This window comes from Dactylosporangium sp. NBC_01737 (assembly GCF_035963215.1).
Taxonomy (GTDB): Bacteria; Actinomycetota; Actinomycetes; order Mycobacteriales; family Micromonosporaceae; genus Dactylosporangium.
Map to the genome: position 1 here is coordinate 1087507 of NZ_CP109153.1, position 57671 is coordinate 1145177.

General features: G+C 72.7%; 42 protein-coding genes, 1 tRNA gene and 5 pseudogenes (2 of these 48 only partly in view). 25 read left to right on the forward strand and 23 right to left on the reverse strand.

The features are described 5' to 3' along the window. The 4 genes and pseudogenes from OHA72_RS04960 to dacB all read right to left on the reverse strand — a co-directional run. Nucleotides 1-1462: the 5' portion of a gamma-glutamyltransferase family protein gene (locus OHA72_RS04960; RefSeq protein ID WP_327006664.1), read on the reverse strand. 158 nt of this gene lie to the left of the window's left edge; only the first 1462 of its 1620 coding nucleotides appear in the window; the start codon lies at nucleotides 1460-1462; its stop codon lies off the left edge, out of view. A gap of 9 nt (nucleotides 1463-1471) precedes the next feature. Next, nucleotides 1472-2438 (reverse strand): annotated as a pseudogene (gene tilS, locus OHA72_RS04965) (tRNA lysidine(34) synthetase TilS). A 641-nt stretch (nucleotides 2439-3079) separates the two neighbouring features. Then, nucleotides 3080-4123, reverse strand: a pseudogene (locus OHA72_RS04970) (zinc-dependent metalloprotease); the annotation flags it as partial. 74 nt (nucleotides 4124-4197) lie between these two features. After that, nucleotides 4198-5565 carry a D-alanyl-D-alanine carboxypeptidase/D-alanyl-D-alanine endopeptidase gene (dacB, locus tag OHA72_RS04975; RefSeq protein ID WP_327006665.1) on the reverse strand — a complete coding sequence of 456 codons (1368 nt, stop codon included), beginning with the start codon at nucleotides 5563-5565 and terminating at the stop codon, nucleotides 4198-4200. A 108-nt stretch (nucleotides 5566-5673) separates the two neighbouring features. Between dacB and OHA72_RS04980 the strand changes: the two genes are divergently transcribed. After that, nucleotides 5674-6213: an inorganic diphosphatase gene (locus OHA72_RS04980; protein ID WP_327006666.1), complete on the forward strand. Its 540-nt coding sequence runs from the start codon at nucleotides 5674-5676 to the stop codon at nucleotides 6211-6213. Between the two features lie 4 nt (nucleotides 6214-6217). Here OHA72_RS04980 and eccCa read toward each other — a convergent pair whose 3' ends face one another. Then, nucleotides 6218-10177 carry a type VII secretion protein EccCa gene (gene eccCa / locus OHA72_RS04985; protein WP_327006667.1) on the reverse strand — a complete coding sequence of 1320 codons (3960 nt, stop codon included), beginning with the start codon at nucleotides 10175-10177 and terminating at the stop codon, nucleotides 6218-6220. 130 nt (nucleotides 10178-10307) lie between these two features. Between eccCa and eccD the strand changes: the two are divergent. Continuing rightward, nucleotides 10308-11641: pseudogene (gene eccD, locus OHA72_RS04990) on the forward strand (type VII secretion integral membrane protein EccD). 780 nt (nucleotides 11642-12421) lie between these two features. Then, nucleotides 12422-13738 carry a S8 family serine peptidase gene (locus OHA72_RS04995; RefSeq protein WP_327006668.1) on the forward strand — a complete coding sequence of 439 codons (1317 nt, stop codon included), beginning with the start codon at nucleotides 12422-12424 and terminating at the stop codon, nucleotides 13736-13738. A gap of 6 nt (nucleotides 13739-13744) precedes the next feature. Here the strand turns inward: OHA72_RS04995 and OHA72_RS05000 are convergent, their stop codons facing one another. From OHA72_RS05000 to OHA72_RS64530, 5 genes are all read right to left on the reverse strand, one after another. Then, nucleotides 13745-14884, reverse strand: a complete 1140-nt coding sequence (locus tag OHA72_RS05000; RefSeq protein WP_327011468.1) for a MarP family serine protease — start codon at nucleotides 14882-14884, stop codon at nucleotides 13745-13747. 49 nt (nucleotides 14885-14933) lie between these two features. Then, on the reverse strand, nucleotides 14934-15587 hold the full coding sequence (locus tag OHA72_RS05005) for an NUDIX hydrolase (protein ID WP_327006669.1): 654 nt from the start codon (nucleotides 15585-15587) through the stop codon (nucleotides 14934-14936). Further along, nucleotides 15584-16192, reverse strand: a complete 609-nt coding sequence (locus OHA72_RS05010; RefSeq protein ID WP_327006670.1) for a TlpA family protein disulfide reductase — start codon at nucleotides 16190-16192, stop codon at nucleotides 15584-15586. The genes OHA72_RS05005 and OHA72_RS05010 overlap by 4 nt, the downstream gene beginning before the upstream one ends. Next, complete coding sequence (gene nth, locus OHA72_RS05015) at nucleotides 16189-16872, reverse strand: endonuclease III (protein ID WP_327011469.1); 684 nt, start codon at nucleotides 16870-16872, stop codon at nucleotides 16189-16191. Before nth ends, OHA72_RS05010 begins: the two co-directional genes overlap by 4 nt. A gap of 77 nt (nucleotides 16873-16949) precedes the next feature. Beyond that, nucleotides 16950-18146: a CapA family protein gene (locus tag OHA72_RS64530; RefSeq protein ID WP_442788697.1), complete on the reverse strand. Its 1197-nt coding sequence runs from the start codon at nucleotides 18144-18146 to the stop codon at nucleotides 16950-16952. Between the two features lie 1746 nt (nucleotides 18147-19892). On the opposite strand from OHA72_RS64530, the gene OHA72_RS05025 reads away from it, so the two are divergent. The 8 genes and pseudogenes from OHA72_RS05025 to OHA72_RS05060 all read left to right on the forward strand — a co-directional run bounded on the left by OHA72_RS05025 (nucleotide 19893) and on the right by OHA72_RS05060 (nucleotide 29518). Next, nucleotides 19893-20570, forward strand: a complete 678-nt coding sequence (locus OHA72_RS05025) for a Crp/Fnr family transcriptional regulator (protein WP_033363643.1) — start codon at nucleotides 19893-19895, stop codon at nucleotides 20568-20570. 105 nt (nucleotides 20571-20675) lie between these two features. Beyond that, nucleotides 20676-21269: a TetR/AcrR family transcriptional regulator gene (locus OHA72_RS05030; protein WP_327006672.1), complete on the forward strand. Its 594-nt coding sequence runs from the start codon at nucleotides 20676-20678 to the stop codon at nucleotides 21267-21269. Nucleotide 21270: 1 nt separating this feature from the next. After that, nucleotides 21271-22080, forward strand: coding sequence for a TIGR03084 family metal-binding protein (locus OHA72_RS05035; RefSeq protein WP_327006673.1), 810 nt, complete (start codon nucleotides 21271-21273; stop codon nucleotides 22078-22080). Then, nucleotides 22077-23629: pseudogene (locus tag OHA72_RS05040) on the forward strand (acyclic terpene utilization AtuA family protein). The gene OHA72_RS05035 and the pseudogene OHA72_RS05040 overlap by 4 nt, the downstream one beginning before the upstream one ends. Next, complete coding sequence (locus OHA72_RS05045) at nucleotides 23626-24726, forward strand: acyl-CoA dehydrogenase family protein (protein WP_327006674.1); 1101 nt, start codon at nucleotides 23626-23628, stop codon at nucleotides 24724-24726. Before OHA72_RS05040 ends, OHA72_RS05045 begins: the two are co-directional and overlap by 4 nt. A 3-nt stretch (nucleotides 24727-24729) precedes the next feature. Further along, a complete protein-coding gene (locus tag OHA72_RS05050; RefSeq protein ID WP_327006675.1) occupies nucleotides 24730-26310 on the forward strand; it encodes an acyl-CoA carboxylase subunit beta in 1581 nt (526 codons plus the stop codon). 8 nt (nucleotides 26311-26318) lie between these two features. Then, nucleotides 26319-28340: an ATP-binding protein gene (locus OHA72_RS05055; RefSeq protein ID WP_327006676.1), complete on the forward strand. Its 2022-nt coding sequence runs from the start codon at nucleotides 26319-26321 to the stop codon at nucleotides 28338-28340. A 17-nt stretch (nucleotides 28341-28357) separates the two neighbouring features. Beyond that, entirely contained in the window at nucleotides 28358-29518 is a 1161-nt protein-coding gene (locus OHA72_RS05060) for an acyl-CoA dehydrogenase family protein (RefSeq protein ID WP_327006677.1), read from the forward strand. Here the strand turns inward: OHA72_RS05060 and OHA72_RS05065 are convergent. The 5 genes from OHA72_RS05065 to OHA72_RS05085 all read right to left on the reverse strand — a co-directional run bounded on the left by OHA72_RS05065 (nucleotide 29512) and on the right by OHA72_RS05085 (nucleotide 36254). Next, nucleotides 29512-31041, reverse strand: a complete 1530-nt coding sequence (locus OHA72_RS05065; RefSeq protein ID WP_327006678.1) for a serine/threonine-protein kinase — start codon at nucleotides 31039-31041, stop codon at nucleotides 29512-29514. The two genes, OHA72_RS05060 and OHA72_RS05065, sit on opposite strands and share 7 nt — an antisense overlap. A gap of 149 nt (nucleotides 31042-31190) precedes the next feature. Continuing rightward, nucleotides 31191-34751 (reverse strand): adenylate/guanylate cyclase domain-containing protein, encoded by a 3561-nt coding sequence (locus tag OHA72_RS05070; RefSeq protein WP_327006679.1) that lies wholly within the window; start codon nucleotides 34749-34751, stop codon nucleotides 31191-31193. Next, the gene (locus tag OHA72_RS05075) at nucleotides 34748-35533 is read right to left on the reverse strand and encodes an MBL fold metallo-hydrolase (RefSeq protein WP_327006680.1); all 786 of its coding nucleotides are present in this window, start codon (nucleotides 35531-35533) and stop codon (nucleotides 34748-34750) included. The genes OHA72_RS05070 and OHA72_RS05075 overlap by 4 nt, the downstream gene beginning before the upstream one ends. 99 nt (nucleotides 35534-35632) lie before the next feature. Beyond that, nucleotides 35633-36094, reverse strand: a complete 462-nt coding sequence (locus OHA72_RS05080; protein WP_327006681.1) for a RidA family protein — start codon at nucleotides 36092-36094, stop codon at nucleotides 35633-35635. 1 nt (nucleotide 36095) lies between these two features. After that, entirely contained in the window at nucleotides 36096-36254 is a 159-nt protein-coding gene (locus OHA72_RS05085; RefSeq protein ID WP_203848715.1) for a Sp36 family protein, read from the reverse strand. A 146-nt stretch (nucleotides 36255-36400) separates the two neighbouring features. Between OHA72_RS05085 and OHA72_RS05090 the strand changes: the two genes are divergently transcribed. The 3 genes from OHA72_RS05090 to OHA72_RS05100 all read left to right on the forward strand — a co-directional run bounded on the left by OHA72_RS05090 (nucleotide 36401) and on the right by OHA72_RS05100 (nucleotide 39562). Continuing rightward, nucleotides 36401-37396: an Rv0361 family membrane protein gene (locus tag OHA72_RS05090; protein ID WP_327006682.1), complete on the forward strand. Its 996-nt coding sequence runs from the start codon at nucleotides 36401-36403 to the stop codon at nucleotides 37394-37396. A gap of 68 nt (nucleotides 37397-37464) precedes the next feature. Beyond that, on the forward strand, nucleotides 37465-38415 hold the full coding sequence (locus OHA72_RS05095; protein ID WP_327011470.1) for an ATPase BagA: 951 nt from the start codon (nucleotides 37465-37467) through the stop codon (nucleotides 38413-38415). 28 nt (nucleotides 38416-38443) lie between these two features. Continuing rightward, a complete protein-coding gene (locus tag OHA72_RS05100) occupies nucleotides 38444-39562 on the forward strand; it encodes an ArsA family ATPase (RefSeq protein ID WP_327006683.1) in 1119 nt (372 codons plus the stop codon). A gap of 21 nt (nucleotides 39563-39583) precedes the next feature. On the opposite strand, the gene OHA72_RS05105 is transcribed toward OHA72_RS05100, so the two are convergent. Continuing rightward, a complete protein-coding gene (locus tag OHA72_RS05105) occupies nucleotides 39584-39892 on the reverse strand; it encodes a WhiB family transcriptional regulator (protein WP_033363547.1) in 309 nt (102 codons plus the stop codon). A gap of 432 nt (nucleotides 39893-40324) precedes the next feature. Between OHA72_RS05105 and OHA72_RS05110 the strand changes: the two genes are divergently transcribed. Next, nucleotides 40325-42766 carry a transglycosylase domain-containing protein gene (locus tag OHA72_RS05110; RefSeq protein WP_327006684.1) on the forward strand — a complete coding sequence of 814 codons (2442 nt, stop codon included), beginning with the start codon at nucleotides 40325-40327 and terminating at the stop codon, nucleotides 42764-42766. Between the two features lie 277 nt (nucleotides 42767-43043). Here OHA72_RS05110 and OHA72_RS05115 read toward each other — a convergent pair whose 3' ends face one another. After that, a complete protein-coding gene (locus tag OHA72_RS05115) occupies nucleotides 43044-43496 on the reverse strand; it encodes a GatB/YqeY domain-containing protein (protein WP_442788520.1) in 453 nt (150 codons plus the stop codon). Nucleotides 43497-43561: 65 nt separating this feature from the next. Between OHA72_RS05115 and OHA72_RS05120 the strand changes: the two genes are divergently transcribed. From OHA72_RS05120 to OHA72_RS05135, 4 genes are all read left to right on the forward strand, one after another. After that, entirely contained in the window at nucleotides 43562-44455 is an 894-nt protein-coding gene (locus OHA72_RS05120; RefSeq protein ID WP_327006686.1) for a metallophosphoesterase, read from the forward strand. Further along, nucleotides 44452-45618, forward strand: a complete 1167-nt coding sequence (locus OHA72_RS05125; RefSeq protein ID WP_327006687.1) for an alpha/beta hydrolase family protein — start codon at nucleotides 44452-44454, stop codon at nucleotides 45616-45618. Before OHA72_RS05120 ends, OHA72_RS05125 begins: the two co-directional genes overlap by 4 nt. Nucleotides 45619-45679: 61 nt before the next feature. After that, nucleotides 45680-45753, forward strand: a tRNA-Pro gene (locus OHA72_RS05130). 95 nt (nucleotides 45754-45848) lie between these two features. Then, the gene (locus OHA72_RS05135) at nucleotides 45849-46172 is read left to right on the forward strand and encodes a hypothetical protein (RefSeq protein WP_327006688.1); all 324 of its coding nucleotides are present in this window, start codon (nucleotides 45849-45851) and stop codon (nucleotides 46170-46172) included. 103 nt (nucleotides 46173-46275) lie between these two features. Here OHA72_RS05135 and OHA72_RS05140 read toward each other — a convergent pair whose 3' ends face one another. Further along, the gene (locus tag OHA72_RS05140) at nucleotides 46276-47667 is read right to left on the reverse strand and encodes an FAD-binding oxidoreductase (protein WP_327006689.1); all 1392 of its coding nucleotides are present in this window, start codon (nucleotides 47665-47667) and stop codon (nucleotides 46276-46278) included. Between the two features lie 19 nt (nucleotides 47668-47686). Here OHA72_RS05140 and OHA72_RS05145 point away from each other — a divergent pair, with 19 nt between their 5' ends. The 3 genes from OHA72_RS05145 to bfr all read left to right on the forward strand — a co-directional run bounded on the left by OHA72_RS05145 (nucleotide 47687) and on the right by bfr (nucleotide 48742). Beyond that, nucleotides 47687-47977 carry a DUF4031 domain-containing protein gene (locus tag OHA72_RS05145; protein ID WP_327006690.1) on the forward strand — a complete coding sequence of 97 codons (291 nt, stop codon included), beginning with the start codon at nucleotides 47687-47689 and terminating at the stop codon, nucleotides 47975-47977. Between the two features lie 72 nt (nucleotides 47978-48049). After that, nucleotides 48050-48238: a (2Fe-2S)-binding protein gene (locus tag OHA72_RS05150; protein WP_327006691.1), complete on the forward strand. Its 189-nt coding sequence runs from the start codon at nucleotides 48050-48052 to the stop codon at nucleotides 48236-48238. Between the two features lie 21 nt (nucleotides 48239-48259). Further along, complete coding sequence (bfr, locus tag OHA72_RS05155) at nucleotides 48260-48742, forward strand: bacterioferritin (RefSeq protein ID WP_327006692.1); 483 nt, start codon at nucleotides 48260-48262, stop codon at nucleotides 48740-48742. Here bfr and OHA72_RS05160 read toward each other — a convergent pair. Next, nucleotides 48717-49328 (reverse strand): HD domain-containing protein, encoded by a 612-nt coding sequence (locus OHA72_RS05160; RefSeq protein WP_327006693.1) that lies wholly within the window; start codon nucleotides 49326-49328, stop codon nucleotides 48717-48719. The two genes, bfr and OHA72_RS05160, sit on opposite strands and share 26 nt — an antisense overlap. Then, a complete protein-coding gene (locus tag OHA72_RS05165; RefSeq protein WP_327006694.1) occupies nucleotides 49312-52479 on the reverse strand; it encodes a diguanylate cyclase in 3168 nt (1055 codons plus the stop codon). The genes OHA72_RS05160 and OHA72_RS05165 overlap by 17 nt, the downstream gene beginning before the upstream one ends. Nucleotides 52480-52773: 294 nt before the next feature. On the opposite strand from OHA72_RS05165, the pseudogene OHA72_RS64535 reads away from it, so the two are divergent. Together OHA72_RS64535 and OHA72_RS05175 are read left to right on the forward strand one after the other, a co-directional pair. Beyond that, nucleotides 52774-52896: pseudogene (locus tag OHA72_RS64535) on the forward strand (hypothetical protein); the annotation flags it as partial. A 73-nt stretch (nucleotides 52897-52969) separates the two neighbouring features. Continuing rightward, nucleotides 52970-53620 (forward strand): S8 family serine peptidase, encoded by a 651-nt coding sequence (locus OHA72_RS05175; protein ID WP_327006696.1) that lies wholly within the window; start codon nucleotides 52970-52972, stop codon nucleotides 53618-53620. Nucleotides 53621-53682: 62 nt separating this feature from the next. On the opposite strand, the gene OHA72_RS05180 is transcribed toward OHA72_RS05175, so the two are convergent. Together OHA72_RS05180 and OHA72_RS05185 are read right to left on the reverse strand one after the other, a co-directional pair. Beyond that, complete coding sequence (locus OHA72_RS05180; protein ID WP_327006697.1) at nucleotides 53683-53940, reverse strand: hypothetical protein; 258 nt, start codon at nucleotides 53938-53940, stop codon at nucleotides 53683-53685. 54 nt (nucleotides 53941-53994) lie between these two features. Continuing rightward, nucleotides 53995-55842 carry a glycerol-3-phosphate dehydrogenase/oxidase gene (locus tag OHA72_RS05185; RefSeq protein WP_327006698.1) on the reverse strand — a complete coding sequence of 616 codons (1848 nt, stop codon included), beginning with the start codon at nucleotides 55840-55842 and terminating at the stop codon, nucleotides 53995-53997. Between the two features lie 66 nt (nucleotides 55843-55908). On the opposite strand from OHA72_RS05185, the gene OHA72_RS05190 reads away from it, so the two are divergent. Beyond that, complete coding sequence (locus tag OHA72_RS05190) at nucleotides 55909-56358, forward strand: SRPBCC family protein (RefSeq protein ID WP_327006699.1); 450 nt, start codon at nucleotides 55909-55911, stop codon at nucleotides 56356-56358. On the opposite strand, the gene OHA72_RS05195 is transcribed toward OHA72_RS05190, so the two are convergent. Beyond that, on the reverse strand, nucleotides 56343-57671 hold the 3' portion of the coding sequence (locus OHA72_RS05195) for a phytoene desaturase family protein (protein ID WP_327006700.1). 267 nt of this gene lie beyond the right edge of the window; only the last 1329 of its 1596 coding nucleotides appear in the window; its start codon lies beyond the right edge, outside the window; it ends in the stop codon at nucleotides 56343-56345. The genes OHA72_RS05190 and OHA72_RS05195 overlap by 16 nt on opposite strands.

Here is a 57671-nt window from a genome sequence, read left to right on the forward strand (position 1 = left end):
GGCCCGGCTCGAGGCGCACGTCCAGCCCCGTGTGCCAGTACCAGCGCGGCCTGTCGAGCGCGGCCTGCGGGTCCAGCAGGTCGTCCACGGTGGAGCGGACCACCTGGACGTGACCTTGTGGCTGCATGTGCCCGCCCATGACGCCGAACGGCCCGACCGCGGCGCCGTCCCTGGTCAGGAAGCCGGGGATGATGGTGTGGAACGGCCGCCGCCCCGGCCCCACCTCGTTCGGGTGACCCTGGGCGAGCGCGAAGCCGGCGCCCCGGTTCTGCAGGCTGAAGCCGGTGCCGGGCACCACGACGTGCGAGCCGAAGCCCATGTAGTTCGACTGGATCAGGCTGACCATCCGCCCGTCGGCGTCGGCGGTGCAGAGGTAGACCGTCCCGCCACGCGACGGATCGCCGGGCGGATGCTCGGTCGCGAGCCGGCCGATGCACGCCCGGCGCTCCGCCAGATAGTCAAGATCCAGAAGATGCGGCGGGTGTACGACCAGCGAAGGGTCCCCCACATACGCGTGCGCGTCGGCGAATCCGAGCTTGACCGCCTCGATCTGCCGGTGCAGGTCACCCTCGCCGCCGGCCTCGAAGCCGTCCAGGATCCCGAGGGCCTGCAGCGCGGCGATGCCCTGGCCGTTGGGCGGCAGCTCCCAGACCTCGTGCCCGCGGTACGCCACCGACAGCGGCTCGACCCAGAGCGACGCGTGTCCGGTCAGGTCGGCCTCCCGCAGCAGCCCGCCGGTCCGCTCGGCGTGCGCCACCATCGCCTCGGCGAGTTCGCCCCGGTAGAACGACTCGCCGCCCGTCGCGGCGATCGAGCGCAGGGTGCGGGCCGCGTCCGGGTTGCGGAACCGCTCGCCGGGCCGCGGCGCACGGCCGCCGAACGTGAAGATGCGACTCCACTCCGTGAACTCGTCCCCGGTCAGGCCCGCATGGACCACCTCGACCGCGCGGTCCCAGTGGTGCGCGACCGTCGGCGACACCCCGTAGCCGTGCTCGGCGTAGGCGACGGCGTCTTCGAACAGGTCCGCGAACGGCAGCGAGCCGAAGCGTCCGTGCAGGTCACGCCAGCCGGCCGGGGCTCCGGGGACGGTCACGGGCAGCCAGCCGCGGGCCGGCATGACCTGTGCGGCGACCGCCTGCGCACCGCCGAGCGCGGACGCGGCCCGCGCCGACGGCTCGCGCTCGACGACCAGGTCACGGGTCAGCAGCGCCGGCGAGCGACCGGAGGCGTTCAGCCCGTGCAGCTGTGAGCCGTCCCACACCAGGGCGAACAGGTCGCTCCCGATGTCGTTCGACCCCGGTTGCAGCACGGTCAGTGCGGCGGCGGTCGCGATGGCGGCGTCGACGGCGTTGCCGCCGCGGCGCAGCACCGCCAGCCCGGCGGACGCGGCGAGCGGCTGCGTGGTCGCCACGACGCCGCGGGGCGCGTACACCGGCCGGCGCTGATGCAGGTCCCTCGACATCTGTGGATCTTATGCGATGCGGCGCAGCCTGCCGCCCTGGCGGGCGACCCGCAGGCCGCCGGGCAGTGCCGCCGGCCCCTGCCCGTGCCAGTCGGTGACCAGTGCGTCCATGGCGACGACGTGATGATGCGACAGCGCACCGCCGGACACCCCGAGCCGGCGGGCCCAGGAGTGCAGCACCCTCGTGCGCACCGGCGGCGGGAGCCGCTCCAGCTGGGCGACGTCGAGCTCCTCCACCCCGACGACCGCCTTGTCGAACGCGTCGGACGCGAGCTCGTCGAGCAGCGCGGTGTCTGCCGCGATGAGTCCCGCGGTCCGGGCGAGGTTGTCGATCACGGCCGGCCCGAGCGCGGCGACCAGCGGGCGTACGCGGGAGCGGGCATACGCGTGGTCGGTGTTGTGCGGGTCCTCCCACGGCGTCAGCCCCGCCACCTCGCACGCCGCCCGGGTGTCGGCACGCGTCACGTCCAGCAGCGGCCGGGCGAACAGCACCCCCTGCCGCTCCCGCCTGGCCGGCATCCCGGCCAGGCCGTGCGGCCCGGCGCCGCGGGTCAGGGCCAGCAGCACCGTCTCGGCCTGGTCGTCGCGGGTGTGACCGAGCAGGACCAGCACCGCCCGGTGCGCCTTCGCGGCGGCGGCGAGCGCCGTATACCGCGCGTTGCGGGCGGACGCCTCGGCCCGCCGTGGCCGCCGACCTTGACGGCCCGCACGTCCACAGGGTCGAATTCGTGGTCCCGCGCCCAGCCGGCGAGCCGCGCGGCCCGCTCCCCGAGCCCGCCTGCAGGCCGTGGTCGACCGTGACGAACCCGCAGTGCGTGCGCATGCGCTGCGTGACGAACCTGGCCGCCACGGCGAGCGCGAGCGAGTCCGCGCCGCCGGAGCAGGCGACCAGCACAGTGTCACCCGGCGACACATCGGCCAGGCCACGCCGGACCGCGGCACGCACCGCGGCCACGGCCGGCGCGAGCGCGGCCATCGCGATCAGCCGGTGGCGTCGGGCTTGGCCGACCGCTCCCCGGCGCCGTCGACCTCGTCGCCGCCGCCCTTGCCAACGCTGTCGTCGTCCTTGTTGTCGTCCGCCTTCGCCACCAGCGGCTCAACCTCGGCCGGCTCTGCCTCAGCCGGCTCCGTCTCGGGCGCCGTGGACGCCGCCGGCTCGACGGTCGTGGTCGCCGCCGTGACCGGAGCGGTCGCCTCGACCTCCTCGGCCGACAGCCCCGCCACCTCGGTCGGCTCCGCGATCCCAGCCTCGGCCGACGCGGTCTCCGCCGCCGCGACGGACGTGGACGCCACGGGCTCGGCCGCCGTCGACGGCACGGGCTCAGCCGTCGTCTCGGGCCCGGCCGTCGTCGACGGCGTGGACTTCACGCTTGTGGTCGCCGCGGTGATCGGCGCGGTCGCCGTGGCCTCCTCGGTCGACAGGCCCGCCACCTCGGTGGGCTCCGCGATCCCGGCCTCCGCCGGCGCGGTCTCCACCGGCTCCGGCAGCGTCGGCACGGGCTGCGGCGGCACCTCGACGACCGCCTTGGCGGGCGACGCCGCCGGCGACGGGACGGTCGTGGCGGTCGCGGCCTGCGGGATGGGCGGGACCGCGACGGGCCGGCTCAGCGCGCTCGCGCCGAGCACCCGCACGACCCACGCGTCGGGGTCGCTGAGCTCGTCGAGGCGCGGGATGGTCAGCGGCGACTGCCAGATCTTGTTGAAGCCGTCCATGCCGACGCGCTCCACGACCGCGTGGACGAACTTGCGGCCCTCGGCATACTGGCGCATCTTCACGTCGACGCCGAGCAGCTTGCGCAGCACCCGGTCGAGAGGGTTGGCGGCCGCCTCGCGGCGCCGGTTGAACTTGGCGCGGATCTCCTCGACCGACGGCAGCACCTCGGGGCCGACGCCGTCCATGACGAACTCGGCGTGCCCCTCCAGGACCGTCATCAGGGCGGTGAGCCGGTCCAGCACGGCCCGCTGCCCGGGCGTCTGCACCAGGTCGAGCACCGACACCTTGCTGTTGGGGTCGCGGACCACGTCGGCGAGGGCGCCGATGCCGCGGCGGAGCCGCTCGGCCAGCTGGTCCTGGTTGAGCTGGGACGCGTCCACGAACGCGCCGACCTCACCCAGGAAATAGCCCCGCATCCACGGGACCGCGGTGAACTGGACCCGGTGGGTGACCTCGTGCAGGCACACCCAGAGCCGGAAGTCGCGGGGGTCGGCGCCGAGCCGGCGCTCCGCCTCGACGATGTTGGGGGCGACCAGGAGCAGCTGGCCGGGGTCGGCGGAGAAGACCTCATACTGCCCGAGGACCTTGCCCGACAGATACGCCAGGACGGTGCCCGCCTGCACCCCGGTGAACCGCGACCCGATCGCGCTGGCGACCGGCCCCGGCTGCTTGCCGCCGGCGAGCCGCTCCGCGAGCGGCTGGATCACCTGCCGCAGGCCCTCGATGTTGGTCGCCGCCCAGTCGCGGCGGTCGACGATCCGCACCGGCGGTGCCAGAAGCTTCGTGCGCAGACCGGTGAAGGAGCTGACGTGCTCGGTCGCCTCGTCCGCCAGCCCCCGAAGGTCGGTGACTGCGGCGGCGGCCTCCTCGTAGGACACGGCAGGCCCGCTCTTGCCCAACGCCGCTGCGGTTGCCGCGGCCAGATCCCAATCGACGAACTGCGCCATGAACCCACCGTACCCGCGCCCGACCACCACCTGCTGCTGAGAACACCCGGAGTCGACCCTCAGCGACGAATCAACTACCGGCAGCCACAGGCGGCGAGCGCGGCCGCGACCCGGTCGAGCGCGACGACGGCCTTGTCACGATCGGTGGTCTGATCGGCCATGAACGCGAACGCGAGCGTCCGCCCGTCGGCGTCCACCACGATCCCGGTGAGCGAGTTGACGCCGGTGAGCGTGCCCGTCTTGGCCCGGACCAGCCCGGCAGCGCCGGAACCCTCCTGCGGCTTGATGAACCGCAGGGTCAGGGTTCCCGAGTACCCGGCGACCGGCAGGCCGCTGAAGATCCCGTGCAGGTCGGCCCGGTCGGAACGGGCGGCCATCGCCAGGAGCGTGGTGAGCAGTGCCGGGGACAGCCGGTCGTTGCGGGAGAACCCGCTGCCGTCGACCAGCCCGTAGCCGGTCACGGGCACGTTCAGCTCCTCCAGCACGGCCCGCATGGCGGCGGCCCCGCCCTCGAACGACGCAGGCTGCCCCTTGGCCAGGGCGACCTGCCGGGCGAGGATGTCGGCGAGCACGTTGTCGCTCTCCAGCAGCATGAACTCCACCAGCCGCACCATCGGCGCCGACTCGACCTTGCCGAGCTCCTGGGCACCAGCGGGCGCGGTCCCCGCGACGGCGGCGGACGCGGGCAGCCCGAGCATCTTGGCGAACGCCTGCGCGGCCTGCACGTCGGGCTGGGGGAAGCGAACGGCATACCTGCCGCCGTTCGGACGGCCGCCCTCGGTCATCAGCGGGGTGATCACCGCGCCGGAGCCCGCGGTGGTGGCGTCGGCGTCCCAGCCGGGACCGATCCCGGACCCCGTGAACACGGAGTTGTCGTAGATGACCTTCGTCGGTGCCGTGTCGCCGAGCGCCTTCTTCACCTGTGCGGCCAGGTCGTCGAGCCGGGCGGCACCCGGGTAGTACGGATTCGCGAACACGGCGAGGGTCGGGTCACCGCCGGCAACGATGACGACCTCGCCCGGCTGCGCGCCGGCGACGACGCGGGTCGGGATGCGATACGCCGGTCCGCGGGCGGCGAGGGCTGCCACGGCCGTGACGATCTTCGTGGTGGAGGCCGGCGTCATCGCCGCGTCCGGCTCGGAGGAGAACAGGACCTGCCCGGTCGCCACGTCCACGACGGAGGCGGTGATGTGCGGGCCGAGCGCGGGCGCGGCGAGCAGCGACGTCAGGGCGGCCTTGACCCCGTCCGGCGACGGCAGCGGCGCCTGGCCGTCCATCGCGGCCAGCACCGCGGGCGGCAGCTCCGGCGTGACACCGGCGGTCCATTTGGCCTGCTCATCCGACCCGTCGAGGCCCAGCAGCCGGATGGTCTGCGGTCCCGCGTACACCGAACCGAGCGCGGCGACGAGCGCCACGACCAGCGCGACGGCCGCGACGACCATGCCAACCTGTGGTCTTTCCCTCGCCAACCGACCCTCCCCGTTCTTCGCGGTGGTGCTGTCAGGGAGACTAATGGTCGGCGCAGCGGTGCGAGGGTGAGGAGTCATCAGATGGACTTCGACGTAACGGTCGAAATCCCGAAAGGTCAACGCAACAAGTACGAGGTTGACCATGCGACCGGCCGGATCCGGCTCGACCGGACGCTGTTCACCTCGACGCAGTACCCGGCCGACTACGGCTTCATCGAGGGCACGCTCGGCCAGGACGAGGACCCGCTCGACGCGCTCGTGCTGGTGCAGTCCCCGACGTTCCCGGGCTGCCTGATCCGCTCCAGGGCGATCGGCATGTTCCGCATGACGGACGAGAAGGGCGGCGACGACAAGGTGCTCTGCGTGCCTGCGGAGGACCCGCGCCTGGAGCACCTGCGCGACATCCACCACCTGGGCGAGTTCGACCGGCTGGAGATCCAGCACTTCTTCGAGGTCTACAAGGACCTGGAGCCGGGCAAGAGCGTCGAGGGCGCGACGTGGGTGGGCCGGGTCGAGGCCGAGGCCGAGATCGCCGCCTCCCGCAAGCGCTACCAGGACGCGATCGCGGACGGCACCTATCACGACCCGGGCGTCGCCCCGAACGCCCGACCGATCGAGTAACGCTTCAACCCGCCTCGACGTGCGCCACCTGGATCAGGCGCGCGCCGTCGCGGCGGGTGACCAGCCAGCCCCGCCCCGGCGGCAGCGGACCGGGGCGGACGTTGCCGAGCAGCGCTCCCTCCTCCCGATCCCCTGACAGCAGCAGGCCCGGTGAGGACAGCTCCCGCAGCCGCTGCAGCACCGGCTCGAACAGGGCCCGTGACGCGCCGCCGCTGCGCCTCGCCACGACCAGGTGCAGGCCGATGTCGCGGGCCTGCGCGAGGTAGGGCAGCAGCGGGTCGAGCGGGTTGCCCGGCCCGGTGACCACCAGGTCGTAGTCGTCGACCAGCACGAAGCACTCCGGCCCGGTCCACCAGCCGCGGGTGCGCAGCTGGTCCTGGGTGACGTCGGGGCCCGGCAGGCGCCGCTGCATGTACGCGGCGACCGAGGCGATGAGGTCCTCGGTCTGCTGGGCGCCGGTGCCGTACCCGATGAGGTGCTCGGTGCGCACGGCGCCGAGCAGGCTGCGCCGGTGGTCGACGAGCACGATCCGTGCCCGCTCCGGCGCGAACCGGTCGCTGATCGTCGTGGCCAGGCCGCGCAGCAGCGTCGACTTGCCCGACCCGGCGTCGCCGAAGACCAGCAGGTGCGGCTCCGCGCCGAAGTCGACCCGGGCCGGGCGCAGGTCGGTCTCGGCGATGCCGATCGGCAGGCAGAGCGGGTTGGCCGGGTCGGCGTCGCCGGCGACCGCCGCATGAGGCACGGAGACCGGCAGCAGCCGCACCCTCGGCGCCGCGGCGCCGCTCCACGCCGCCGCGACCTTCTTGACCAGGTCTGCCTGGTCACCACCGGCCAGTTGCGGCAGCGCGACCAGCAGGTGCAGCCCGTCGGCGGTGACGCCCCGCCCCGGCGTCTCCTTCGGCACGTTCGCGGCGGCCTTGCGCGAGGCGAGGGAGTCGCTCTCGTCGCCGAGCCGCAGCTCGATCCGGGAGCCGAGCAGGTCCCGCAGCGCCGGGCGGAAGTCCATCCAGCGGGACGCGGACGCGGCGACGTGGATGCCGTAGGACAGGCCGCGGGTGGCGATGTCGGTGATCGTGGCTTCGAGGTCGTCGTATTCGCCGCGGACCGTGGCCCAGCCGTCGACCACCAGGAACACGTCGCCCCACGCGTCGGCGGTCGCGGCGGTGGCGCGGCGCCGCCGATACGTGGCCATGCTGTCGATGCCCGCGTCGGCGAAGTGCCGCTCCCGGTCGTTGAGCAGCGCCGCGACCTCGCCGACAGTGCGGCGGACCGCGGCCGGGTCGAGCCGTCCGGCGACCCCGCCGACGTGTGGCAGGTCCCGCAGGCCGAGCAGCTGCCCACCGCCGAAGTCGAGGCAGTACACCTGGATCTCGGCGGGCGTGTGGGCCAGCGCGAGCCCGGCTATCAGGGTGCGCAACGCCAGCGACTTGCCGCTCTGCGTGCCGCCGACGACCGCGACGTGCCCGTTGGCGCCGTCGAGGTTGAGCCACAGCACGTCGCGGCGCTGCAGCAGCGGCTTGTCGACGAGCGCGACGGGCACCTGCAACGCCCCGCGCAGCCGTGGGTCGGCGACGCTCAGCCCGCGGCCCGCCTCGACCGCGACCGGGCCGAGCAGCTCGTCGATCGACGCCGGCGTGCTCAGCGGCGGCAGCCACACCTGGTGCGCCGGGACGCCCTGCCCGGCCAGCCGGTCGACGAGGATGTCAAGCAGGCTCCCGGCAGGCTCGTCCGGTGGGGGATCCGGCAGCGCTCGGGGCGGCGCGAAGCGGGTGTCGTACACCGCGACACGCCGACCGAGACCGGCCGCCGCGCCCGATCGCCCGGGCTGATGATGAGCCCCGGACACGTAGGCCGCCTTGAACCTGGTCAGCGGCTCGGTGCCGGATTTCAGGTAGCCGTGCCCGGGCGAGCGCGGCAGTTCATACGCGTCGGGAACGCCGAGCACCGTGCGCGACTCCAGCGACGAGAACGTCCGCAGCCCCACCCGGTACGACAGGTGCGTGTCCAATCCACGCAGCCGGCCCTCCTCGAGCCGCTGCGAGGCCAGCAGCAGGTGCACGCCCAGCGACCGGCCGACCCGCCCGATCTGCACGAACAGGTCGATGAAGTCCGGCTTCGCCTCCAGCAGCTCGCTGAACTCGTCGCACACCACCAGCAGGCTCGGCAGCGGCGCGAGCGGCGCACCGCCGGCGCGGGCCCGCTCGTAGTCGCGGACCGAGTCGTGATCACCGGCACGGCGCAGCAGCTCCTGCCGCCGCACGACCTCGCCGTTGATCGCGTCGGTCATGCGGTCGACCAGCGGCAGCTCCGCCTCCAGGTTGGTGATGAACGCCGCGACGTGCGGCAACCGGTCCAACCGCGCGAACGTCGCCCCGCCCTTGAAGTCGATGAGCACGAAGTTGAGCGTCTCGGACGAGTGCGTGGCGGCCAGGCCGAGCACCAGCGTGCGCAGCAGCTCCGACTTGCCGGATCCGGTCGCGCCGATCAGCAGCCCGTGCGGGCCCATCCCGTCCTGCGCCGACTCCTTCAGGTCGATCTCCACCGGCTGCCCCTGCGGGCCGACCCCGATCGGGACCCGCAGCCGGTCGCGATGCGGGCGGGGTGCCCAGGCCCTCGCCACGTCGAGCGACCACGGGTCGTCCAGCGCCAGCAGCGCCGCCAGGTCGGCGCCGGTGCCGTGTTTGGCGTTGTCGTCGTCGGCACCGGCGGCAACGGCCAACCGCAGCGGTGCCAGCCGGCGGGCGAGCGCCTCGGCCTCGGTGACGGCAAGCGCGTCAGGGACACCGATCGGGCCGGCGGGGTCGCCGTCGGCCGGCACGGACGTGGTCGTCAGCTTGTGGTTCGACGGGTCGAGCACGATCACGGCCGGGTCGGGCAGCCGCGGCGGCGCGCCATCCAGGTCGATCAGCGTCACTCCGTCGACGCCGCCGTCGGTGCCGAGGTGGCCGCTGCCGGTGAGGTCGCCGCCGTCGAGCACGACCACCAGGTGCGGCGCCCCCCGCTGGGCGGCGGCCCGGCCCGCCGCGAACCGGGCCCGGTTGGCGAGCAGGTCGTCGAGCAGGCCCTCCAGCTCGACCGCGGAGCCCGCGACGAGCCTGACCGGCCCGACCGCGTCCGTGCGGGTCGGGTGCATCGCGTGCGGCAGCCACTTCGTCCACTCCCACCGCTCGCGGCGGCGCGGTCCGGCGCAGACCGCGATCAGCAGGTCCTCGGGGGCGTGGAACACCGCCAGCTGCGCCAGCATCGCGCGTGCCAGGGCCGACGCCGCGTCCTCGTCGGGCGTCGCGGCGCTCGGGTCGGGTGTCGCGGCGCTCAGGTGGACGCGGGTGAAGCTGCGCAGCGAGATCGCCACAGGCAGGTCGGGCACGACCGAGCAGGCGTCGAGGAACCGGCGCAGCGCCCCCGCGGTCAGCGGCTCCAGCTCCTCCAGCGGCCCCGTCAACGGCGGGTGCAGCGGCGTGGCCAGGGTCTGCGGGCCGACCGCCACCCGCACGACCGCGAAGTCGCCGTCGGTCGGTCGGCGCTCCCACAACCGGAAGCTGTCCACCGTCGACCACAGCGAACCCGGATCGGGATGCCGGTAGTGCAGCCCGGTGCGCTGCTTGGCGGCCGTGTCGCGGACCTGCCGCCGCAGCGCAGCCAGGTGCCGCAGGTAGTCGCGGCGGGCGGCGATCATCTCCGCCTTCTTCGGCCCGCCGCCGGCACCGGTCGACGTCAGGAGCATGCCCAGCGTCGAGAACCCGAACACTGCCCCGATCACGTACGAATACGTCCCGCCGTCCCGCCCGGCGAACAGCAGCGCCGTGGCGAGGGTGCCGGTGAGCATCGGCACCACCTGGACCATCTGCTGCCAGCGCGACGGCGGCACCGGCGGGATCTGCGGCGGTGCCTGCACGACGAGATCACCGCTCGGGATCTCGGGCGCGGGCCGCCGCGGCGACCGCTTCACGACAACCGTGCTCACGCCAGGCACTCTAAATCCGGCACGCGCGGCGCGGGACCCCAGATGCATCCTGCGTGACAACTCCATCACACAACGTCCGATTCGCGATGGCGGGACGACACCCGTCCATCGACCGTGGTACCTCTAACCCATGCCCGCAGCCTCGCCCGGCCTGGCCCGCGTGACGATCAGCTCGCCCCAGCGGCGGGTCGACGTCGCGCTGCCCGACGCCGTGCCCCTGGCCGAGCTCCTGCCCGATCTGCTCCAGCACGCGGGCGTCGGGCTCGCCGACGACGGGGAGCGCCACGGCGGCTGGCTCCTGCGCCGCGGCGACGGCACCACGCTGTCCACCACGACCGGCCTTGCCGGCCAGGAGGTCCGCGACGGCGCCGTCCTGCACCTGGTCCCGGCCCGTTCGAGCTGGCCCGAGCTGGAGTTCGACGACGTGGTCGACGCGATCGCCGCCGGCGCCCGCCGCCAGGGCGTCGCCTGGAGCCCTCCGGCGACCCGCGCCGCCTCCTCACCGCCGCCGGCGCCGGCCTGGCCGCGGCCCTCACCGCCACCGTCCGCGGCGACCTGCCGCTGCTGGCCGCGGTCGCCGCCCTGATCCTGATCCTCACCGGCACGCTCGCCTCCCGTGCCTACGGCGACGCGCTCACCGGCGCGACCCTCGCCGCCTACGGCCTGCCGTTCGCGGCCGCCTTCGGCTGGCTCAGCGCCCCGCCGCTCGCCGACGCCGCCGGCCGGACCCTCCTGGCCTCGACCGCCCTGCTCGTCGCGTCCCTCCTCGCCGGCGCCGGCGTCGCACACCTGCTCCGGCTCTTCGTCGCCGGCGCCACCGCCGCCCTGCTCGGCGTCACCGGCGCCTTCCTCGCCGTGCAACTGCGCCCCGCCGCGGCCGCCGCCGTCCTCCTCGCCACCCTCGTCGCCGGCGTGGCCGGCACCCCGCTGCTCGCCATCCGCCTCGGCAAGCTGCCCATGCCCGTCGTCGCCCTCCCCGGCGACCTCACCGCGACCGGCGCCGGCCTCGGCACTCCCCCGGACCGCGCCCACGTCTTCGCCGCCGTCGCCCGCACCGACGAGATGCTCACCGGCCTGCTGCTGGGCTGCGCCCTCGCCACCACCGCGTCGGCCGCCGTCCTGACCCTCTCCCGCGACGTGTCCGGGTTGGCCCTGGTCGCGGTCTCGGGCGTGGCCCTGCTCCTGCGCGCCCGCATGTTCGTCACGGTCCGCCACCGCCTGCCATTGCTCGCCGTCGGCACCTGCGCACTGACGACCCTCGCCCTGTCCGCCCCGCCCACAGCCGTGCTGGCCTCGCTGATCGCGGCGGCCGCGGGGGCCACCGCCCTGACCGGCGCCAGAGCGGCGTTGCGCCCGCTGTCGCCGTACGCCGGCCGCACCGCCGACATCCTCGACGTCCTCTGCCTGGTCTCGGTCGTCCCGCTCGCCTGCGCCGTTCTGGGCCTGTACGGCCTGCTCACCTGACGCCCTGCTTCGGCACCGCCTGCCAGCGCCGTGATCGAAGGACGGTTCCGGTCGTCCGCCCGACCAGAAGACGTCCTCTGCCTGGTCTCGGTCGTCCCGCTCGCCTGCGCCGTCCTGGGCCTGTACGGCCTGCTCACCTGACGCCCCACTTCGGCACCGGCTACCGGCGCCGTGATCGAAGGACGGTTCCGGCCGCCCGCCCGACCAGAACGCGCCGTGGATCAAGAGCGGTGGCATTTGTGCACGCGGAGCAATGCACCGCCCGACCGCCGCGGCACGGTATCGCCGATCATGCGGGAAGACACTGCGGAGCCGCATCCCGATTCACGCCGACCTGCACTTACCGCCGTGGACTCTCGGCACGAGCACCGCCGCCGGGTGGTCGCCGGGTGGTCGCTGGGTTGTCGCACCCGACGCGGCCGTGATCGAAGTCGCGCGCCGGTCGTGCGGACGACCAAGGAACGGCGCCGATCTACGCTGCCCCACGGATTCCCGCCACGAGCACCGCGGCCGGAACCGCGCCGGTTGTCGCATCCGACGTGCCCGTGATCGAAGTCGCGTACCGGTCGCCCGGACGACCACGGGACGACTTCGAACAACCGCCCATGATCGATGCGGCCATGGGACGGCTTCGTGTCAACGCTCCGAGACGGAGTGGTCACTCGATCGACGGGAGTTGGTCGGCGGTCACGGTGCTGGGCGGAGGGCACTTTAGCTGCTGGTTAAGAATCGCGTGGGGGTGGGGCGGGAGGCTGACAGACCCCACCAACACGGTCCAGAATGGGTGCCATCGCACCTGTCTCCCTCTCCCGTGCCGCCGCCCGTGGCCTCGTTACGGCGGCCTTCGCGCTGCTGGCGTGCGTGGTCGTGGCGCAGCCGGCCGCCGCCGATCAGACCAGGTCGGCGCAGTGGCAGCTCAACGCGCTCGACGCCAAGGACGCCTGGAAGGTGTCGACAGGCAATGGGGTGATCGTCGCGGTGCTCGACAGCGGGGTGGACGCCGGGCATCCCGATCTCGCGGGGCAGGTGCTGCCGGGCGTGGACCTCGTCGACGGCGGTGACGGTCGGGTCGATCCGGTCGGGCACGGCACGACGGTCGCGGGGTTGATCGCGGGACGGGCCGACGACAACACCGGCGTCGCCGGGATCGCGCCGGGGGCGAAGATCCTGCCGGTGCGGGTGCTGGACAAGCTGAACAAGTACGACGACCCCGCCGTGATCGCCAAAGGGATGCGGTGGGCGGTCGATCACGGGGCGACGGTGCTGAACCTGTCGCTGGGTGGGGCGTTGCGCAGCGACGCGATCGCGGAGGCGCTGCGGTATGCGGCGGCCCGCGACGTCGTCGTCGTGGCGTGCACCGGCAACGTGGCGACGGACCCGTCGATCCATGAGGTGTGGTATCCGGCCCGGGAGCCGGGGGTCGTCGCGGTCGCCGGGTTGACCGGGGGTGCGCCGCCGAGTGCCATGCCGACGACCAGCCCGTCCGCGGTGGGCGGGCAGGGCGGCGGGGACGACGGGTTGTGGGCCGGGTCGTTGACGGGGCCGGAGACGGTGCTGACCGCACCGGCCGACAATCTCACCGGCGCGCGGCCGGGCGGCGGATACTGGCAGGTGCAGGGCACCAGCTTCGCCGCACCGCTGGTCGCCGCGACGGCGTCACTGATCCGGTCGAAGTACCCGACGATGAGCGCCGCGAACGTGATCAACCGGTTGATCGGCACGGCGAAGGATCTGGGGCCGGAGGGGCGGGACGACGAGTTCGGATACGGCGAGGTCGACCCCCTGTCAGCGCTGCGCGAACCGGTGGAGGAGGTCGCCGCGAACCCGTTGACGGTCGCCGCGCCGAAGGCGGAGTCCGGGAAGCCGGCGCAGGCCACCGCCGAGACGCCGGCCTCGGCGACCCCCAGCGATCAGGGTGTCGCCGCCCCGCTGCCGGCCGCCGAGGACGCAGGCCTGGCCGGTGCCCGGCAGTCGCCGGCCGCCGAGCCGGTCGGCTACAGCGTCACCATCGGTCTCGTGGCGACGCTGCTGATCCTGGTCGTCGGCGCCGCCGGAATCCTGGCCCACCACCGGACCAGGCGCCCCGATCGCTTCTAGAACACGTCAGGCGCACTTCCCCGTGCCGGTGGGTTCGTTGTGCGTCTTGCCCGCCTCGGCGACGACTGACGCCTCGTCGGCGGTGATGGCGAAGCCGGTGTTCTGATCGTCCGCGGCGGCGGCGAAGATGACACCGAGCACGGTGCCGTCGGTGGCCACGAGCGGTCCGCCGGAGTTGCCACTGCGCACCAGCGCCCGGATCGTGTAGATCTCGCGGGTGACCTTGCCGTCCTCGTAGATGTCGGGGCCGGTGATGTTGCGGTGCTCGCGGATGCGGGCGGACTGCGCGTTGTACGGCCCGTCCAGCGGATACCCGATCACGATGGCGTCGGCGTTGGTCTCGGCCTTCTTCGTCGCGAACGGCATGACCGGCGCGTTGAGCCCCTTGACGTAGAGGACGGCGAGGTCGCGGTCGGGGTCGTACGCCACGACGACGGCCTTCTTCTGCGAGCCGTTGACCTCGACGGTGGTCGACTTGGTGCCGGCGACCACATGCGCGTTGGTCATGACGCGGTCGGTGGCGTACACGAAACCGGAGCCCTCGATGCGCCGCGAGCAGCTCTGCGCGATGCCGCGGACCTTGACGACGGAACGCTCGGACTTCTTCACCAGCTCCGAGCCGGCGAGCTTCGGGTCGGGCGCCTCGACCTCGCGCACGCGGGTCGGCGACAGTCCGTCGAACACATCGGGGAAGCCGCGCGTGTCGACGGTGTCACGCAGCGCGGCGGAGAGCTGGTCGGCCTGCCGCGGCATGAGCTTGTCGACGCCGTTGAGGATGAAGGAGTTGCTCACCGAACTGGCCAGCCACGGCAGCGACGACTGGCTCAGCGGCGCGGCGACCAGCCAGACCACGACCAGCACGGCGACGACGGAGACGACCGAGCCGCCGGCGTTGTCCACGCCCTGCGCGGTGCGGTTGACGATCGCGCTGCGCAGCCGGTTGCCGACGAAGCTGGCGAGGGCCTGGCCGGCGACCGCGAGGCCGAAGACCGCCGCCAACGAGATGACGACCCGGATCGGGTCGTCATCGAACTGGTCCGCTATGAGCGGCCCGATCTGCAGGCCTAGGAGCGCACCGCCGAAGAACCCGGCGAATGACAGCAGACCAACGAGGAACCCCTGGCGATAGCCGTTGACGGCGAACATCACCACGAGGAGCACTAGGACGATATCGATCACGCTGCCAGACACGCATTCAGCGTACGGGGGCGGCACCAGGTGTCGGCAGTTCCTCAACCCGGTCTGTCGGCCACTCGACCGCCCATCCGCCGAGTTCCAGCAGCGTAGAGACCACGCCGGCGGTGAAGCCCCACACCAACATGTCGTGTATCCGAAACGCCGGACCGATCCAACCGCTCGGATGACGCACCCGCAGACGGTTTGCGGGGTCGACCAGATCCCGGATCGGCAGGCGCTCGACCCGGGCCACCTCGGCCGGGTCGGCGGGCCCGACGGGGTGCGGCGAACGCCACCACGCGACCACCGGCGTGACCAGGAAGTTACTCACCGGGATCCACAGGGTCGGCAGGGTCGCGACGACCTCGACGGTGGCCGGGTCGAGCCCGACCTCCTCCTCGGCCTCGCGCAGCGCGCACGCGACCGTGTCGATGTCGGTCGGGTCGACCGCCCCGCCGGGAAACGCCGGCTGGCCCGCGTGGTTGCGCATCGTGGCGGCGCGCTGGAGCACCAGGATGTCGGGGCCGCTGTCCGGCTGCTCGCCGAACAGGACCAGCACCGCGCTCTGCCGCTGCCCCTCGCCGTCCGGGGTCGGCAGGCGCGTGAAGTCGCCCGCCTCGGAGTCGCCGAGCCGGGTCAGCAGCGGCTCGAACCAGTCCGGAAGGTCGCTCACGCAGGCACCTCGATTCCTAGATGGCCGGCCGTGAGCGCTCGGATCTTCTCCTCGTCGAGGGCTTCGCCCTGGTACGTGTAGACGATGCGCCCTCCGGGTGCGATGAACAGTGTGGCCGGCAGTGCGTTGGCGACGGGTTTGCCCACGACCTGGCTCAACGCGATCCCGAACTGCTGGTCGCGGTCCTCCAGCATCGGAAACGTCAACTGCTTGTCGTCGATCACCGACTGCGCGGCGGCAGGAGAGTCCTTGACGACGACGCCGATCACCCTGACCTTGCCGCCGGCCGCGGTCACGAACCGCTGGAACGCGGGCAGTTCGGTGCGGCACGGCTCGCAGTAGGACCCCCACAGGTTCAGGATCGTCGGGACGCTGCCGAGCAGCGCGGCGTCGACATACCGGCCGCCGTCGAAGCACTTCACCGCCATCGCGGGCAGCGGCTTGCCGCCGGCGACCGGGGCCGCCGACGGTCCTGGCGAGACGGCCTGCAGGCACGGCGGGCCGGTCGGTGCCGCGTCGGCATCGTCGGTCTTCGGCGGGTCTGCGGTACAGCCTGAGACTGCGAGCAGCGCTGCGGCCAGCGCTCCGGCGAGGACGCGTCTCATGAGGCCAGTGCCAGCTCGGTCAGCTCCGCGACCCGCGGGCCCTTCAGCAGCCCGATCGCGGTCTCGAGGTCGGTCGGGCCTATCCCGTACGACGGGCAGTCACGCCGCAACGTGCACGCACCGCACGCCGGTTTGCGGGCATGGCAGACCCGGCGCCCGTGGAAGATCACGCGATGGGACAGCATGGTCCAGTCGCGCCGCTCGATCAGCGCCCCGACCGCGAACTCGATCTTCACCGGGTCGGTCTCGGTGGTCCAGTGCCAGCGCTGGGTGAGCCGCTGGAAGTGCGTGTCGACGGTGATGCCCGGCACGCCGAACGCGTTGCCGAGGATCACATTGGCGGTCTTGCGCCCGATCCCGGGCAGCCCGATGAGCTCGTCGAGCGTGCCCGGCACCTCGCCGTCATGCCGCTCGATCAGCGCCTGGCCCAGCTTTATCAGCGAGTCGGTCTTGTTCCGGAAGAACCCCAGCGGCTGGAGCAGGTCCTGCAGCTCCATCCGGTCCGCGGCCGCGTAGGCGGCGGCGTCCGGGTAGCGCGCGAACAGCTTCGGGGTCACCTGGTTGACCCGCACGTCGGTGGTCTGCGCGGACAGGATCGTGGCGACGGCGAGCTCCAACGGGGTGCCGAAATCCAGCTCGCAGTGCGCGTCCGGATGGATCGTCGCGAGTGCCCGCCCCATCCGGCGGGCACGCCGCTTCAACCCCAGCGCAGTCTCTGTCACGCTCCGACTTTACGTCGCCGCCCCGCGGGGACGGATCAGCCGCCCGCCGGTGCGGTGATGGTCCCGTCGGCTGCGATCTTCGCCCCGGTGGTCGGGAAGTCCTGTTTCGTCAGGTTGGACACGAACGGGATCGCCTGTTTCTTCGGGTCGGGCTTCGGCAGGCCCGGCGCCACCATGTACGTCGCGGTCAGCGAGCCGCTCTTGAAGCTGCCGTCCCCGCCGAGCGTCACCTTGAGCACGCCGCCGATGCCGACCGTGCCGTTGTAGCTGAGCGCCTTGTACCCGGCGAAGTTGCCGAGGCTGTAGGCGACCAGCCGGCCCTTGTAGAACTCCATCGCCCGCATCACGTGCGGCCCGTGCCCGACGACCAGATCCGCGCCGGCGTCGATCACCTTGTGCGCGAACGCGATCGTGTCGCACCGGTTCTCCCCGAGGAAGAACTCCGTGCCCGGCTTGGTGTGCGTCTTGTCGGAGCCCTCGGCGCCCTGGTGCACCTGCACCACGACCAGGTCGGCCTTGGTCGCGGCCTCCTTGATGATGGTCTCCGCCGCGTCGAGGTCGCTGCACAGGTTGGACCACTTGTACGAGGCGAACCCCACGACCGCGATCTTCACGCCCTTGGCCTCGCCGACCGAGATCATCCCGGGCCAGCCGGTGTACTTGATCCCGGCCCCGTCGAGGGCCTTCTGCGAGTTCTTGTAGCCGACCTCGCCGAAGTCGTACGCGTGATTGTTCGCCATGGTCATCATGTGGAACCCGGCGTCCTTGAGGTTGCTCACGTACCCCGGTGGCGTCCGGAACGCGAAGCACGTCTTGCCGGCCGACTCCGCGGAGCACTTGCCGACGCCGGTGTCGTCGGTCAGCACCTGCTCCAGGTTGCCCATCTGGAAGTCGGCGGTGAGGAAGTCCTTGACCGGGTCGAAGAACCCCTTGCCGTTGTTCGGCGGCAGCCCGCCCGGCGCCATGCCCATCACGATGTCCCCGGTCGCGGTCATCGTGACGCCGTCGGCCGGTCCCGGCGCCGCGGGCGCGGACGTGGCGCCCGGCGTGGCCGCATCGCTGCCCTGCTGCGCCACCGGTGGCTGGCTCGTGCCCGGCCCCGGGTCGTCGCCGCCGAGGAACGTCGCCGCCCCCGCCGTGCCGGCCCCGATCACCAGCGCCGCGATCGCGCCCAGGATGATCGCCGTGCGGCGCCCACCGCCGCTCTTCGGCGGCGGCGTCTGTCCGGGCAGCGGCAGCTTGCGCCGCCCCGCCCGCTCCTCGGGCTGATACGCCTGCGCCGCGAACAGGTCCTCCGGTCCCCGGGTCGCCCCCGGGTCCGGTGCCCGCGTGGCTCCGTAGACGGGCCCGGTGGCCTGCGCGCCGTAGACGGGCCCGGTGGCCTGCCCGGCGCCGAACGCCGCACCGGCCGGTCCGTCGCCGTAGCTGGGCCCTTCGCCGTACGCCGGTCCCTCGCCATAAGCGGGACCGCTGGGGGGCCCACCGGCCGCGAACATCGAGCCGCCGGCCGGCGAACCGTCGCGGAACGTCCCGGTCGCGGGCGGCGCGCCGTCCCGGAAGGTCCCCGTGGGCTGGCCATCGCGGAACGTCCCCGTGGCCTGAGCGTCGCGGAACGTGCCTGTCGCCGGCGGCTGAGCGTCCCGGAACGTCCCCGTGGGCTGACCGTCGCGGAACGTGCCCGTCGCGGGCGGCGCGCCGTCCCGGAACGTCCCCGTGGGCTGACCGTCGCGGAAGGTCCCCGCCGCGGGGGGTTGGGCGTCGCGGAAGGTCCCCGTCGCCGGGGATTGGGCGTCGCGGAACGTCCCCGTCGCCTGGGGGCCGGTGTCGCGGATCGGGCCGGTCGGCTCAGGGCCCGCACCGGGCACAGCCGCGGCACCATACGTGCCGCCGGTGGGCCTCGCGCTGCCGCGGACCTGGCCGGTGCCCTGCGCCCCGGCGTCGAACAGCGAGCCCGTCGGCGAGGCGCTCCCGCGGGCCTGGTGACCGGGATCGAACGAGGCCGCGCCCCGGGCCGGTGGCCCGCCCTCGTGCCCGCCGCGCGCGGCGTGGCCGGGTCGAACAGCGAGCCGGTCGGCGAGGCGCTGCCCCGCGCCGGCTGGGCGCCGCGGGTGTCCTCGGGCGCCCACCCGCTGCGGCCGGGCTGCTGACCGCCGTGGACATCGCCGGAAGGCTGCCCCGCGCGGAAGTCGCCACCACGCAGCTCGGCACCGCGAGGATCACCGGGCCGGGCGTCGGCGCCCCAGGCGGCCGGTGGCCCGGGCTCAGGACGCCGCTCGTCGGCGCTCCAAGCGGCGGGCGGACCCGGCTCAGGACGCCGGTCGTCGGCGCCCCAGGCGGCCGGTGGCCCCGGCTCGGGACGCCGGTCGTCGCCGCTCCAGGCGGCCGTGGCGGGATCGGCACCCCGGCCGTCGCCACCCCAGGCCGCGGCGCCGGGCTCGGCACCCCACGCCGCCGTGCCGGGCTCCTGGCCGCGGCCGTCACCCCACGCCGGTGCCCACGCCGCATCGCCAGGTGGCTGCTCACCCCGGCGGCCGGGACCGCGAGGATCAGCGCCAGGACCGCGAGGATCGGCGCCAGGACCGCGGGGGTCAGGGCCGCCGGAACCGCGAGGATCGGCGCCTCCCGGGCCGTAACCCGGCCCCGGAGCAGGCGGTTGATCGTGTGGAGGCTGATCGCGATCGTCCGGCCAACGGGACGGGTCGCTCGGCGGTCCGCCGTACACCGTCATGCGCTTCCCACCCCACCGGTCTTTCAGCTGTGGGGTCGAGTCGCCCCGCGGCGAACATATCGCACCCACGCGACCTCGTGATGGTCTGGTTCCAATGCGTTACGAGTACCGTTGACCGGCGCCGCGCCGCAGGTCGGCATGTATCGTGAGCATCCTGCCCGACGCCCGGGACACGACCCCGTGTGCATAAACTGACGTTCGCGTGATTGCTCATGGCGAGTGAGACGCCGACGGATTCGAGGTGGACGCGATGGACGAGGTACTGGCGCGCAGCGGCATATTCCAGGGTGTCGAGCCCGAGGCTGCCGAATCCCTCGCCAAGGAGATGGAGACGATCGACGTCCGCAAGGGCGAGATCGTGTTCAGCGAGGGCGAGCCGGGCGACAGTCTGTACATCGTGCTGTCCGGCAAGATCAAGGTTGGTCGGCGGGCCGCCGACGGCCGGCAGAACCTGATCGCCGTGATGGGCCCGAGCGACATGGTCGGTGAGCTGTCCCTGTTCGACCCGGGTCCGCGCACTGCGACCGCCACGGCGGTGCTGGACACGCGGCTGGCCCGGCTGCGCAAGCAGGCGCTGCGGCCGTGGCTGACCAACCGGCCGGAGATCGCGGAGCAGCTGCTGCGGGTTCTGGCGAGGAGGCTGCGCCGCACCAACGACGCGCTCGCCGACCTGATCTTCACCGACGTGCCCGGCCGGGTGGCCAAGACGCTGCTGCAGATGGCGGGCCGCTTCGGCACCCGTGACGGTGGCGTCCTGCGGGTCAACCACGACCTGACCCAGGAGGAGATGGCGCAGCTCGTCGGCGCCTCCCGCGAGACGGTCAACAAGGCCCTCGCCGACTTCGCCTCCCGGGGCTGGCTGCGGTTGGACGGCAAGAGCGTGATCATCATGGACCCGGAGCGACTGGCCCGCCGCGCCCGCGTCTGAGCTGCAACAGACACCCCAAAAAGGCACGCCCGCCGCGTGCCTTTTTGTCTGCCACAAAAAAAGTCAGGCTTGACTGTTTGTTTTTGGAGCAGCACTCTCTAAGGGGTGAGGGCTCCGCAGCAGGAACGCAGCCGCGCCACCCAGCAGCGCCTGCTGGAGGCGACCGTCGACTGCCTGGTCCTGCACGGCTGGTCGGGCGCGACGACCACGGTCATCGCCGAGCGCGCCGGCGTCTCCCGCGGCGCCCAGTTGCACCACTACCCCACCCGCGCCGCCCTGGTGCTCGCCGCCGTCACGCACCTGGCCGAGCGGCGCGCCGAGGAGATCCGCAAGGAGGCCGCCGAGCTCACCGGCGACCGCGATGAGCGGCTCGACAAGGTCCTCGACATGCTCGCGACCGCGTTCACCGGGCCGCTGTTCGTCGCCGCCCTGGAGGTGTGGGTCGCCGCCCGCACCGACCCCGAGCTGCGCGACGCCCTCGTCCCGCTCGAGGCGAGGGTCGGCCGGGAGATGCACCGCCTGACGGTCGAGGTGCTCGACGCCGACGAGCGCCGGCCGGGCGTCCGCGAGGCGGTCCAGGCCACCCTGGACCTGCTGCGCGGGCTCGGCGTGGCCAACCTGCTCACCGACGACAGCCACCGCCGCGGCCTGCTGCTCGCGGCGTGGAAGCTGCAGCTCACGACGATCCTGGGGACCTGAGATGGTGACGTTGTCCGAGGTGCTCGCCGACCTCAACGAAGAGTCCGAGTCGCTGGACCGGCTCGTGTCGGCCCTCGACGAGAAAGACTGGAGCCGGCCCACCCCGGCCGCCGGATGGACCGTCGCGCACCAGATCGCCCACCTGCACTGGACTGACGGGGTGGCGACGCTGGCCGCGACCGACCCGGCGGCGTTCATCCAGCAGATGAGCGCGATCGAGGATCCGTACACGATGGTGGACCGCGCGGCCGCGGACACCATCGCCCCGCCGCGGGAGCTGCTGCGCCGCTGGCGCGACGGCCGGGCCGCCCTGGCCAAGGCGCTGAGCGACAGACCGAAGGACGAGAAGCTGCCGTGGTTCGGCACCGCCATGTCGCCGCTGTCCAGCGCGACGGGCCGGATGATGGAGACGTGGGCGCACGGCCAGGACGTGGCCGAGACGTTCCCGGAGCGGGCGGCCGCGCAGGAGCACCGCCGGCCCACGGACCGCCTGCGGCACGTGGCCAACCTCGGCTTCCGCACGATCGGGCACAGCTTCCTCAGCCACGGAAAGAACCCTCCGGCGGCGCCGTTCCGGGTGGAGCTGTCCACGGTGGACGGTGCGGTGTGGACGTTCGGCCCCGAGGACGCGCCGAACCGGGTCGTCGGCCCGGTCGAAGACTTCTGCCTGCTCGTCACCCAGCGCCGCCACCCGGCCGACCTCGGGCTGCAGGCCACCGGCGACGACGCCCGCGAGTGGATGACGCTGGCCCAGGCGTTCGCCGGCCCGCCCGGTGAAAAGCGGGAGCCGACGAAGGCGAAAGCGCAGTGATCCGCATCGGCAACGCCTCGGGGTTCTACGGCGACCGCGCGACCGCCTGGCAGGAGATGCTCGACGGCGGTCCGCTCGACGTGCTGACCGGCGACTACCTCGCCGAGCTGACCATGCTGATCCTGGCCAAGGACCGGATGAAGGACCCGGACACGGGTTACGCCAAGACGTTCCTGCGCCAGCTCGAACACACCCTGGGCACGGCGCTCGACCACAACACGAAGATCGTCACCAACGCGGGCGGCCTCAACCCGGCGGGCCTCAGGCGGGCGATCGAGGCGCTCGCGGCGAGGCTGGGGATCGATGTGCAGGTAGGCCACGTCGCGGCAAGCGACCCGAACGCGTACATCGGCGCACTCGGCATCGCGGAGTGCCTCAAGGCCGGCGCGGACGTCGTCGTCACCGGGCGGGTCACCGACGCCTCGCTGGTCGTCGGCCCCGGCATCGCCCACTTCGGCTGGAAAGCGGAGGACCTCGACGCGCTCGCCGGCGCCACCGTGGCCGGGCACATCCTGGAGTGCGGCGCGCAGGCGACCGGTGGCAACTACGCGTTCTTCACCGAGCTGGCCGATCTGGAGCACCCCGGTTTCCCGATCGCCGAGCTGCACGAGGACGGCACGTCCGTCATCACCAAGCATCCCGGCACGGGCGGCGCCGTCACCGTCGACACGGTCACGGCGCAGCTGCTGTACGAGATCGGCGCCCCCGAATACCTCGGTCCCGACGTCACCGCGCACTTCGACACGATCCGGCTCACCCGGCAGGACGAGGACCGGGTCGAGGTGCGGGGCGTCAAGGGCAGCCCGCCACCGGACACGCTGAAGGTCGGCACCCCGGCGTTCGCCGGCTTCCGCAACAGCATGACGTTCGTCCTGTGTGGACTCCAGATCGAGGAGAAGGCGGCACTCGTCGAGCGGCAGCTGCGCGGCAGGCTGCGCCACGAGATGGAGTTCATCCTCGCCCGGACCGACCACCCGGACGCCGACGACGAGCAGCGGGCCAGCGCACTGCTCGCGGTGCACATCAAGAGCACCGATCAGCAGGCCGCCGGTCGCGCGTTCTCGCAGGCCGCGGTCGAGCTGGCCCTCGCCTCCTATCCCGGCCTCACACTGACGAGCCCTCCCGGCGACGCCACGCCGTTCGGGATCTTCCGGGCCGAGTTCGTCCCGCGCGGCGCCGTCCACCAGGTCGCCGTCCTCCCCGACGGCACGGAGGTGGAGGTCCGATGAGAGTGCCACTGGGGACCCTGTTCGGAGCGCGGTCGGGCGACAAGGGCGGCGACGCGAACATCGGCGTGTGGGCCCGCAGCGACGAGGCGTACGCCTGGCTGAGAGACACGCTCACCGAGGACCTCCTGAAGGACCTGCTGCCGGAGGTCAAGACCGTGGAGCGGTACGAGCTGCCCAACCTGCGCGCGCTCAACTTCGTGGTGCGCGGCATCCTCGGCGACGGCGTCGCGGCCAGCACCCGCTTCGACCCGCAGGGCAAGGCGCTCGGCGAGTGGCTGCGCTCCAGGGTCGTCGACATCCCCGACGAGTTGCTGCCATGACCGACCTGTTCGCGAAGCCCGAACTGCGGGACCTGGTGCGAAATTTCACCCGCAGGGAGATCGTGCCGCACCTCGACGAATGGGAGCGGGCAGGCGAGGTCCCGAGAAGCCTGCACCGCAAGGCGGCCGAGGTCGGACTGCTCGGCATCGGCTTCCCGGAGGAGGTCGGCGGCGAGGGCGGCGACCTGCTCGACTCGATCGTGGTCACCGAGGAGATCATCCAGTCGGGTGGTTCGTCCGGGCTGATCGCGGCGCTGTTCACGCACGGCATCGCGCTACCGCACATCGTCGGCAGCGGCGACCGGGACCTGATCGACCGGTTCGTGCGGCCGACCCTGCGCGGCGAGCTGATCGGCTGCCTGGCGATCACCGAGCCCGACGGCGGATCCGACGTCGCGGGCATCCGCACCACCGCGAAGGCCGACGGTGACCAGTACACCGTGAACGGAACCAAACTCTTCATCACCAGCGGCGCACGGGCCGATTTCGCCACGACCGCCGTGCGCACAGAGGACGGGGTCCGGCTCCTGGTGGTGGATCAGGGCTTCACCGTCACCCGCACCCTGGAGAAGATGGGCTGGCACTGCTCCGACACCGCCGAGCTGTCCTTTGTGGACGTGCGGGTGCCGCGCGGCCACGACGTGGGCGGCTTCGCGGAGCTGATGCGGCACTTCGCCGCCGAGCGGATCTCCCTCGCGGTGCAGTGCTACGCCACCGCGCAGCGCTGCCTGGACCTGACCCTGGCATGGGTGCGAGACCGGCACACGTTCGGCCGCCCCCTGGCGAGCCGGCAGGTCGTCAAGCACCGGCTCGCCGAGATGGCCCGGCAGGTCGACGTCGCCCGCACGTACGTGCGACACACCGCGCTGCGTGTCGCAAGCGGCGAGCGACTCGTTACGGAGGTGGCGATGGCGAAGAACACGGCGGTCGCGGCCTGCGACCACGTCGTCGACCAGGCCGTGCAGTTGCACGGTGGCCTCGGGTATCTGCGCGACGCCGAGGTCGAGCGCCATTACCGGGACGCTCGGATCATGGGCATCGGCGGCGGGACCACGGAGATCATGAACGAGATCATCGCGAAGCAGTTGGGGGTCTGAGGCATGCCGATCCTGAACAGTGCCCTCGACCCGCGCGGGGCCGTCTACCTGGACAACCGGGAGGCGATGCTGGAGCGGCTGACCGAGCTGGAATCGGCGCTGCGACAGGCGCGCGGCGGCGGGGGCGAGAAGTACGTGACCCGCCATCACGCCCGCGGCAAGCTGCTGCCCCGCGAGCGGATCGAGCTGCTGGTCGACCGGGACTCGCCGTTCCTGGAGATCTGCCCGGTCGCCGCGTGGGGCACCGACTACCCGGTCGGCGCGAGCGTCGTCACCGGCATCGGCATCGTCGAGGGCCAGCCGTGCGTGATCGTGGCGAACGACCCGACGGTCCGCGGCGGCGCGGTCAACCCGTTCTCGCTGAAGAAGACCCAGCGGGCCGGCCAGATCGCCCGCGAGAACCGGCTGCCGATGATCAACCTGGTCGAGTCGGGCGGCGCGGACCTGCCGCAGCAGGCGGAGATCTTCATCCCCGGTGGGGCGGCGTTCCGCGACCTGACCCGGCTGTCGGCCGCGAGCATCCCGACGATCGCGGTGGTCTTCGGCAACGCGACGGCCGGCGGCGCGTACGTGCCGGGCATGTCGGACTACACGATCTTCGTGCGGGACCGGGCCAAGGTGTTCCTCGCGGGCCCGCCGCTGGTGAAGATGGCCACCGGCGAGACCGTCGACGACGAGACCCTGGGCGGCGCGGCGATGCACGCCACCCGCTCCGGCCTCGCCGACTACATCGCCGAGGACGAGCGTGACGCGCTGAGGCTCGCTCGCGGCTGTGTCCGGAATTTCGGAAAAGGCCTGGCGAAGACCTACGGTCCGGAGCCCAAGTACGACCCCGACGACCTGTTGGGAATCCCGTCAGCCGACCTGCGGGTCCCGTTCGACCCCCGCGAGATCCTCGCGAGAATCCTGGACAGCAGCGAGTTCGACGAGTTCAAGCCCGCCTACGGCCAGGCGCTGTGCACCGGCTGGGGCGCCATCCACGGCCACCGCATCGGGGTGCTCGCCAACACCCGCGGCGTGCTGTTCTCCGCGGAGGCGCAGAAGGCGGCCCAGTTCATCCAGCTCGCCAACGCCGCCGGCACGCCGCTGCTCTTCCTGCAGAACACGACCGGGTACATGGTCGGCAGCGAATACGAACAGGGCGGCATCATCAAGCACGGCGCGCTGATGATCAACGCGGTGGCGAACTCGAAGGTGCCGCACCTGACGGTCAACATCGGCGCCTCCTACGGCGCCGGCAACTACGGCATGTGCGGCCGCGCCTTCGAGCCGCGCTTCCTGTTCACGTGGCCGAACGCCAAGTCGGCGGTGATGGGGCCGCAGCAGCTGGCCGGGGTCCTGTCGATCGTCGCCAGGCAGGCCGCGGAGGCCAAGGGGCACGTCTACGACGAGGAGCAGGACCGCACCATGCGGTTCATGGTCGAGCACAAGGTCGAGCAGGAGTCGGCGGCGCTGTTCCTGTCCGGCCGCCTCTACGACGACGGCGTGATCGACCCCCGCGACACCCGCACCGTGCTCGGCATGTGCCTGGCGCTGGTGCAGAAGAACGCCCAGGACACCAGCTTCGGCGTCTTCCGACTCTAGGAGAGAACGTGATCAGAAGGCTCCTGGTCGCCAACCGGGGCGAGATCGCCAGGCGGGTGTTCGCCACCTGCCGGGCGATGGGCGTCGAGACGGTCGCCATCTACTCCGACTCCGACGCCGACGCGCCGCACGTCGCCGAGGCCGACTACGCCGTGCACCTGCCGGGCAACGCGCCGACCGCCACGTATCTGCGCGGCGACCTGCTCATCGCGGCCGCCCGCAAGTGCGGCGCGGACGCGGTGCACCCGGGCTACGGGTTCCTGTCGGAGAACGCCGACTTCGCGCGCGCCGTGATCGATGCCGGGCTCACCTGGGTCGGGCCGTCGCCGAAGGCGATCGCGATGATGGGCTCGAAGCTGGAGGCGAAGGCGCTGCTCGCCGACGTCGGCGTGCCGATGCTGCCGACCGCGGTCGAGCCCGAGCAGGTCGACACGTTCCCGGTGCTGGTGAAGGCGTCCGCCGGTGGCGGCGGCCGGGGCATGCGCATCGTGCGGGACCGGGAGTCCCTTGCCGAGGCTGTCGCGGCCGCGCGGCGCGAGGCGGCGTCGGCGTTCGGCGACGGGACCGTGTTCTGCGAGCGGTACGTCGAGCGGGCCCGCCACGTCGAGATCCAGATCATGGCCGACTCGCACGGCAACGTGGTGACGCTCGGCGAGCGGGAGTGCTCGATCCAGCGCCGGCACCAGAAGATCATCGAGGAGACGCCGTCGCCGGCGGTCGACCCGCAGCTGCGGGACCGGCTCTGCCAGGCGGCGATCGCGGCGGCCCGCGCGGTGTCCTATGTGGGCGCGGGCACGGTCGAGTTCCTCCTCGCGCCGTCGGGCGAGTTCTTCTTCCTGGAGATGAACACCCGGCTGCAGGTCGAGCACCCGGTCACCGAGTGCGTGGTCGGCGTCGACCTGGTGCGGCTGCAGCTGGTCGTCGCCGAGGGCGGTCCGCTGCCGTTCAACGGCCCGCCGCCGCTGCGCGGGCACGCCATCGAGGTCCGCCTGTACGCCGAGGACCCCGCGTACGCCTGGATGCCCTCGACCGGCACGCTGCACCGCTTCGACGTGCCGGGCGTCGCGCACGCGTTCGGCCCGCTGCCCGCGCCCGGGCTGCGCCTGGACTCCGGCGTCGTGGACGGCTCCGTCGTCGGCGTGCACTACGACCCGATGCTCGCCAAGCTCATCGCCTGGGCGCCGACCCGCGCCGAGGCGGCCAGGATGCTGTCCAACGCCCTGGCCCGGGCCCGCTTCCACGGCGTCACCACCAACCGGGACCTGCTGGTGCGGGTGCTGCGGCACTCGGCGTTCCTGTCCGGCGGGACCGACACCGGCTTCCTGGACCGGCACCCGGAGGTGTTCGCGCCGCTGCTGTCCTCCGTGGACGCGGTGCGCCTGTCGTGCCTGGCGGCCGCGCTGTCCGGCGCCGCCCGCAGGGCCAAGACGGCGACCCTGCCCGGTCTGCCCTCCGGCTGGCGAAACGTCCCCAGCGCGCTGCAGACGGTGGTGTACGAGGGCCCGACCGGCACGATCGAGGTCGGTTACCGGCTGGACCGCTCCAACGACCTGGCGGCCTGGGCGGTGCGCCGGGTCGACCCGGAGGACATCGGCCTGCCCGGCGCCGCGCTCGACCCGGCCGGCGCGCCCGACCACCCGCCGGCGGAGATCCTGTCGGCCACCGGCGACCACGTCGTGCTCGACGTCGCCGGGGTCCGGCTGCAGTTCGCCGTGCACGAGGTCGGCCCGGTGTCCTACGTGGACAGTTCCGAGGGGTCGGTGACCCTGACCGAGCTGCCCCGCTACCCGCTGCCGGTCGCCGAGCAGCCCGAGGGTTCCCTGGTCGCGCCGCTGCCCGGCGCCGTCGGGCGGGTCCTGGTCGTGCCCGGTCAGCGCGTCGCCGCGGGCGAGCTGCTGCTGACCGTGGAGGCGATGAAGCTCGAACACCCCGTCCACGCACCCACCGACGGTGTCATCAGCGACCTGCGGGTCACGGCCGGCTCACAGGTCGAGTCGGGAGCCCTGCTGGCGGTGCTGACGCCTGCTTGAGAAAGGTCCACCCCTCAATGGACTTTGACTACACATCGGAACAGCAGGACCTCCGCGACGCGGTGGCGAAGCTCGGCAAGCGCTACGGGCACGAGTACTTCGTGCGCAAGGCGAAGGCCGGCGAGCACTCCGACGAGCTGTGGGACGAGGCGGCCAAGCTCGGCTACCTCGGCGTCAGCGTGCCCGAGGAGTTCGGCGGCGGCGGTGGCGGCATCACGGAGCTCGCCATCGTCTGCGAGGAGCTGGCCGCGGCCGGCGCGCCGCTGCTGCTGCTGGTCGTGTCGCCCGCCATCGCGGCGACGATCGTCAACCGGCACGGCACGCCCGCGCAGCGGGCCCGCTGGCTGCCCGGCTTCGCCGACGGCACCCGCAAGGTGTGCTTCGCCATCACCGAGCCCGACGCCGGATCCAACTTCCACAAGCTGTCCACCGTGGCCCGGCGGGACGGCGACGACTACGTCATCACCGGGCGCAAGGTGTACATCTCCGGCGTCGACGAATGTTCGCAGGTCGTCGTGGTGGCACGGATGGCCGACGAGCGCACGGGCAAGCTGAAGCCGGCGCTGTTCATGGTGCCCACCGACGCGCCCGGGCTGACACTGTCCAAACTGGACATGGAGATCGTGTCGCCGGAGAACCAGTTCCTGCTCTTCTTCGACGAGGTCCGCGTACCCGCCGCCGACCTGATCGGCGAGGACCCCGAGGCCGGCCTGCCCGCGCTGTTCTCCGGCCTGAACCCGGAGCGGATCACGGTCGCCGCCATGGCGTGCGGGACCGCCCGGTATGCCCTCGAACGCGCGTCGACCTACACCGCGACCCGCTCCGTGTGGGGCCGGCCGATCGGCAGCCACCAGGGCGTCGCGCACCCCATGGCGCACGCGCACATCCAGGTCGAGCTGGCCCGGCTGATGGTGGCGAAGGCGGCGGCGCTCTACGACGCCGGCCGGGACCTGGAGGCGGGCGTCAACGCGAACATGGCGAAGTACGCGTCGGCGGAGGCGTCGGCGCTCGCCGTGGACACCGCGATCCAGGCGCACGGCGGCAACGGCATGACCACCGAGTACGGCGTCGCGACGCTGCTGGGCGCGACCCGGGCCGGCCGGATCGCGCCGGTGTCGCGCGAGATGATCCTCAACTTCGTCGCCCAGCACCTGATGGGCCAGGAGAAGTCCTACTGACGGCGCAGCTGCTGGCCGGTGACCGTCTTCGGCGGATTACCGGCCAGGCAGCGGAAGACCGTGGGACCGGCCTGCTGCTCTGACAGCGTCGGCAGGATGACGTCGACCTTCCAGTTCACCGCCCGCAGGTCCACCAGCAGCAGCGTCGTGAAACTGCACACCTCGTCGACCGGGCTGTCCTTGGCGGTCTTCACCTGACTGCCCTTGGCCAGGTCACCGTAGGCGAACACCTCCCACGTGTGCGCCGCGGCGCAGCCCACCGCCTTGAGGTCGGCGTCGAAGCACTCGACCGTCTGCGAGCAGCGGGCCGCCTTCGACGTGCCGGGCGGGCACGCGACCGCGCCGGCGGTGCGGGTCGGGGACGGCGTGGAGGAGCCGGTCGGTCCCGGCGACTTCGTGGGGCCGGGTCCGGGGCCGCCGCTGAGGTTGTACGCGATGCCGGCGCCCGCCAGTGCCATCACGAGCAGCAGCACGGCGCCCACGATCAGCACGAACCGGCGGGCGCCCGGCGGGGGCGTCGGCGTGTCCAGGACCACCCCGTCCGGGGGTCCGACCGGCGGCGGGCCGCCGCCCAGCCACGGCGCCTCCGCCGCGTGCTGCACGGTCCGATCGGGGTCCTCGCCGACCATGAACGGGGACTCCAGGAGCCGGTCCGGCGGCGGGGGCGGGGTCGGTGGTGCCTTCGAGGTGTAGACCGGCTCGACCGGCGGCGAGCCGAGCGGCGGCACGGTCACCCGCGGCGACGGCTCCAGCCGCAGGCCGATCAGCAGGTCGCGCAGCTCGATCGCGCTCGGCCGGGCGGCCTCCTCGTTGGCCATGCCGGCCCGCAGGACCGCCATCAGACTCTCGGGGCAGCCGGGCAGGTCGGGGATCTGCTCGTTGAACATGTCGACCAGCGACAGCAGGCTCGGCGCCTGGTCGTCCCGCCAGCGCGGCGGGCGCCCCCGCATCAGCGCGTACAGCGTGGCGCACAGTGCGTACACGTCGGCGGCGGCGGCCGGCGGTGACTGCCGGAACGTCTCCGGCGGCGCGTAGGCCGGGGTGAGCGTGTCGAGGGTCATCGACTCGTCGCGCCACTCGGCGAGGATGGCCAGGCCGAAGTCGGCCAGGGCCGGCTCACCGAACCGGCTGAAGAGGATGTTGGCCGGCTTGACGTCGCGGTGCAGCACGCCGAGCGCGTGGGCGTCGGCGAGCGCGTCGGCGATCTTGAACCCGACATCGCGGGCCTCGATCGCGGTGAGCGGCGAGTCCTTCATCCGCTCGGCGTAGGAGCCGTCGCACAGCTCCATGATCAGATACGGGTGGCCGAGCTCGGTCACGCCCGCGTCGAACAGGTCGACGACGTGCGGGTGGCTGGACATCCGGCCGGCGGCGCGGGCCTCGCGCAGGAACCGCCGGCGGTCGCGGTCGGTCTCCAGGGTCCGGTTCTCGACCTTGACGGCGACCTCCCGGCCGACCGATTCCTGGGTGGCCCGGTAGACCGTCGCGTAGCCGCCACGCGCAAAGACGGATAACCCGGTCATCCCGGGCACCGTCGGCAGGGGTGCGGCTGCGGTCACGGCTAAGACGGTACGACAGCAGCCGGATATTCGCCTTCACGCATCGGCTGTTTCTGCTGTTTCGAGCCTCACGGCAGGTCATATCAGATCCGGCGCGAGAGCCCCTCGGCAGCTCAGGGCGTGGCGGCCGCCGTCGTCAGGGCCGCGGTCACGACGGCGGCCTCGTCGCACTGGCCGTTGGCCTCGAGGGCGTCGGCGAGGATCCGGGCCGCGTAGATCCGGCTGCGGACGTCCTCGCCGGCGAGCGTCTGCGCCTGCCGGGCCCAGTCGAGGGCCTCGACGTGCCGGCCCGCGGCGAGCAGCGCGCCCGCGTAGGCGGCGACCGCGTGCCGGCGGGAGAACATCACCGACGGGCCGGGACGGTCGGCGGCCACGCAGCCGAGCATCTCCAGGGCCGTCTCCAGGTCGCCCTGTGCCTGGCGGGCCAGGCCGAACAGCACCCGGGGCGCGACCTTCGCCGCTTCGAGCACGTCGTGGGTCTCCACGACCTGCAGCACCGCGCGGGCGTCGTCCTCGGCGGCGTCGGCGTCCCCGCGGTCGAGGCTGACGAACCCGCGCATGGTCCGTGACATGCCGATCAGCAGCGGATGGCCGGTCTTCTCGCCGTACTCGGTGGCGTCGGTGAGCAGGTCGTAGGCGTGCGCGGGCTCGGCCAGCTCGCGGGCCACGACGCCGCGGACCACCAGCGCGAGGCCGCGACCCCAGTCGTCACCGGCGGCGGCGAAGTCCCGGTACGCCCGGCGCGCCTCCCGGTCCGCGTCGGCCAGGTCGCCGCTCTCCGCGGCCGCGAACGCCTCGACCGCGCGCAGCGTGCCGACGGCCCATGCGTCGCCGACCCGCTCGCCGAAGGGCAGGAACGCCTTCGCCAGGCGCCTGGCCTCGCCGAGCCGTCCGGCGAGGAGCCGGACGAAGGCGGTGGTGCCGCGCAGCCAGGCCCGGCCGACGGGGTCGCCGAGCTCGGCGAAGCGGCGGGCCGCCCGGCCGAGGGCCGCGTCGGCGCCGGTGAAGTCGCCGCGGGTGGTGGTGACCCAGGCCAGGTGCTGCAGCGACCAGGCCTGCGCCCGCCGGTCGCCGGCGCTGACCGCGATCTGGAACGACTCGGCGAAGCGCCCGCCGGCCTCGGCGAGGCGGCCTTCGAGGAAGTCGGCCATGCCGAGCCGGCGCATGGCGTCGCCACGCTCATAGGTGAGGCGGGCCTCGGTCGCGGCGTCCAGGGCCTCGCTCAGGGTCTGGTAGCTGCGGCGCTGGTCGCCGGAGGCGCGGTAGGCGCGGCCGGCGACGAGGAGGGCGCCGACCCGCACCGCCGGGTCGTCCGGTGCGTTGGCGGTGATCTTCTCGGCGCCGGCGAGGGCCTCGGGCACCCGTCCGAGCTGCAGCAGCGCCCGCGCGTGGACGAGCCGGTCGCCGGGTGGCACGACGCCGCCGCCGAGCGCCGCGGCCCGCTCGGCCGCCTGCGCGGCCTGGGCGGGCTCGCCGGTCGAGAGCGCCTCGCGGGCGGCCCGGCCGAGCGCCTGCACGCCGAGCGGCGCGGCGGAGCGGGCGAGGGAGTCGGGGCGCAGGCCGACGACGTCGGCGAGCCGGGAGGCCCGCTCGGCGTGGTCGGCGATGAACGCGTCGGCGGCGCCGGCGGTCATGTTGAGGCCGGTGACCGTGCCGGCGACGTTGCCGGCGGCCTGGTGCGTGGCCATCGCCGCGGCGGCCCAGCGCGACAGCGCCGCGTGGCGTTCGGCGAGGTCGGCCTTGCCGATGCCGGCATACGCGGCCTCGCGCAGCAGCGGCGTGGCGAACGCGAACCCGCCGCGGGCGCGGCGCAGCATGCGCCGCTGGAGCAGCTCCTCCACGGCGCGCTCCAGCTCGACCGCGGCGACGACGGCGGGCCGTGCCGACTGGCCGGGCGGGTTGAACCGCAGCGCCTCGAGGGCCCGGCCCGGCACGGTGTCGCCGATGACCGCGGCGTCACGCAGCACGGCGCGGGTGTCGGCGGGCAGGGCGTCGATGCGGGCGGCGAGGACCGCGGCGAGGTCACGCGACAGCAGCCGGCCGCCGAGGGACCCGGGCGTCAGCCGCCAGCCGGTGGGGTCGCTGCCGGGCACGGTGCTCAGCGCGCCGCGCTCCTGCAGCAGCGTGACCAGCTCCGCGAGGTAGAACGGGTTGCCCTGGGCGGTGGCCAGCAACCGGTCCTCATCGGGTGCCGCGAGTCTCCCGCCGCCGAGGTACGCGGTGAGCAGGCGCGCCGCGTCGGCGCCGCGCAGCGGCGGGATCGGCACCAGCTCGGCGTCCGGGACGCGGGTCAGGACACCGGCGGAGCGGACCAGCTCGGGCCGGCCGAGCAGCACGATGAGCACCGGGCCGGTGATCCGCTCGATGGCGGCGCCGAGCGCGTCGACGGTCTCGGCGGTGGCGTCGTGCAGGTCGTCGACGATGACGACGAGGGGCGTCTCCGCCGCCATCCCGGACAGCAGCTCCGCGACCGCGTTGGGCACGGCGTGCAGGTCGAGCTCGTCGGGCTTGGCGCCGGGCGCGACCCAGGACGCCTCGGCGGACGAGCCGGAGTAGCCGATCAGGCTCAGCAGCAGGTCGGTGGCGAAGCGGGGCGGCTCGGGCCGGCCACGGGCGGCGCGGGCCAGCCGCTGGGCGAGGCGGCGCAGCCGCTCCTCGACCGCCTCGCGGGTGAGGTTGGTGGCGTCCGGCGGCAGGCCGATCGCGGCGCGGACCAGGTCCGCGAGGGGTGCCAGCCGGCGGCGCTCGCCGAACGCGGCGCAGTGCACGGACAGCACCCGGGCGCCGCCGCCGGGGGCGAACCCGGCGCTGGGCGTGTAGCCGGCGCCACCGAGGTAGCCGGCGGCGAAGCGCTCGATCTCGCCGGCGAGCCGGGACTTGCCCAGCCCGGCCTCGCCGGTGAAGACCAGCACGCGGGTCTCCTGCCGGTCGGCGATCTCGGCGAGCCGGCCGGAGACGCGGCCCAGCTCCGCCTCGCGGCCGACGAACGGTGCCTCGTCGCCGAGGCCCGAGCGGGTGCCGGGGGCGTCGAGCAGGCCGAGCAGCTCGTACGCCTCGACCGGCTGGCGTTTGCCCTTGAGCCGCAGCGGCCGCAGCGCGCGCCAGGAGGCGAGCCGCCGGGTGGTGGCGGCGGTGCGGTCGCCCGCGTAGACCGCGCCGATCGCGGCGGCGTCGGCGAGGCGGGCCGCGGTGTTCACGGTGTCGCCGATGACGGTGTATTCGATGCCGGCCTGGACGCCCGCGACGACGGTGCCGGTGTTGAGTCCGATGCGCAGCCCGAGGGGGGCGCCGCCGCCGCGCTCGTCGTCGAGCACCCGGCGCACCGCCCGCTGCATGGACAGCGCCGCGCGGACTGCCCGCTCGGCGTCGTCCTCGTGCGCGACCGGGGCGCCGAAGACGGCCATGATGCCGTCGCCGGTGAGCTTGTCGACGTGGCCGCCGAAGGTCTTGACCGCGCCGGCCAGCGCGGCGAGCACCCGGTCGGTGACGGCGCCGACGCGTTCTGGGTCGAGATCCTCCGACCAGGCGGTGAAGTCGGACAGGTCGCCGAACAGCACCGTCACGATCCGCCGCTCGGCGGCCGGGAGGGTGGCGGCGGCAGGCAGCGCCGAGCCGCAATGGTGGCAGAACCGCGCACCGGGAACGGCCACGGTCCCACACACCGAACACGTCACGTTGCGTCCAACCCTAAGGGGGGTGGCTGTGATTCCCGCCTCAGGTAGGCAAGTTGTGCGCGCACCGACCACTCGGCCGCTTCCCACAGGCTGCGGTCCACGTCGGCGTAGACCCGGGCCACGACCTCGGCCGGCTCCTCGGCGCCCGCGGCGAGCGCCTCGCGGACCTGCTCCAGCCGTGCCTGGCGGTGCTGGTGGTAGAAGCGGGCGGCGACGGCGGTGTCGGTGAGCGCCGGGCCGTGGCCCGGCAGGGCTGGCACGCCCTCGAACGCGGCAAGCCGGCCGAGGCTGTCCAGGTAGTCGCCGAGGTCGCCGTCGGGCCAGGCGACGATCGTGGTGCCGCGGCCGAGGATGGTGTCGCCGGTCAGGAGCAGCCGCTGGTCACCGTGCCTGGCGGCGAAGCAGACCGAGTCGGCGGTGTGTCCGGGCGTGATGACCGGCTCGATCAGCACCCCGTCGACCTCGAGCGTCGCGTGTACCGGCGGCTGGTGCACCGGCGCGCCGGTGAGCTCAGCGAGACGCGGCACACCTTCCGTGTGGTCCTCATGACTGTGGGTGAGGATGATGGCGGCAATCGGCGCGTGCCCGGCGACCGCCCGCAGGTGGCCCTCATCCAGGGGGCCCGGGTCGACCACGACGCAGCCGCCACCTGGCGCCCGCAGGAGCCAGGTGTTGGTGCCGTCGAGCGTCATGGGACCCGGGTTGGGCGCGCGGACCAGCGTCACCCAGTCGGGCAACGACGTGAGGACCTCGGCGGTCGGGGCGGTGACGTGGCTTACCACGAAGAGATCGTACGGCGGGCCGGTTCACTCGACACGTCACCCGACCGGCTACCGGACCCGCGTAACGACCCGCTTCGTGGCTGTCGCCGCAGCCTGCCTTCAGCCGACCTCGAAAATCGCCTCGACCTCGACCGGGGTGTTCAGCGGCAGGGCGGAGACGCCGACCGCGCTGCGGGCGTGCCTGCCCGCCTCGCCGAAAACCTCGCCGAACAGCTCGCTGGCGCCGTTGACGACGGCCGGCTGGCCGGTGAAGCCCGGCGCCGACGCGACGAACCCGACGATCTTGACCACCTGGACGACCTTGTCGAGGCCGACCAGGGCGTGCACGGCCCCGAGGGCATTGAGCCCGGCCTGGCGGGCGAGGTCCTTGGCCTGCTCGGGGGTCACGTCCTCGCCGACCAGGCCGGCGGCGGGGAGCTTGCCGTCGATCATCGGCAGCTGGCCCGAGACGTAGACGTAGTTACCGGTCCGCAGGGCCGGCACGTAGGCGGCGACCGGCGGCACCACCGGCGGGATCGTCAGCCCGAGCTCGTCCAGCCGGGCGAACACCTCACTACCCATGTCAGCCGGCCTTCGGCCGCTTGAAGTAGGCGACCAGGTTCTCCGGGTTGAGGCCGGGCACGATCGCCACCAGCTCCCAGCCGTCGTCGCCGAAGTTGTCGAGGATCAGCTTCGTGTTGTGGACCAGCAGGGGTGCGGTCAGGTACTCCCATTTCTGCATGATGCGAGACTATCGGTCGCCTGTTGCGCACCGACCGAATCGGGTCCCCCAATGGATGCATGCGGCGGCTACCCTAAGGGCCGCGCCGCACGGGTCCCGGGAGCCGGACCGCCGGCGGACCCGGCCGTCGCACACGAGGTGGAGACATGACACAACCGCCCCAGTACCCAGGGCAGCCCGAGTACCAGGGCCAGCCAGGTGACCCCTACGCCGTGCCGGGACAACCACCGCAGGCACCTCCGGGGCAGGGCTGGCCGCCGGCGCCGGCCGTGCAGGACCCGTTCGCACCGCCCACCTCGGCGCCGCCGACGTCCGGTCCTCCGACGTCCGGCCAGCCGTATGCGGTGCCGATCCAGCCGCCGTTCCCGCAGGCGCAGTATCCGCAGCAGCCCGACCCGACGCAGTATGGGCAGCAGCCGCAGTACGGGCAGCCGGACCCCTCGCAGTATCCGCAGCAGGGCTACCCGCAGCAGCCGCAGCAGTATCCGCCGACGGGCGCGTTCCCGACCGGGCCGCAGCCGACCGGGCAGTTCCCGACCGGGCCGATGCAGCAGCCGACCAGCGGGTTCCCGGGGCAGCCCACCAGCGGATTCCCGGGCCAGCCCACCAGCGGGTTCCCCGGCCAGCCGACCAGCGGCTTCCCGGCCGACCCGTATGCGGGTGGCTACCAGCCCGGCTATCAGCAGCCGCAGCCGCCCAAGAAGCGCGGCCTGATGATCACGCTGATCGTCCTGGCGGTCGTCCTCGTCCTGTGCGGTGGCGGCGGCGCGGCGGCGTATTTCATCACCCAGGGCAACCAGGGCAAGGGCCAGCCGACCGCGCTCGAGGCGGTCAACGGCTTCCTCAAGGCCGTCTACAAGGACAAGAACACCACCGAGGCGCTCAAGTACGTGTGCGCGTCCTCGCGCAACAAGGAGAAGCTGGCGGCGCGGGTCGACGAGATCCGCAAGTATGACGCCGGCCTGAGCAGCCCGACCTACACGTGGCCGGCGCCGACGGTGGAGAAGCAGGACACCTCCTCGGCGACGCTGCTGGTCCCGATCAAGGTCGCCACGAGTGACGAGAAGGTCGCGGAGACGAAGTACAAGTTCCTCGCGACGAACGACAACGGCTGGTGGGTGTGCGAGATCACTGCCGCGTAGTCATGGACGGCGCCCTGTAGCGTCGAGGGGTGACAACGCGCGAGTCTCAGGACGGGCGGGGCGGCCGGGTGGGAAGCCTGGGCTGGCCCGCCCGTCTTCATGTCGTCACCGGCAAGGGCGGCACCGGCAAGACCACGGTCGCCGGTGCGCTCGCCCTGGCGCTCGCCCGGGACGGCAGGCGCACGCTGCTGATCGAGGTCGAGGCGCGGCAGGGCATCGCGCAGCTCTTCGACCGCGACCCGCTGCCGTATCAGGAGCTGCGGATCGCGGCGGCGAGCGGCGGCGGCGAGGTCCGCGCGCTGGCCGTCGACGCCGAAGAGGCGCTCCTGGAATACCTGGAGATGTTCTACCGGCTCGGCGTGGCGGGCCGGGCGCTGCGCAAGGTCGGCGCCGTCGACTTCGCCACGACGGTCGCGCCGGGACTGCGCGACGTCCTGCTGACCGGCAAGATCAAGGAGGCGGTGACGCGCACCACCGACGGCCGCCGGGTCTACGACGCGGTCGTGCTCGACGCGCCGCCGACCGGCCGCATCGGCCGGTTTCTCAACGTCACCGCGGAGACGGCGCGCCTGGCGAAGGTCGGCCCGATCAAGACCCAGAGCGAGGGCGTGGCGGCGATCCTGCGCTCGCCGATGACCGCGGTGCACGTGGTCACCCTCCTGGAGGAGATGCCGGTCCAGGAGACCGCCGACGCGATCGAAGAGCTCACCAGACTGGGCATCCCGATCGGCACGGTGATCGTCAACGCGACCCGGCCGCCCGTGCTGGCCGGCGCGAAGGTGACCCAGGCGGACCTGCGCCGCGGCCTGACCGCGGCCGGGCTCACCGCCGACAAGGAGACCCTCGCGGGCCTGGCCGGCGAGGCGAAGGCATACCAGACCAGGATCGCCGCCGAGGCGTCCCTGCGGGCCGACCTGCAGGGTCTCGGCAGGCCGGTGGTGGAGCTGCCGGTGCTGCCGGGCGGCGTCACCCCGCAGGCGCTGGAGTCGCTCGGTGATCTGTTGCTCACCTCGGCTTGAGCGAGCACCGAACGGATACGCTCGCTAGGTGGGGACTCCCAAGCTCGACGTCGACGCGATCCTCGCCGACCCGGCGATCCGCATCGTCGTCTGCTGCGGCTCCGGTGGCGTCGGCAAGACCACGACCGCGGCGGCGCTCGCGGTGCGTGCCGCCGAGCGGCACGGCCGGCGCACGGTGGTGCTCACCATCGACCCGGCCCGCCGACTCGCGCAGGCGCTGGGCCTGACCGAACTGGACAACACGCCACGGCTGGTCAAGGGCCTGCAGCCGGACTCCGCCGAGCTCCAGGCCATGATGCTGGACATGAAGCGGACCTTCGACGAGGTCGTGCTGGAGCACACCGACCCGAAGCGGGCCGAGGAGATCTTCACCAACCCCTTCTACCAGGCCATGAGCTCGACGTTCTCCGGCACGCAGGAATACATGGCGATGGAGAAGCTCGGCCAGCTGCGGGCCCGCGAGGAGTGGGACCTGATCGTGGTTGACACGCCGCCGTCGCGCTCCGCGCTGGACTTCCTGGACGCGCCGGCCCGGCTGTCGCGGTTCCTCGACGGCAAGATGCTGCGGCTGCTGCTGGCTCCGGCCCGGGCCGGGGGGCGCAGCGTGTTCAACCTCGTGTCTGCCTCGTTCGGCCTGTTCAGCCGGACCGTCACGAAGATCCTCGGGGCGCAGCTGCTGACCGACCTGTCGGGTTTCGTCGGCGCCCTGGACTCGATGTTCGGCGGGTTCCGGGAGCGCGCCGAGCAGACCTACCGGGTGCTGCAGGCGCCGGAGACGGCGTTCCTGGTGGTGGCGGCCCCCGAGCCGGACGCGGTCCGCGAGGCGGTCTACTTCGCCGGGCGGCTCGCCGCCGACCGGATGCCGCTGGCGGGGCTGGTGCTCAACAGGGTCGTGTCGGTGCCCGCGGACCTGCCGGCCGGCGAGGCCCGGGCCGCCGCGGACCGGCTCGACGAGCTGGGTGGTCATCAGGCGACGGCGGAGGTGCTGCGGGTCCATGCCGAGCTCGCCGACCAGCGGGACCGGCAGGCGGCAGTCTCCGGCCGGTTCCTGCGCGCCCATCCCGGTGTGCCGGTCGTGAAGATCCCGGCGCAGCCCGCCGACGTCCATGACCTCGACGGGCTGCGCGCAATCGGAAGCACCTTCTAGCGGACCTGCCCGACCGGTGCCTCAGCCGGTCGGAACGAGCTCCTTGGGCGCGTCCTTCTCGTTACGATCCATGGCGGCTTCGAACATCTTGCGCCAGCTGGGCACCTGCGGGTGACGGCGCAGCAACGCACGGCGCTCGCGCTCGGTCATGCCGCCCCAGACTCCGAACTCGATCCGGTTGTCGAGGGCGTCCGCCAGGCATTCGTACCGCACGGGGCAGCTCCGGCAGATTCGCTTCGCCACGTTCTGCTCGGCACCCTGGACGAACAGAGCGTCCGGGTCGCCATTGCGACACGCGGCGATGCTGGGCCAGTCGACGACCATGCTCATATTTCCTCTTCCCCCCTTGGACTCCCCCCGGGTCCATCCGCCGTGCTTGCCCCAGCGAATAGCACCCAAACCACGTCCCCCCATGGCATTTGGATGCTGTTCGCCGGGCTACCCGGCGCGACGGCAGGGTCCCCGGCCACGGGAACCCCGAGAGGAGCTTTCCGGAACATCATGCTCTGTAGTCGTCCAGTTACGCAACGTTGTTGCACCAGGTTAACCGCCACTTTGGCGATCCACCAAAGGGTGGAGCGTGGTACCACAGCGTCACGACCGGGTGTGATTTGCCCAAAATGCCTGCACTCCCGTGATCCGTGTATCAGACTCGGCTACGGGTCAACCTCACGCCCGGTGTCACGCGTCTAGGACAACGAGGACGCCAGCATCTGGACGCGGCCTCATGACGTCGTCACGTAGTCTGAGGAAGTGACCTGGATGCGCAAACGCGAACACGGCCTGCTGCCCAATGCAGCATCGCTCCTGCTGTGTGGGCTGCTCGCGGGCTTGGTGGTCGCTGCGGCCGCATTCCCCGCGGTCGCAATGTCGGGCCTCGCCGCAAAGGCCGGCGCCGACACGTTCGAAAACCTGCCGACGGACATCGACGTGCTTCCGTCGCCGCAGATCAGTTATGTCTACGCATCCGACGGCAAGACCCTGCTGGCGATGATGTACGACGAGAACCGGCGAGACGTCCCGCTGACCGACGTCGCGGACGTCATGCGCAAGGCGATCGTCGCCGCGGAGGACAACCGCTTCTACGAGCACCGTGGTGTCGACGTGAAGGGTGTGGCCCGCGCGTTCGTGGCCAACCAGAACGCCGGCGGCCAGACGGAGCAGGGCGCCTCGACGCTGACGATGCAATACGTGCGTCAGGCGATCTCCTACTCGGCGAAGACGCCGCAGGACGTCGTGGACGCCACGGACAAGACGCCGACACGCAAGCTGCGCGAGATGAAGTACGCGATCGACCTGGAGAAGAAGCTCAACAAGGACCAGATCCTGGAGCGGTATCTCAACATCGCCGCGTACGGTCACGGCGCCTACGGCATCTTCGCCGCGTCGCACGTCTACTTCGAGAAGGACCCGAAGGACCTGACGCTGCCCGAGGCGGCGCTCATCGCCGGCCTGGTGAAGGCGCCCGGCACGAGCGACCCGGCGACCACCGACGGCCTGCCCCGCGCCCTGGAGCGGCAGAAGTACGTGCTGAACCAGATGGTCGCGATGAAGTACATCTCCCAGCAGCAGGCCGACGAGGCCGCCGCCGTGAAGCTCAACATCATCGGCAAGCGCACGCCCGAGGGCTGCGAGTCGGTGCAGAAGCCGGAGCTGGGCGCCGGCTTCTACTGCGACTACCTGCGCCGCTGGTGGATGGACCAGAAGATCTTCGGCGAGGACCAGTACCAGCGCGCCAACCGGCTCCGCGCCGGCGGCTACACGGTCATCTCCTCGCTCGACGTCGCCACGCAGACCGCGGCGGCCAAGTACGCGCAGGACCAGCCGAACGTCGGCAAGAACGAGAAGATCCGGATCGGCAACCAGAACGCGGTGATGCTTGCCGCGGTCGAACCGGGCACCGGGCGGGTCACCGCGATCGCGACGAACCGCGTGTTCAGCAACGACAACTCCCACAACGGGGGGAACACCAACCCCGACAAGCGGGGGCAGAAAGGCAACTACCCCAACACCACGGTGCCGATCATCACCGGTGACAAGGACATCCCCGGCTACCAGGCAGGGTCGACGTTCAAGATGTTCACCGCGGTGGCGGCGCTGGAGGCGGGCCTGCCCCTCGCCACGACGATCAACACCGAAAAGCAGTTCCAGTCGACGTTCAGGGTCGAACCGGGCAGCCCGGCGTCCTGCAACGGCCCCTGGTACTGCCCGAAGAACGCCGGTGGCCAGTCCGGCCCGTACAACATGTGGACCGCCTTCGGCAGCTCCATCAACACATTCTTCGTGCCGCTGGAGCAGCAGGTCGGCGCCGACAAGGTCGTCGACGTGGCGAAGCGGCTGGGCATCCAGTTCAACGCCGCCGAGGACGCCAAGTACGCCGCCAACCCGAAGGGCTGGGGCGCCTTCACCCTCGGCGTCAGCGCCACCACGCCGTTGCAGCTGGCCAACGCCTACGGCACGCTCGCCGCGGACGGCCTGTACTGCGACCCGACCCCGATCCTCGAGGTCCGTGACAACAACGGCAAGAAGGTCGACGGGCTCGACCCGAAGTGCAAGCAGGTCGTCGACAAGGAGGTCGCACGCGCGGCCGTCGACATGGCCCGCTGCCCGGTCGGTGACCAGTCCGCGACCGGCAAGTGCGGCGGCGCGACCGCGGGGTACGCCCGCAAGTACGTCGGCCGCCCGCTCGCCGGCAAGTCCGGCACCACCGACTCGGAGAAGAGCGCCACGTTCGTCGCCATGACGAAGCAGCTCGCGGTCGGCGGCTTCCTCACCGACCCCGACTGGCCCGAGACGAACAAGGACATGAAGCACCCGCAGATCAACTACGCCACCCTTGGCACGCTCAAGGACGGCCTGGCCGGTAAGCCGGTGGTCCCGTTCGTCGCGCCCACCAAGGACAAGTCGATGGGCAAGCTGGTCGAGATCCCGTCGGTCAAGTGCGCGCCGGTCGACCAGGCCAAGAGCCGGATCACCCGCGCCGGGTTCACCGTGACGGTCTCCCCCGCGCAGATCGCCTCGACCTGCCCGGCGGGCACGGTCGCGCGGACCGAGCCGGGCGGTGCCACGGTGAAGGGCGGTCCGGTCTCGCTGATCATCAGCAAGGGTCCGGGCGCGCCTGCCCCGCCGTACCTCGGCACCGACCCCGGGACCGGCGACGGCGTCCGCGACGACACGGGGTGCCCGCTGCCCTGGGTCTGCTGACCCGCACGGCACACAACGAAACGGCGGCCGTCCCGGACATCCGGGGCGGCCGCCGTCGTGCTGTCGGGCTAAGGCGTGTTTGGTCAGTGGGGTCGGTGCGAGGCGAGGCCCAGGCGTCGGCTGGGGCCGCGCCGGGCGCGCCGGGACACCGGTGTTGTATCCGGGTGTGACCGGCGTGGCTCCAGCGCCTGGGCTGGGCCGGTCCGGCGCAGCGCGCCGGACCAGCCTGGGCGAGGCGTTGGGTCCGCCGCAGCCCGGCATCCACTTACCAAACGCCTTAGCCCTTCGCGAGCTGGGCGCGGACCAGAGCGGCCACCCGGCCGCCCTCGGCACGGCCGGCGACCGCGGCCTGGGCGGCCTTCATCGCCTGCCCCATGCTCGCCATCCCGCTCAGCCCCGCCGCGGCGAGCGCGTCGCGGACGATGCCGGCGAGCTCGTCCTCGGAGAGCTGGGCCGGCAGGTAACCGGTGAGCACCTCCTCCTCGGCCCGCTCCTTCGCCGCCTGGGCCTCACGCCCGGCACCGGCGAAGGCCTCGGCGGCCTCGCGGCGCTTCTTCGCCTCCTTGGTGAGCACCGAGAGGATCTCCTCGTCGGACAGCTCGCGGGCGGCCTTGCCGGCGACCTCGGCGTTGCGCACCGCGGTGATCGCCATCCGCAGGGTCGAGGTCACCAACTCGTCGCGGGCCTTCATCGCCTCGCGCAAGTCGGACTCCAGACGCTCCTTCAACATGAGCAAAGTCTATCCGCGGGTGGCTCGGCCAAATTCTGTTGTAAAACCACCGGTACGCTTTGCTGATGCGCTCGAAGACTGTCCGGCGGCTCGTCGTCGGGACCGCCGCGGCCGGTGCCGCCACTTTTGCCTACGCGTCGCTCGTCGAGCGCAACATGTTCACCCTGCGCAGATTCGACGTGCCGGTGCTCGGCCCGGACGCCGAGCCGCTGCGGATCCTGCACCTGAGCGACTTCCACCTCACCCCGGGCCAGCACCGCAAGCAGCGCTGGATCGCGGAGCTCGCCGGCACCGACCCGGACCTGGTCATCGTCACCGGCGACAACATGGCCCACGTCGACGCCGCGCCGGCGGTCGTGCGGGCGCTGACGCCGCTGCTGGACCGGCCCGGTGCCTTCGTGTTCGGCAGCAACGACTACCGCGGTCCGGTGCTGAAGAACCCGTTCGGGTATTTCAACCGTGACAAGCCCTACGTGCAGGGCGCCGTGCTGCCCACCGAGGAGCTGCGCGACGTGCTCACCGGCTCCGGCTGGGCCGACCTCAACAACGCCCGCACCACGGTCAAGGCGGGCGGCCGCACCGTCGAGCTGGTCGGCGTCGACGACCCGCACGTCGGCCGCGACGACTACGACAGCGTCGCCGGCCCCGCCTCACCCGACGTCGACGTGCGCATCGGCCTCACCCACTCCCCCGAGCCGCGGATCCTGGACCGTATGGCCGACGACGGCTTCGACCTGCTGCTGGCCGGTCACACCCACGGCGGCCAGGTCGCGGTGCCGTTCTTCGGGGCGCTCGTCACCAACTGCGGCCTCGACCGGCGCATGGCGAAGGGGCTGCACCGCTGGCCGTTCTCCTCGGCCTACCTGCATGTCTCCGCCGGCCTCGGCACGCACCCGACCGCGCCGGTCCGGTTCGCCTGCCCGCCGGAGGCGTCGATCCTGACCCTCGTGCCGCGATGACCGCCGCGCCTGCTCCTGCCGCCCTGGCACCGGTTGCCGCCAGCAAGTGGCCGCGCAGGGCCGCGTATGCGGGCGTGGCGGGCGCCGCCGGGCTCGCCGTGCTGCTGCCGACCGGCACGGCCGGCGCCGGCTGGTTCCTCGCCGGACAGGTCCTCAACGTCAACGCCGTGCGGGCCTACCCGGTCCGGGTCCGCGCATACGCGGGCAACCGGGTCACCCTGACCCGCACCCCCGACACGGCCCGCTCGATGCCGCTCGCCTTCGTCTGGTCCTCGGGCCACGCCGTGCTCGGCCCCGTCATCGCCATGGACCGCACCAGCGTGACCCGCGAGATCACCACACTCACCCGCGGCACCCTGACGAGCGGGCTCAAGGGGTACACCACCGGCTATGTCTATGAAGGCGACCCTTTGTCGGCACGGGGCCTGCCCTTCGAGGAGGTGCTCGTCCCGGCCGAGCTCGGCGACTGCCCCGCATGGCTGGTCCCGCCGACCGGCGGCCCCGCCGACGACACCTGGATCATCGCGGTCCACGGCCGGGGTGCGCCGCGTGGTGAGGCCCTGCGCATCCTGCCCACCCTCGCCGCGTCAGGGCACAACACCCTCGTCGTCACCTATCGCAACGACCCCGAGGCGTTCCCCAGCCCCGACGCCCGCTTCCACCTCGGCCACACCGAGTGGCGCGACGTGCTGTCCGCGATCGACTACGCCCGGGCCGCCGGCGCCCGCCAGGTCGTCCTGTACGGCTGGTCCATGGGCGGCGCCGCCATCCTCAACCTCCTGCGCTCGTGGGAGCACGGCGGTTTCGTGTGCGGCATCGTCCTGGACTGCCCCGTCGTCGACTGGACCGCCACCCTGCGGATGAACGCCCGCCAGCTCAACGTCCCGCCGCTGTGGACCTGGACCGCCCTCAAGCTGATCCAGCACCGCCTCGGCGTGCGCGCCGGCGACCTCGACTACCGCGACGTGCCCCTCGACGTGCCGACCCTGCTGTACGTCGACCACGACGACCGCACCGTCGCCCCGCAGCCGGCCGTCGCCCTGGCCGCGGCCTCCCCGTCCGTCCAGCTCGTCGAGACCCGCGAGGCCGGTCACTGCCGCAGCTGGAACCTCGACCCGGACGCCTACGAGTCGACCGTGAGCACCTTCCTCAAGTCCCTCTGACGCCACAGGGGATACCGAGTTGGAGCGCTGCCGGGCGTGGGCTACGATTACCCGGCACGCTCGGGGTATAGCGCAGCTTGGTAGCGCGCTTCGTTCGGGACGAAGAGGCCGTCGGTTCAAATCCGGCTACCCCGACAGCGTCCAGGGCCGGTCTTCCACACGGAGGACCGGCCCTGATCCATTTCGGGCACGCCTGCCGCCAGGCGCGCCTTCACCGAGAGGCACCCCGGATGACCGCCAGCTTCCACCCTCAGCCGTATCCGCTGTACGCCGTGACGATCGAGAAGGTGGAAAACCCTGCCCGGTTCCAGCTCACGGAGGAGCCGGTCCGCCTCGTGATCGGCTGGCGCGCCGACGAGCAGGGCGACGTGACCCCGCTGCTGGCAGGTGGCAGCCCCGGCGGCAGCCTGTGGACAGGCCCCGTGTTCTACGAGGAGACCCGCGACCGCGCCGAGGAGACCGCCCGTCAGGTCGCCAAGGGCGACCGGTCCGCCGTCCGCGGCGCCCGCGTGGTCGAAGCCGCCGCCTGGATCGACCGCAACACGGAGGCGTAGCGGGCCGACCGACGGTGACGCCGCCCACCGCCACCACAGGTGCGCCGGGGAGATGGACTTCGCCTGCGGCGGGCGGGTGCGGGCGACCGGTTCGAGGCGGCGGCTAGAAGATCTTGCCGGGGTTGAGGATGTTGTCGGGGTCCAGGGCGGCCTTGATGGAGCGGTGGGCCTTCAGGCCCGTGGGGCCGATCTCGCGGGCCAGCCAGTCGCGCTTGAGCAGGCCGACGCCGTGTTCGCCGGTGGAGGTGCCGCCGAGGGAGAGGCCGAGGGACATGATGGCGTCGAAGACCTTCTGGCCGCGGGCGAGGCTGGTGGGGTCGGCGCGGTCGATGACGATGATCGGGTGGAGGTTGCCGTCGCCGGCGTGGCCGACGGTGGCCACGACCACGCCGTGGGTGGAGGCGATGCCTTCGATGCCTTCGATGAGGTCGACCAGGCGGGTGCGGGGCACGGCGACGTCGTCGACCATGATGCCGCCGCCGTTGGGGAAGAGCTGCGCGGCGAACTGCTCCATCGCGGGGTGGGCGAGGCGGCGGGCGGCGAGCAGGGCCTCGGCCTCGGTGGCGTCGGTGGCGGCGTGGATGTCGGTGGCCTGGGCCTGCCGGCAGAGTGCGGCGATCGCGGCGAGGTCGTCCGGCGCTCTGGTGCCGGAGTCGACGGCGGCGATGAGCAGGGCTGCGGCGTCCGTGGGCAGGCCCATGGGGCGGAACGCCTCGATGGCGCTGAGGGTGACGCGGTCGATGACCTCGAGCATGCTCGGCTGCATGCCGGCGGTGATGATCGACTCGACGGCGGCGCCGGCCGCGGGGAGTGTGTCGAAGACGGCGACGAGGGTGAGTGAGGCGGCCGGCGCGGGGCGCAGCTTGACCGTGATCTCGGTGATGACGCCGAGGGTGCCTTCGGAGCCGACGAAGAGGCTGGTCAGGTCGTAGCCGGCGACGCCCTTCGCGGTGCGGCGGCCGCAGTTGAGGACCTCGCCGCTGGCGAGGACGACCTCCAGGCCGATGACGTGGTCGCTGGTGACGCCGTATTTGACGCAGCACATGCCGCCGGCGTCGGTGGAGACGTTGCCGCCGATGGTGGACTGCTCCCAGGAGCCGGGGTCGGGCGGGTAGTAGAGGTCCTTCTTGGCCACGGCGCGGCGCAGCTGGGCGTTGACGACGCCGGGCTGGACGACGGCGACGCGGTTGGCGGCGTCGATGTCGATGATCTCGTTCATGGCGACCAGGGACAGCACGATGGCGCCGTCGATGGCGTTGGCGCCGCCGGCGAGGCCGGAGCGGGCGCCCTGCGGGATGACGGGGACGCGGTGGCGGCTCGCGGCGCGGAGGACGGCGGAGACCTGGCCGGTGGTCCGGGGACGGACGACGACCTGCGGGGTGCCGTACGCGCACAGATCGGCTTCGTCGTGCTCATACGATCGCAGGAGGTCCGGGTCGGTGAGCACACCGCCCTCGTGGGGCACTGCGGCGCGAAGCTCGTGGATGAGATCCATATTTGGCAGGCTAATAGGCGTGCTCTACATCGACACGCCGCGGTGGCCGGCGCACGGCCGGCTCTGGGCCCATCTGATCAGTGATGCCTCGGTGACGGAGCTGCACGTGTTCGCGGAGTTGCTGGGTGTGCCCCGGCGCGGGTTCGAGCGGGATCATTACGACGTGCCCGCGGAAGTCGCTCGGCGAGCCATCTGGCTGGGTGCGACCCGCGTGACCGGCAAGGAGATCGTGGCGCGCCTGAAAGCTGCCGGCCTGCGTCGCCCACGGCATTTGTCTGCGGCAAGCGTCACATCCAGAACAGTGAAATAGCTGCTCAGGGCTTGTCTTCGCGGTCAACTTAGGCGACCCTTGCTTAGGTAAGGCTAAGCGAGGAGCACAATCGTGTATGTCTGCATCTGCGCCCGGGTACGGGAGTGCGAGATCCGGCGGGTCATCCGCGCCGGTGCGCACAGCGAGGACGCCGTGGGCGACGAGTGCGGGGCCGGCACCGGCTGCGGCACCTGCCTCGATCGGGTGGCCGACCTCATCGAGGCCGAGGCGCCAAATGCGGTAATGCCCGCTTTGGCCTAGAAAAGCGGCTACCCTGCCCACATGCAGGGGGATGCACGAGTCATTGAATTTCTCAACGAGCAACTGACCGCCGAGCTCACGGCGATCAACCAGTACTTCCTACACGCGAAGATGCAGGAGAACTGGGGATACACGATCCTGGCGAAACACACCCGGCACGAGTCGATCGACGAGATGAAGCACGCCGAGGTGCTGACCGACCGGATCCTGTTCCTGGAGGCTCTGCCCAACTACCAGCGCCTCTTCGCGCTGCGGATCGGCGAGACCGTCCCGGAGCAGTTCAAGTGCGACATGCAGGTCGAGGTCGAGGCCGTCGACCGGCTGCGCCGCGGCATCGAATACATGCGCTCGATCGGCGACGTGACCTCGGCGAACATCTTCGAGGAGATCCTCGCCGACGAGGAGCACCACGTCGACTACCTGGAGACGCAGCTCGCGCTCATCGAGAAGCTGGGTGAGCCGCTGTACCTGCAGAACGTCACGGAGCACCCAGAAGCGTCGTGATCTCGGCGCGCAGGTTGTCGTGAGCGCGGGCGGTCCACTCCGCCCGCGCCGGCACCGCCCGGAACAGGTCCGGATTCGCCAGGAACTGCCCGAGGATCTGGGCCCGCCCGGCGCGGAAGGCGTCCTCGGGCACGGCCGCATACTCCTCACGTACCGCCGCCGCATAACGGGCATAGTCGGCCGGCGGCGCGGCGAGAATCGCGAGGTCGGCGTCCGCGAGCAGGGCGCCGTTGCGATCACCGTCCTCGACCGTGTGGCCCGCCGTCAGGCGCACCAGCCGGACCACCTCGGCCACGCGATCCGCGTCGACGCCCAGATCCGTCAGGACGCTCGAGGCGAGCGCTGCGCTCTGCTCCTCGTTGTCCGGCGCGAACGGCTCGTAGACCGCGTCGTGGAACCACGCCGCCAGCCGCACCGCGTCAGCGTCGTCGGCAACCGCGGCGTGCGAATCGATCACGCGGAGCATGAATGCCAGGTGGTCCAGGGTGTGGTAGCGCCGGTGCGGCTCCGACCAGCGCTCGATCAGGGAAGCCCCGGCCGACGAGTCCGCGGGGAACAGGCGCTGCCATTCAGCCAACGACACCATAGAACGACTTTAGGGCCTCGACGATGTGCTCGATGCTCACCGCCCGGCCCGCGGCCCGGTCCCGCTGATGGTCCAGCAGCAGCGGCAGCGTCACCGAGCGCAACGTCTGCGCGTCCGGTGGCTCCGCGAGCCGGTGCCGGGCCCGCAGGTCGTCCGCCGCCCCGATCAGCCGCGCCGCGTGGGCCGGGTCGTCGGCCGCGACCAGCGCCGCGACCACGTCCAGGGAGATCGCCAGGTCCAGCCGGTCGCCGACCTCGTGCCGGGTGATCAGCGCGGTCACCAGCAGCCGCAGCGCCTCGACCCGGTCGCCCTCCAGCCGGGCGGCGAGACCGAGCTGGTGCTGGGCCATCGCGGCGCCGAACGCGTCGCCGATCTGCCGGCTGAGCGTGAGGCTCTCGTCGAGCGCCTCGCGGGCCGCGCCGACGTCGCCGCGGGCGAGCATGATCTGGCCGAGGCACTCCAGGGCGAGCTGGATGCCCCGGGTGTTGCCGGCGGCGCGCTCCAGCGCCAGGCATTCGGTGGCGTACCCCTCGGCCTCGGCGATCTCGCCCCGCGACAGTGCCACCTTGCTGAGGTTGCCCAGGGACGCGGCGACGCCCTGCGGCACGTCCAGCTCCCGCCAGATGGCCAGGCTGTGCCCGAAGTGCCCGGTCGCGGCCTCGTGGTCGCCGCCGCCGATCGCCGCGATCCCCATCGCGTTGTGCGCGTGGCCGACGGTCGCGCGGTCCCCGGCGGCCGTCGCCTTCCGCAGCGCCGACGCGCCGAAGCGCAGCGCCTCCTCGTGCTCGTCCTGGGTCGCGGCGAGGATCGCGGCGGCGTGCAGCAGCCGCGCCAGGGCGCCGTCCTCCAGCCCGGGCGCCGCCAGCAGCGTCGAGAGCCAGTCCCGCCCCTCGTTGATGTGGGCGCCGTTGCGCCAGTACCGCCACAGTCCCAGGCAGATGCGGGTCTTGGTGGCGACACCGGCGTGGGCGAAGGCGGCCCGGACGTTCTGGTAGTCCGTCTCGACCCGTCCGGTCCATTCGACCTGCTCCGGGCCGGACAGCCCGGCCGCCGACGCCTCCGCGAACGCCGCGTAGAAGTCCGCGTGCCGGTCGAGGGGCTCGACCGCGTCACCGAGCCGGTGCCGGGCGTAGGAGCGGATCGTCGACAGCAGCCGGTACCGGCCGTCGTCCTCGTCGCGGACCACCAGGTGCTTGTCGACCAGCCCGGACAGCCGCTTCACCAGCAGGTCGAGGTCGCCGCCGGGCAGGGTCACGGCGAGCGCGGCCGCCGCGGTCCAGCCGCCGGCGAACACCGACAGCTCCGTCAGCAGCCGCTGCTCCTCGGCGTCCAGCAGGACGAAGCTCCAGTCGATCGCCCCGCGCAGGGTCTGCTGCCGCGCCGGCAGGTCCCGCGGCCCCGCGCCGCCGAGCGAGTCGAGGTCCCGGTCGAGGTGCTCGGTGAGGTGGTTGAGCAGCTCGTCCGGGGTCCAGCGGTCGATGCGGGCGGCGGCCAGCTCGATCGCGAGCGGCAGGCCGTCGAGGCGGCGGCACAGCGCCGCGACCGGCAGCGCGGTGTCGATGGTGATCTCGAAGTCGGCGTCGACGGCGCGGGCCCGCTGCTCGAACAGCGTCACCGCGGGTGAGTCGGCGAGCGTCGGTACCTGGTACACCTGCTCGCCGTAGAGCGAGAGCCGCTCCCGGCTGGTGACCAGCGCCCGGACCCCCGGCGCCGCCGCGAGCAGGTCGCTGACCAGGGCGGCTCCGTCGTCGACGACCTGCTCGAAGTTGTCCAGCACCAGCAGCAGCTCGGACTCCTCGAGCTGGTCCAGCACGGTGTCGAACAGGTTCTGGTCGGGCAGTTCGCTGACGTGCAGCGCCCGGGCGAGGGCCGCCGTCATCAGTTCGGCGTCGGTGCTGTCGGCCAAGGGGACGAACACGGCGCCGCCGGGGAAGTCGTCGGCGAGCACGGTCGCGGCCGCCAGGGACAGCCGGGTCTTGCCGATGCCGCCCGGCCCGACCAGGGTGACCAGGCGCCCGTCGCGGACCAGCGCGGCGACCTTCGCGGTCTCCCGGTCCCTGCCGACGAGTTTCGTCATCGGTACCGGCAGCCTGCTGCGCCGCCGTTTCGCCTTCGGCGGCTTGACGGTCCACGTCCCGTCCGGCGAGCCGATCAGCTCGCCCTGCGCGCGCAGCCGGCCGAGCTCGGCCTCCGCCCGCGCCGGCAGCCCGCCGGAGCGCTCGACCAGCCGGTCGACCAGGGCGCCGCTGGGCTCGCCGGCCAGGGCGATGCGCAGCCAGATGCGCAGCGTCGCCGGCGACCACGGGGTCAGCTCGACGACGGCTTCCCGCAGCCCGGTCCGGCGCGGGTCGTCGTCCTGGAGGTTCGTGGTGGCGTAGACGATCGCGGCCGCGTCGCCGAGCTCCGGCAGCGGGTCGCCCACGTCGGCGAGCAGGATGCAGCCGGGAGCGCGGTCTGCCGCCAGTACCGCCGGAAAACCGCGCAAACGGGCGATCTGGGCGACTTCACGGAGAAACCGCGTGTGCCCGGCGCCGGGAGGGCCGGCGACGCGCAGGGCGGCGTGCCCCCCGGCTGCGACCCGGGTGAGGAACTCCTGCGTGGCGCTCAGCGCCGCGTCGCGCTCCCAGAGGCGCGAGGAGCCGGCCGCGGTGGACGCCTCGACGTCGTCGCCGACCGCCTGCCCGCGCCCGCGGCGCTTGGCGAGGTAGTTGCGGCGGTCCGCGACCGCGATCAGGGTCTCGCCATCGGTGCCGTCGACGGGGCTGGTCGCCACGCCGAGGCTGATCGACAGGTACAGCGGCGGCGTCCCGGCGAACTCCCGGGCGCGGATCTCGTCCGTCAGCCGGATCGCGAGGCGCAGCGCCTCGTCGGCCGCGGTGTTCGGCAGCAGCAGCACGAACTCGTCGCCGCCGTAGCGGAACAGCACGTCGTCGGTACGGATGAGCTCGGCGATCCGGTCGGCGAGCTGGCGCAGCAGCAGGTCGCCGCGGAGGTGGCCGAAGGCGTCGTTGACCGTCTTGAAATGGTCGACGTCGAACAGCAGCAGGCTGCACCCCGCGACGTCGTGCAGGGCGACGTCCAGCGCGGCACGCGAATGAGCACCGGTGACTGGATCCATCGTCACCGGTGCCGGACCGCCCTGCACGTTCATTGTCAACTTGATCGGCCTTGCGGGGGCGCCGCTGAGGTGTTCAGCAGCTTTTGACCGTCCGGTGTCCACCCGGTGGTGGTTCGTCGCCGCCGAAGATCTCGTTGCGTCGTCGGGACGTGACCATCCGTAAACGGTCCTGCATGTTTGGTGGGCCGGTACCGATCGGGCCGGACCCCAGGAAGGAGCACTGGTGGCAGCTCACAGGACTGTCGTCGCAGGTACGGCACCGACAGCACCCAGTCCACGTTCTACGACCCGCTGAACTTCGCCGTCGAGAACGCCTGGCGCAACGGCGTGGTCGTCGTCGCGGCCGGCGGCAACACCGGCACCGTCGCAACGCTCACCAACCCGGCCAACGACCCGTCCGTGCTGTCCGTCGGCTCCGCCTCGGTGAACAACACCGTCACCAGCTCCGACGACACCGCGTCGGCGTTCAACTCCCGCGGCACCGTGCGCAACCTGGACCTGCTCGCACCCCGGCGAGCAGATCGTGTCGCTGCGCGACCCGGGCTCCTACCTCGACCAGACCTACCCCGGCGCCCGCGTCGGCGACAGGTTCTTCCGCGGCAGCGGCAGCTCCCAGGCCGCGGCGGTCGCCGCCGGTGCCATCGCCCTGCTCCTGCAGAAGCGCCCCGCCCTCACCCCTGACCAGGTCAAGGCCCTGCTGAAGGGCACCGCGACGGCGCTGCCCGGCGGCGGCGGCGAGCTCAACCTCGCCGCCGCGGTCAAGGCCGCCACCCCGACCGCCGTCCAGGGCGCCGGCACGTCGGCGGGCGTCGGCTCGCTCGAGTCCGCCCGCGGCAGCAACCACGTCGTGCACGACAACCAGCAGCTGATCGGCGAGTTCGACATCTTCGGCGGGTTCAACGCGGCCGTCTGGGCGCAGGAGACCCGCAACCTCACCGCCTGGAACGGCGGCGTCTGGATGGGCCGCCGCATGGCCGGCGACGCCTGGACCGGCACCTCCTGGGCGTCGAAGACCTGGGCCCCGGCGACGTGGTCCGGGCAGAGCTGGGCCGACGAGGCCTGGTACGACGACACCTGGTCGGGCCACTACTGGTCCGGCGGGACCTGGTCCGGGCACTACTGGAGCGGCCACTACTGGAGCTCCAGCACCTGGTCCGCCAAGCGCTGGAAGTGAGCCTCGAGGGACCCGGCCGATCTTCAGCCGGGCCCCACGGCTCTTTCGGCGGTTTCCGGTGGTTACGGCATGCCGCCCGAGTCGCTGACGCTGCCGTAGTAGGTGTCGTTGCTGCCGTCGCTGGTCGTGCCGCGGCGGCCGCCCCGCCGCGCGGTGCGGCTCTGGATCGTCATCTGCCGGCCGGCGAGCCTGGCCCGGCTCAGCACCTCTTCCCGGCTCAGTTGCCGCGCGGCGGCCCGCCGGCGCCAGACCACTGTCCCGGCGGCCGCCACCAGCACGAACACGATCGCGATGCCCAGCGCCACGAGACGACCGTCCATGCCCCCACGGTAAGGGGCATCGGCAACGGGCCGCTGTCCGTGACGCGAACAGCGTTACGAGATGGACGTGCGGTCGGGCTGGAAGCCGCGCACGTCCGGCGCACCCAGGCGGGCGGCGTCGGCCGTCAGGTCGTCCGGCATCCGCTGCGACTCCTGCTCCGCCGCCACCCGCGCCAGGTAGTGATCGACCTCTCTGGACCTGGTCGCCGCGTCCCAGCCCAGCACCGCCCCCATGATCTGCGCCGTCTCGGCGGCCGAGGCGGCGCCACGGTGGTCGGTCTCGAACGAGATGCGGGTCCGGCGGGTCAGCACGTCCTCCAGGTGCAGGGCACCCTCGGCGAGGGCCGCGTACGCCACCTCCGCCGCCAGGTATTCCGGGGCGCCCGGCAGCGGCCGGCGCAGCGCGGGGTCGAGGGCCAGCACGTCGAAGGCGAGCGAGCCGTAGCGCTCCAGCAGGTGCTCCAGGACGCCGACCGAGATCCCGTGCCGGCGGGCCAGGTCGGCGCGGTTGGTCCACAGCGAGTGGTAGCCGTCGGCGCCGAGCAGCGGCAGGTCGGCGGTGCGGGAGGCGGGGACCAGGCCGCCGTGCCGGCGCAGGCCGCCGAGGCGGTGCGCGACGCGGTCGATGACGTCGGCCGCCATCACCCGGTACGTGGTGTACTTCCCGCCCGCGATCAGCATCAGTCCCAGCATCGGCTCGACGACGGCGTGGGTCCGCGACAGCGCGGAGGTCTGCTCGTCCCGGGTGTGCGGCTGCCGCTGGCGGGCCTCGCGGGACAGCAGGGGGCGCAGGCCGGCGTAGACGCCTTCGATGTCCTCGGTGGTCAGCGGCCGGTCGAGGACCTCGTTGACCTGCCCCAGCAGGTAGGAGATGTCGGTCGCCGACGCCGCCGGGTGCCCGCGGTCGAGGTGCCAGTCGGTGTCGGTGGTGCCGATGATCCAGTGCCCGCCCCACGGGATGACGAACAGCACGGAGGTCTGGGTGCGCAGGATCAGCCCGGCCTCGCCGGTGATCGCGGAGCGGGGCACCACCAGGTGGACGCCCTTGCTGGCACGCACCTGCATGCCTGCCGACTCGCGCGGGCCGCCGTTGGAGAGCAGCCCGGCGATGTCGTCCATCCACACGCCGGTGGCGGCCACGACGGTGCGGGCGTGGACCTCGAACTCCTCGCGGGACTCCAGGTCGCGCACGCGCACGCCGGTGACCTCGCGCGCGTCGCGGAGCAGCCCGACCGCGCGGGCGCTGGGCACGATCGCCGCGCCCAGGCTGGCGGCGGTGCGCGCGAGGGTGGCGACCAGGCGGGCGTCGTCGACCTGGCCGTCGAAGTACTGGATGGCGCCGCTGATCGCGTCCTCGCGCAGCGACGGGAAGCGCCGGTGGGTCTCGGTGCGCGACAGGTGCCGGTGCAGCGGCATCCCGCGGGGCGCGGACCCGCGCAGCTGGGCGGCGGTGGCGAACGCGTCGTACAGGCCGACGCCGGCGCCGTAGTAGGCCCGCTGCCACACGCGGTGCACGGCGCCGGTCAGCCCCCGGTGCGCGGGCAGCGGCACCAGGATCGGCACCGGCCGGACCAGGTGGGGCGCGAGGCGGGTGGCGAGCAGCCCGCGCTCCTGGAGGGCCTCGGCGACCAGGCCGAACTCGAGCTGCTCCAGGTACCGCAGGCCGCCGTGGATCAGCTTCGAGGACCGGCTGGAGGTCCCCGAGGCCAGGTCGCGGGCCTCGACGAGGGCGACGGACAGCCCGCGGGAGGCGGCGTCGAGGGCGGCACCGGCGCCGGTGACCCCGCCGCCGATGATCAGGACGTCGAAGCGCTCGCGGCGCAGCCTGGCGACGTCCTGCGCGCGGCGGTGCGGCGACAGGCGGCTGGCCTCGAATCGGGACGTGGAGGGTTCACGGCGCACCTCATCACCGTAGCCGCGGTCGTCACGAGTTTGTGTGGGATGAGGCGGTGGGGGAATCACACCAGCGTGTCCCTCACCGAACGTATCGTCAGCGCGCCCGCCGACCGGGTCTTCGCCGTCCTGGCCGACGGGTGGTCATACAGCGACTGGGTCGTCGGCACCGCGCACATCCGCGACGTCGACGCGTCGTGGCCCCGGCCGGGCTCGTGGCTGCACCACAAGGCCGGCCCATGGCCGATGTCGATCAAGGACCGCAGCGAGTCGCTGGAGTGCGAGCAGGGCAGGATGCTGCTGCTCAAGGTGCATCTGTGGCCGCTCGGTGCGGGCGAGGTGCGGTTCACGCTCGACGCGCTGGACGAGCAGGCGACCCGGGTGAGCATGCAGGAGCAGTTCACCGACGGGCCGCTCGTCGGGGTCCGCAACAGGATCGGCAACGTGCTGCTGCACTACCGCAACGAGGAGGCGTTGAGCCGCCTGGCCGACCTCGCGGAGCGCCGCGCTCAGTCTCCTTCGTAGAGGGCGCGCATCGCCTTTCCGACACCCGCCGCGTAGACGTCGCCGAGCAGCGGGCGGTGCCTGGCAATTGCCGCCCGGGCCGCGTTGGCACCGGCGGCGCCGTGCACGCCGCCACCCGGATGGGCACTGGAACTGGCCAGGAACAGCCGGTCGACGGGCGTGTCGGCGCGTCCGAGACCGGTCACCGGGCGCCAGAGCAGTTGCTGGTACGCCGCCGCCGTGCCCCCGTTGATCGCGCCGTCGACCAGGCTCGGGTTCTCCGCGACCAGCTCGGCGGGGCCGCTGACGTGCCGGCCGAGCACCAGGTCGTCGAAGCCCGGTGCGTGCCGGCGCATCGCATCCTCGACCCGGGCGACCTGGGTGCGCACCATCTCCGCGTCGACCTCGCCGGGTTTCGCGGGTCGTGGCAGGTGGGTGTACGCCCACAGCGTCTCGGTGCCGGCCGGCGAGCGGGTCGGGTCGGCCGTCGTCATCTGCCCGACGAGCAGGAACGGGTCCTGCGGCGCCCGGCCGGCGGCCAGGTCGGCGGCGTAGCGCTGCGGGTCCGCGCCGAGGTGGATCGTCCCCGCGCCGGCCACGTCGGGCGACAGCCACGGCGCCGGCGCGGACAGCGCCCAGTCGATCTTCAGCGTGGCGTTGTCCCATCGGAAACCCTCCAGGTCCCGCAGCAGCCGGGTCGGCAGGTGTTCTTTCAGGATCAGGCTCCGGTACAGGGTGGGCGCCGGCACATCGGCGAGCACCGCCCTGCGGGCGCGGAAGAGGCGGCCGTCGGCGCACCTGACGCCCAGGGCCCGCCCGCCGCCGACGATCACCCGGTCGACCATGGCGCGGGTGCGCACCGCGCCGTTCGGGGTGAACCGGCGGACCAGGGCGTCGGTGATCTGCTGCGCGCCGCCGACGGGCACCGGGAACCCGTACTGCTGGCCGAGCATGGCGAGCAGCCAGCCGAACCCGCCGCTGGCCGCGTCGTCGGGGGCCAGGTCGGTGTGCAGGGCCAGGCCGGTGAGCAGCAGCCGGGCGCCGTCGCCCTCGAAGAGCTCCTCGCCGAGGACCCTGGCCGGGATCAGGAACCTGCGGGCGAGGCGCAGCGCGTCGCCGAGCCCCGCGTGCGCGGCCAGCCGCACGCCGGCGCGGATCGGGGGGAACGGGGTGAGCAGCGACGGGAGGAGGTCCGCCGAGAGTCGGCGCCATTGGCCGTACACCTGCCGCCACCGTGAACCGTCGCCAGGTGCGAACCGCTCCAGTGACTCGGCCGTGAGATCCAGCTCACGGCTGAGCACCGCCGCGCGCCCGTCCGGGAACAGGTGCGCGAC

Coding starts and splice junctions, on each gene's coding strand:
- dacB (WP_327006665.1), bottom strand. CDS start 5,565: ATGGTCGTCGCGGCCGTCGCGCTGGTCGTGGCGCTCGTCGCCGCGCTC.
- OHA72_RS04980 (WP_327006666.1), top strand. CDS start 5,674: ATGGACTTCGACGTAACGGTCGAAATCCCGAAAGGTCAACGCAACAAG.
- OHA72_RS04995 (WP_327006668.1), top strand. CDS start 12,422: ATGGGTGCCATCGCACCTGTCTCCCTCTCCCGTGCCGCCGCCCGTGGC.
- OHA72_RS05000 (WP_327011468.1), bottom strand. CDS start 14,884: ATGTTCGCCGTCAACGGCTATCGCCAGGGGTTCCTCGTTGGTCTGCTG.
- OHA72_RS05010 (WP_327006670.1), bottom strand. CDS start 16,192: ATGAGACGCGTCCTCGCCGGAGCGCTGGCCGCAGCGCTGCTCGCAGTC.
- nth (WP_327011469.1), bottom strand. CDS start 16,872: ATGGGGCGGGCACTCGCGACGATCCATCCGGACGCGCACTGCGAGCTG.
- OHA72_RS05025 (WP_033363643.1), top strand. CDS start 19,893: ATGGACGAGGTACTGGCGCGCAGCGGCATATTCCAGGGTGTCGAGCCC.
- OHA72_RS05035 (WP_327006673.1), top strand. CDS start 21,271: ATGGTGACGTTGTCCGAGGTGCTCGCCGACCTCAACGAAGAGTCCGAG.
- OHA72_RS05045 (WP_327006674.1), top strand. CDS start 23,626: ATGACCGACCTGTTCGCGAAGCCCGAACTGCGGGACCTGGTGCGAAAT.
- OHA72_RS05050 (WP_327006675.1), top strand. CDS start 24,730: ATGCCGATCCTGAACAGTGCCCTCGACCCGCGCGGGGCCGTCTACCTG.
- OHA72_RS05060 (WP_327006677.1), top strand. CDS start 28,358: ATGGACTTTGACTACACATCGGAACAGCAGGACCTCCGCGACGCGGTG.
- OHA72_RS05065 (WP_327006678.1), bottom strand. CDS start 31,041: ATGACCGGGTTATCCGTCTTTGCGCGTGGCGGCTACGCGACGGTCTAC.
- OHA72_RS05080 (WP_327006681.1), bottom strand. CDS start 36,094: ATGGGTAGTGAGGTGTTCGCCCGGCTGGACGAGCTCGGGCTGACGATC.
- OHA72_RS05085 (WP_203848715.1), bottom strand. CDS start 36,254: ATGCAGAAATGGGAGTACCTGACCGCACCCCTGCTGGTCCACAACACG.
- OHA72_RS05090 (WP_327006682.1), top strand. CDS start 36,401: ATGACACAACCGCCCCAGTACCCAGGGCAGCCCGAGTACCAGGGCCAG.
- OHA72_RS05105 (WP_033363547.1), bottom strand. CDS start 39,892: ATGAGCATGGTCGTCGACTGGCCCAGCATCGCCGCGTGTCGCAATGGC.
- OHA72_RS05110 (WP_327006684.1), top strand. CDS start 40,325: ATGCGCAAACGCGAACACGGCCTGCTGCCCAATGCAGCATCGCTCCTG.
- OHA72_RS05115 (WP_442788520.1), bottom strand. CDS start 43,496: ATGTTGAAGGAGCGTCTGGAGTCCGACTTGCGCGAGGCGATGAAGGCC.
- OHA72_RS05120 (WP_327006686.1), top strand. CDS start 43,562: ATGCGCTCGAAGACTGTCCGGCGGCTCGTCGTCGGGACCGCCGCGGCC.
- OHA72_RS05125 (WP_327006687.1), top strand. CDS start 44,452: ATGACCGCCGCGCCTGCTCCTGCCGCCCTGGCACCGGTTGCCGCCAGC.
- OHA72_RS05135 (WP_327006688.1), top strand. CDS start 45,849: ATGACCGCCAGCTTCCACCCTCAGCCGTATCCGCTGTACGCCGTGACG.
- OHA72_RS05140 (WP_327006689.1), bottom strand. CDS start 47,667: ATGGATCTCATCCACGAGCTTCGCGCCGCAGTGCCCCACGAGGGCGGT.
- bfr (WP_327006692.1), top strand. CDS start 48,260: ATGCAGGGGGATGCACGAGTCATTGAATTTCTCAACGAGCAACTGACC.
- OHA72_RS05160 (WP_327006693.1), bottom strand. CDS start 49,328: ATGGTGTCGTTGGCTGAATGGCAGCGCCTGTTCCCCGCGGACTCGTCG.
- OHA72_RS05165 (WP_327006694.1), bottom strand. CDS start 52,479: ATGAACGTGCAGGGCGGTCCGGCACCGGTGACGATGGATCCAGTCACC.
- OHA72_RS05180 (WP_327006697.1), bottom strand. CDS start 53,940: ATGGACGGTCGTCTCGTGGCGCTGGGCATCGCGATCGTGTTCGTGCTG.